Source organism: Duganella levis, assembly GCF_009857605.1.
In the GTDB taxonomy this organism is placed as follows: domain Bacteria; phylum Pseudomonadota; class Gammaproteobacteria; order Burkholderiales; family Burkholderiaceae_D; genus Rugamonas; species Rugamonas levis.
Map to the genome: position 1 here is coordinate 169863 of NZ_WWCT01000002.1, position 57671 is coordinate 227533.

General features: G+C 61.8%; 50 protein-coding genes and 1 pseudogene (2 of these 51 cut by a window edge). 44 read left to right on the forward strand and 7 right to left on the reverse strand.

What is annotated here, in order from left to right:
• Both GTP69_RS03730 and GTP69_RS03735 read right to left on the reverse strand, forming a co-directional pair.
• Window positions 1-720, reverse strand: partial view of a leucine-rich repeat-containing protein kinase family protein gene (locus tag GTP69_RS03730; protein WP_161053624.1) — the 5' portion only. The gene continues 570 nt to the left of window position 1, outside the view; only the first 720 of its 1290 coding nucleotides appear in the window; its start codon is at window positions 718-720; its stop codon lies beyond the left edge, outside the window.
• Window positions 721-794: 74 nt separating this feature from the next.
• A complete protein-coding gene (locus GTP69_RS03735) occupies window positions 795-1628 on the reverse strand; it encodes an MBL fold metallo-hydrolase (protein WP_161053625.1) in 834 nt (277 codons plus the stop codon).
• 100 nt (window positions 1629-1728) lie between these two features.
• Between GTP69_RS03735 and GTP69_RS03740 the strand changes: the two genes are divergently transcribed.
• The 7 genes from GTP69_RS03740 to GTP69_RS03770 all read left to right on the forward strand — a co-directional run bounded on the left by GTP69_RS03740 (window position 1729) and on the right by GTP69_RS03770 (window position 10695).
• On the forward strand, window positions 1729-2634 hold the full coding sequence (locus GTP69_RS03740) for a LysR family transcriptional regulator (protein ID WP_161053626.1): 906 nt from the start codon (window positions 1729-1731) through the stop codon (window positions 2632-2634).
• A 214-nt stretch (window positions 2635-2848) separates the two neighbouring features.
• On the forward strand, window positions 2849-5704 hold the full coding sequence (locus GTP69_RS03745; RefSeq protein WP_161053627.1) for a 2-oxoglutarate dehydrogenase E1 component: 2856 nt from the start codon (window positions 2849-2851) through the stop codon (window positions 5702-5704).
• A gap of 72 nt (window positions 5705-5776) precedes the next feature.
• Entirely contained in the window at window positions 5777-7030 is a 1254-nt protein-coding gene (odhB, locus tag GTP69_RS03750; RefSeq protein WP_161053628.1) for a 2-oxoglutarate dehydrogenase complex dihydrolipoyllysine-residue succinyltransferase, read from the forward strand.
• Between the two features lie 54 nt (window positions 7031-7084).
• Complete coding sequence (locus tag GTP69_RS03755; RefSeq protein ID WP_161053629.1) at window positions 7085-7414, forward strand: PspC domain-containing protein; 330 nt, start codon at window positions 7085-7087, stop codon at window positions 7412-7414.
• A gap of 3 nt (window positions 7415-7417) precedes the next feature.
• Window positions 7418-8848 carry a dihydrolipoyl dehydrogenase gene (gene lpdA / locus GTP69_RS03760; protein ID WP_161053630.1) on the forward strand — a complete coding sequence of 477 codons (1431 nt, stop codon included), beginning with the start codon at window positions 7418-7420 and terminating at the stop codon, window positions 8846-8848.
• A 69-nt stretch (window positions 8849-8917) separates the two neighbouring features.
• Window positions 8918-10015 (forward strand): cell division protein ZapE, encoded by a 1098-nt coding sequence (gene zapE / locus GTP69_RS03765; RefSeq protein ID WP_110849088.1) that lies wholly within the window; start codon window positions 8918-8920, stop codon window positions 10013-10015.
• Between the two features lie 17 nt (window positions 10016-10032).
• Window positions 10033-10695 carry a hypothetical protein gene (locus GTP69_RS03770; RefSeq protein ID WP_161053631.1) on the forward strand — a complete coding sequence of 221 codons (663 nt, stop codon included), beginning with the start codon at window positions 10033-10035 and terminating at the stop codon, window positions 10693-10695.
• On the opposite strand, the gene GTP69_RS03775 is transcribed toward GTP69_RS03770, so the two are convergent.
• Entirely contained in the window at window positions 10696-11463 is a 768-nt protein-coding gene (locus GTP69_RS03775) for a PP2C family protein-serine/threonine phosphatase (RefSeq protein WP_161053632.1), read from the reverse strand.
• Between the two features lie 115 nt (window positions 11464-11578).
• On the opposite strand from GTP69_RS03775, the gene GTP69_RS03780 reads away from it, so the two are divergent.
• Together GTP69_RS03780 and yoaA are read left to right on the forward strand one after the other, a co-directional pair.
• Window positions 11579-11779 carry a YdcH family protein gene (locus GTP69_RS03780; protein ID WP_008450659.1) on the forward strand — a complete coding sequence of 67 codons (201 nt, stop codon included), beginning with the start codon at window positions 11579-11581 and terminating at the stop codon, window positions 11777-11779.
• 26 nt (window positions 11780-11805) lie between these two features.
• Window positions 11806-13842, forward strand: coding sequence for a DNA repair helicase YoaA (gene yoaA, locus GTP69_RS03785; protein WP_161053633.1), 2037 nt, complete (start codon window positions 11806-11808; stop codon window positions 13840-13842).
• A gap of 89 nt (window positions 13843-13931) precedes the next feature.
• On the opposite strand, the gene GTP69_RS03790 is transcribed toward yoaA, so the two are convergent.
• Complete coding sequence (locus GTP69_RS03790; protein WP_161053634.1) at window positions 13932-14918, reverse strand: NADPH:quinone oxidoreductase family protein; 987 nt, start codon at window positions 14916-14918, stop codon at window positions 13932-13934.
• Between the two features lie 158 nt (window positions 14919-15076).
• Between GTP69_RS03790 and GTP69_RS03795 the strand changes: the two genes are divergently transcribed.
• The 11 genes and pseudogenes from GTP69_RS03795 (at window position 15077) to pbpC (ending at window position 32353) form a co-directional block, all read left to right on the forward strand.
• Entirely contained in the window at window positions 15077-15682 is a 606-nt protein-coding gene (locus GTP69_RS03795; protein ID WP_161053635.1) for a toll/interleukin-1 receptor domain-containing protein, read from the forward strand.
• Window positions 15683-15691: 9 nt separating this feature from the next.
• Window positions 15692-17653, forward strand: a complete 1962-nt coding sequence (locus tag GTP69_RS03800) for a tetratricopeptide repeat protein (protein WP_161053636.1) — start codon at window positions 15692-15694, stop codon at window positions 17651-17653.
• A gap of 70 nt (window positions 17654-17723) precedes the next feature.
• Window positions 17724-18461, forward strand: a complete 738-nt coding sequence (gene surE / locus GTP69_RS03805; RefSeq protein WP_161053637.1) for a 5'/3'-nucleotidase SurE — start codon at window positions 17724-17726, stop codon at window positions 18459-18461.
• Window positions 18458-19324, forward strand: a complete 867-nt coding sequence (locus GTP69_RS03810; protein ID WP_161053638.1) for a protein-L-isoaspartate(D-aspartate) O-methyltransferase — start codon at window positions 18458-18460, stop codon at window positions 19322-19324. Before surE ends, GTP69_RS03810 begins: the two co-directional genes overlap by 4 nt.
• 27 nt (window positions 19325-19351) lie before the next feature.
• Complete coding sequence (locus GTP69_RS03815) at window positions 19352-20308, forward strand: peptidoglycan DD-metalloendopeptidase family protein (RefSeq protein ID WP_161053639.1); 957 nt, start codon at window positions 19352-19354, stop codon at window positions 20306-20308.
• A 16-nt stretch (window positions 20309-20324) separates the two neighbouring features.
• A complete protein-coding gene (rpoS, locus tag GTP69_RS03820; RefSeq protein WP_110849078.1) occupies window positions 20325-21320 on the forward strand; it encodes an RNA polymerase sigma factor RpoS in 996 nt (331 codons plus the stop codon).
• 88 nt (window positions 21321-21408) lie between these two features.
• Complete coding sequence (gene rlmD, locus GTP69_RS03825; RefSeq protein ID WP_161053640.1) at window positions 21409-22749, forward strand: 23S rRNA (uracil(1939)-C(5))-methyltransferase RlmD; 1341 nt, start codon at window positions 21409-21411, stop codon at window positions 22747-22749.
• Window positions 22750-22810: 61 nt separating this feature from the next.
• Window positions 22811-23947 (forward strand): DUF8813 domain-containing protein, encoded by a 1137-nt coding sequence (locus tag GTP69_RS03830; RefSeq protein ID WP_161053641.1) that lies wholly within the window; start codon window positions 22811-22813, stop codon window positions 23945-23947.
• A 53-nt stretch (window positions 23948-24000) separates the two neighbouring features.
• Window positions 24001-24440 (forward strand): annotated as a pseudogene (locus tag GTP69_RS03835) (DUF4411 family protein).
• A 138-nt stretch (window positions 24441-24578) separates the two neighbouring features.
• Window positions 24579-30263: an alpha-2-macroglobulin family protein gene (locus GTP69_RS03840; RefSeq protein ID WP_161053642.1), complete on the forward strand. Its 5685-nt coding sequence runs from the start codon at window positions 24579-24581 to the stop codon at window positions 30261-30263.
• Entirely contained in the window at window positions 30260-32353 is a 2094-nt protein-coding gene (gene pbpC, locus GTP69_RS03845) for a penicillin-binding protein 1C (protein WP_161053643.1), read from the forward strand. The genes GTP69_RS03840 and pbpC overlap by 4 nt, the downstream gene beginning before the upstream one ends.
• Window position 32354: 1 nt before the next feature.
• Here pbpC and GTP69_RS03850 read toward each other — a convergent pair whose 3' ends face one another.
• Together GTP69_RS03850 and GTP69_RS03855 are read right to left on the reverse strand one after the other, a co-directional pair.
• Window positions 32355-33191 (reverse strand): endonuclease/exonuclease/phosphatase family protein, encoded by an 837-nt coding sequence (locus GTP69_RS03850; RefSeq protein WP_161053644.1) that lies wholly within the window; start codon window positions 33189-33191, stop codon window positions 32355-32357.
• Window positions 33192-33260: 69 nt separating this feature from the next.
• Window positions 33261-33941 carry a Bax inhibitor-1/YccA family protein gene (locus GTP69_RS03855; RefSeq protein ID WP_161053645.1) on the reverse strand — a complete coding sequence of 227 codons (681 nt, stop codon included), beginning with the start codon at window positions 33939-33941 and terminating at the stop codon, window positions 33261-33263.
• Window positions 33942-34214: 273 nt separating this feature from the next.
• Between GTP69_RS03855 and ndk the strand changes: the two genes are divergently transcribed.
• The 23 genes from ndk to GTP69_RS03970 all read left to right on the forward strand — a co-directional run bounded on the left by ndk (window position 34215) and on the right by GTP69_RS03970 (window position 54752).
• The gene (gene ndk / locus GTP69_RS03860) at window positions 34215-34622 is read left to right on the forward strand and encodes a nucleoside-diphosphate kinase (RefSeq protein WP_019920462.1); all 408 of its coding nucleotides are present in this window, start codon (window positions 34215-34217) and stop codon (window positions 34620-34622) included.
• 70 nt (window positions 34623-34692) lie between these two features.
• Complete coding sequence (gene rlmN / locus GTP69_RS03865; protein ID WP_110849072.1) at window positions 34693-35865, forward strand: dual-specificity RNA methyltransferase RlmN; 1173 nt, start codon at window positions 34693-34695, stop codon at window positions 35863-35865.
• Window positions 35865-36686 (forward strand): type IV pilus biogenesis/stability protein PilW, encoded by an 822-nt coding sequence (pilW, locus tag GTP69_RS03870; RefSeq protein WP_161053646.1) that lies wholly within the window; start codon window positions 35865-35867, stop codon window positions 36684-36686. Before rlmN ends, pilW begins: the two co-directional genes overlap by 1 nt.
• 13 nt (window positions 36687-36699) lie before the next feature.
• Window positions 36700-37698, forward strand: coding sequence for a RodZ domain-containing protein (locus GTP69_RS03875; protein ID WP_161053647.1), 999 nt, complete (start codon window positions 36700-36702; stop codon window positions 37696-37698).
• A gap of 18 nt (window positions 37699-37716) precedes the next feature.
• On the forward strand, window positions 37717-38982 hold the full coding sequence (gene ispG / locus GTP69_RS03880; protein WP_161053648.1) for a flavodoxin-dependent (E)-4-hydroxy-3-methylbut-2-enyl-diphosphate synthase: 1266 nt from the start codon (window positions 37717-37719) through the stop codon (window positions 38980-38982).
• On the forward strand, window positions 38969-40312 hold the full coding sequence (gene hisS / locus GTP69_RS03885; RefSeq protein ID WP_110849068.1) for a histidine--tRNA ligase: 1344 nt from the start codon (window positions 38969-38971) through the stop codon (window positions 40310-40312). Before ispG ends, hisS begins: the two co-directional genes overlap by 14 nt.
• Window positions 40313-40350: 38 nt before the next feature.
• Window positions 40351-41001: a tetratricopeptide repeat protein gene (locus GTP69_RS03890; RefSeq protein ID WP_161053649.1), complete on the forward strand. Its 651-nt coding sequence runs from the start codon at window positions 40351-40353 to the stop codon at window positions 40999-41001.
• 38 nt (window positions 41002-41039) lie between these two features.
• Window positions 41040-42179, forward strand: coding sequence for an outer membrane protein assembly factor BamB (gene bamB, locus GTP69_RS03895; protein ID WP_161053650.1), 1140 nt, complete (start codon window positions 41040-41042; stop codon window positions 42177-42179).
• A 4-nt stretch (window positions 42180-42183) separates the two neighbouring features.
• Complete coding sequence (gene der, locus GTP69_RS03900; protein WP_110849065.1) at window positions 42184-43530, forward strand: ribosome biogenesis GTPase Der; 1347 nt, start codon at window positions 42184-42186, stop codon at window positions 43528-43530.
• 192 nt (window positions 43531-43722) lie between these two features.
• Window positions 43723-43959, forward strand: a complete 237-nt coding sequence (hfq, locus tag GTP69_RS03905; RefSeq protein ID WP_072780809.1) for an RNA chaperone Hfq — start codon at window positions 43723-43725, stop codon at window positions 43957-43959.
• 42 nt (window positions 43960-44001) lie between these two features.
• Window positions 44002-45171 (forward strand): GTPase HflX, encoded by a 1170-nt coding sequence (gene hflX / locus GTP69_RS03910; RefSeq protein ID WP_110849064.1) that lies wholly within the window; start codon window positions 44002-44004, stop codon window positions 45169-45171.
• Between the two features lie 17 nt (window positions 45172-45188).
• Entirely contained in the window at window positions 45189-46499 is a 1311-nt protein-coding gene (gene hflK, locus GTP69_RS03915; protein ID WP_229260804.1) for an FtsH protease activity modulator HflK, read from the forward strand.
• Window positions 46499-47407: a protease modulator HflC gene (hflC, locus tag GTP69_RS03920; protein ID WP_161053652.1), complete on the forward strand. Its 909-nt coding sequence runs from the start codon at window positions 46499-46501 to the stop codon at window positions 47405-47407. The genes hflK and hflC overlap by 1 nt, the downstream gene beginning before the upstream one ends.
• Window positions 47408-47606: 199 nt before the next feature.
• Window positions 47607-48767 (forward strand): ATP phosphoribosyltransferase regulatory subunit, encoded by a 1161-nt coding sequence (locus tag GTP69_RS03925; protein WP_161053653.1) that lies wholly within the window; start codon window positions 47607-47609, stop codon window positions 48765-48767.
• 4 nt (window positions 48768-48771) lie between these two features.
• Window positions 48772-50082, forward strand: a complete 1311-nt coding sequence (locus GTP69_RS03930) for an adenylosuccinate synthase (RefSeq protein ID WP_161053654.1) — start codon at window positions 48772-48774, stop codon at window positions 50080-50082.
• 12 nt (window positions 50083-50094) lie between these two features.
• Window positions 50095-50640, forward strand: coding sequence for a phosphoribosyltransferase (locus tag GTP69_RS03935; protein ID WP_161053655.1), 546 nt, complete (start codon window positions 50095-50097; stop codon window positions 50638-50640).
• A gap of 49 nt (window positions 50641-50689) precedes the next feature.
• Window positions 50690-51286 (forward strand): MarC family protein, encoded by a 597-nt coding sequence (locus GTP69_RS03940; RefSeq protein WP_161053656.1) that lies wholly within the window; start codon window positions 50690-50692, stop codon window positions 51284-51286.
• Between the two features lie 24 nt (window positions 51287-51310).
• Window positions 51311-52000 (forward strand): MgtC/SapB family protein, encoded by a 690-nt coding sequence (locus tag GTP69_RS03945; protein WP_161053657.1) that lies wholly within the window; start codon window positions 51311-51313, stop codon window positions 51998-52000.
• Window positions 52001-52072: 72 nt separating this feature from the next.
• Window positions 52073-52360 (forward strand): autorepressor SdpR family transcription factor, encoded by a 288-nt coding sequence (locus GTP69_RS03950; protein WP_161053658.1) that lies wholly within the window; start codon window positions 52073-52075, stop codon window positions 52358-52360.
• Window positions 52357-52992, forward strand: coding sequence for an SdpI family protein (locus GTP69_RS03955; protein WP_161053659.1), 636 nt, complete (start codon window positions 52357-52359; stop codon window positions 52990-52992). The genes GTP69_RS03950 and GTP69_RS03955 overlap by 4 nt, the downstream gene beginning before the upstream one ends.
• 12 nt (window positions 52993-53004) lie before the next feature.
• Complete coding sequence (locus GTP69_RS03960; RefSeq protein ID WP_161053660.1) at window positions 53005-53946, forward strand: alpha/beta hydrolase; 942 nt, start codon at window positions 53005-53007, stop codon at window positions 53944-53946.
• A gap of 72 nt (window positions 53947-54018) precedes the next feature.
• Entirely contained in the window at window positions 54019-54372 is a 354-nt protein-coding gene (locus tag GTP69_RS03965; RefSeq protein ID WP_161053661.1) for a hypothetical protein, read from the forward strand.
• Complete coding sequence (locus tag GTP69_RS03970) at window positions 54369-54752, forward strand: hypothetical protein (RefSeq protein WP_161053662.1); 384 nt, start codon at window positions 54369-54371, stop codon at window positions 54750-54752. The genes GTP69_RS03965 and GTP69_RS03970 overlap by 4 nt, the downstream gene beginning before the upstream one ends.
• Before the next feature lie 2 nt (window positions 54753-54754).
• Here GTP69_RS03970 and uvrB read toward each other — a convergent pair whose 3' ends face one another.
• Window positions 54755-56827 carry an excinuclease ABC subunit UvrB gene (gene uvrB / locus GTP69_RS03975; protein WP_161053663.1) on the reverse strand — a complete coding sequence of 691 codons (2073 nt, stop codon included), beginning with the start codon at window positions 56825-56827 and terminating at the stop codon, window positions 54755-54757.
• Window positions 56828-56941: 114 nt separating this feature from the next.
• On the opposite strand from uvrB, the gene GTP69_RS03980 reads away from it, so the two are divergent.
• Window positions 56942-57671 carry the 5' portion of an amino acid aminotransferase gene (locus GTP69_RS03980; protein WP_202424287.1) on the forward strand. 467 nt of this gene lie beyond the right edge of the window, so 730 of the gene's 1197 nt are visible here — the first part of the coding sequence; it begins with the start codon at window positions 56942-56944; the stop codon falls past the right edge of the window.

Sequence of the window (57671 nt, forward strand, 5' to 3'; positions counted from 1 at the left end):
GAAGAGTTTGACGGCGACCGGTTCTGCGGCGTCAGCACTACGTTGCCAGTCGGCGCGGTAGATGACGCCGGATGCGCCTTCGCCCAGCTTGTCGCGCAGCGTCAGCGCCGACCAATCGATCGCGGCCGATGGCGTGTGGACCAGCGCATCTTCGTGCTGTTCGCTGAAGGGATTGCCGGCATAAGCCAGCCACGTCAGGCGCGGCAGCGACAGCAGCCAGTCCGGCAGCGCGCTCAGCTGGTTGCTGGCGATGCGCAGCAGTTCCAGTTTGTGCAGCTGCGCCATGGAGTCAGGCAGGGCGCGCAGGCGATTCCCGGCCAGCATCAACTTCTGCAACTGCGGACGTTCGCCCAGCGCGGCAGGTAATTCTTCGATCTGGTTATCGGTCAGTACCAGCCAGCGCAGTTGCGGCGGCAGCGCGGCAGCCGGCACGTGGCGAATCTGATTGGCCTTGAAGCCGACCATGGTCAGCGCCGCGCAGCCGCCCACGGCCGCCGGCAGTTCGGTAAATTGATTGTCGGAGCAGAACAGGATGCGCAGCTTGTGCAGCCGGTGCAGATCGTCCGGCAGCGACGACAGTGCATTGCCGGTCAGATCGAGGATTTCCAGCGTGTCGGCCAGCGCAAAGATTTCGCGCGGGAATTCGGTGAGGCCGCAGCGCATCGACAGGCGTTGGACGCCGGCCAGCGCGCCGCTGCGCAACTGCTGCAGAGTGTGCATGAGAGGGGACGGTAAAGACGACGGCGCAGTGTATCACTTCACCGTCGTCGTTGGCGGCCGCTTAGCCCCCGGGCTTACCACTTCATTTCGCCCTTGGCCACCTTGGCGCTGATGTCCAGCGCGCTTTCCAGGCCAGCGTTAGGATAGAGCGCTTTCATGCGGGCGATCAGGGCTGCCGAGTTGGCGGCCTTGGCGGTTTCCGCTTCAAACTTGACCAGATAGTCGCGGGTGTAGCTGACCGATTCCGGCGTCAGCGGCAGGCCCGGCGCGAAGTGGCCCGGCACCACGGTCACTGGCTTCAGGGCGGCGATGCTGTCCAGCGTGGCCAGCCATTGCTTGCGCGAGGCTGGCGTCTGCGAATCGGCGGTCCACACGTGCAGGCCGTTGAATACGGCCACGCCGCCCACCACCGCCTTGATCGATGGAATCCAGACGTAGTGCTGTTCGATCTTCAGTTTCTGGCCTTCCAGCGTCAGGTCGCCTTTCAGCGGCTGCGGCACGATCATTTCCTTCGGTGCGTTGTCCTTCAGGATCGGGCCCCAGTACGCGACCTTGGCGTCCTTCTTGGCCTGGATGCCGGCGATGACGTGCGGCAGCGCCACCACCTTGGCGTCAGGGAAGGCGGCGTGGATCACGTCCAGGCCGAAGTAGTAGTCCGGGTCGTCGTGGCTGATGTAGATGGTGGTCAGGTGCTTGCCGCTGGCCTTGATCTTCTCGGCCAGTTTCACCGCCTCGGCGCGCGAGAACTGGGCGTCGACCAGCACCGCATCCTTGTCGCCGGTCACCAGCACCGAGGCCACCGGGAAGATGGCGGCTTCGCCAGGATTGAACACTTCCAGCTTCAACGGCGCCGCGTGGGCGTTGATGGCGGTGGCGAGGGCGGCGGTCAGCAGGGCTTGTTTGAACATGGTCACTCCAGAAAAGTAAGAATGACGCCATCTTAAATTTCTCAATCCGATAGAAAAATACGGTAATCTGGCTTTGTTAATTGCATAAATCGGATGAATCATGGATCGCATCACTGCCGCCAAGGTGTTTGTCAGCATTGCCGAGCGCGGCAGCATGATCGCCGCCGCCGACGCATTGGACATGTCGCGCGCCATGGTCACGCGTTATCTGGCCGAGATGGAAGCCTGGGCCGGCGCCCGCCTGCTGCATCGCAGCACCCGCCGCCTGAGCCTGACCGACGCCGGCGACCTTACGCTGGCACGCTGCCGCCGCATGCTGGAACTGGCGGACGATATGGCGGTGTCCGCCGGCGTCGATGCCGACACCCCGCACGGCCTGCTGCGCATCACCTGTTCGCAGGCGCTGGCTCAGGCCGAGCTGCTGGGCGCCGTCAGCACCTTCCTGACGCGCTATCCGCGCACCTCGGTCGACCTCCAGATGAGCAACCGCGCCGTCAATCTGATCGAGGAGCGCATCGACCTGGCGCTGCGCGTCACCAACACGCTGGAACCCAACCTGATCGCGCGCCAGCTGGGCGTGTGCGAGTCGGTGGTGTGCGCCGCACCATCGTATTTAGAGGAGCACGGCACGCCGCAGCTGCCGCAAGACCTGGCCGGCCACAACTGCCTGACCTATACGTATTTCGGCAAGAGCCTGTGGCAGTTCACCGACGCCGACGGCGCGGCGCTGTCGGTGCCGGTCAGCGGCAACCTGTCGGCCAACGAGGACTTTATCGTGCTGAAGGCGGCGGAGCAGGGCGGCGGCATTGCGTTACAACCGCTGTACAGTGCCGGCCCGCTGATCCGCGCAGGCAAGCTGGTGGCGTTGCTTCCTGGATACACTCCCTTAAGTATGGGAATCTACGGAATTTATACCTCGCGCCAGCACATGTCGCCGGCCTTGCGCGCCATGCTGGACTTATTGCTAACGTGGTTTGAAAGCCAGCACCGGCGCGGCTTAAGTTAACATTAATGCTGCAAGTTTCATCGGTATTTTTCCGCACATATGGTTGTTGGGATACAATACCGGTGCTATGCTGAAGGACCTGTTTTAGGTAAGACCCGAACAAAAGCCCTTCCCCCACAACTTGATGTGCAATCCGCTAACCGGTCAGGCCGTGTCGCGGAAGGTTAGACCAACCCGCTAATTCCTCGCGAAACGCGAAGAAAGGTGAGCAAGAATGATGCAACAATATACGTCCAACTCCTACCTGTTTGGTGGGAACGCCCCGTACGTTGAAGAACTGTACGAAGCGTATCTGAACAACCCAGGCTCGGTGCCAGATAACTGGCGCGCCTACTTCGACGCCATGCAACACGTGCCGGCTGTCGATGGTTCCAATAAACCGGACGTCGCCCACGCCTCCGTGATCGCCTCCTTCGCCGAGCGCGCCAAAGCAGGTCCAATCCGCACCGTTACCGCCTCGGCTGATGCCGAAATGGGCCGCAAACGCGTTGCCGTGACCCAGCTGATCGCTGCTTACCGCTATCTGGGTTCGCGCTGGGCCAACCTGGATCCGCTGCAACGCCAGGAACGTCCAAGCATCCCTGAGCTGGAGCCAAGCTTCTACGGCTTCACCGATGCCGACATGGACACCGTGTTCAACGTCAGCAATACCTACTTTGGGCCAGAGACCGCGACCCTTCGCGACCTGCTCAATTTCCTGCGTGATACCTACACCCGTTCGATCGGTGCAGAGTACATGTACATTTCCGACCCGGCCGAAAAACGCTGGCTGCAAGAACGTCTGGAGTCGATCCGCTCGACCCCGAACTTCACCCCGGAAAAGAAAAAACACATCCTGGAGCGTCTGACTGCGGCCGAAGGCCTGGAACGTTACCTCCACACCAAATACGTCGGCCAGAAGCGTTTCTCGCTGGAAGGCGGCGAAACCTTCATCGCGTCGATCGACGAGATCATCCAGCGCGCCGGTGAAAAAGGCGTGCAAGAGATCGTGATCGGTATGGCCCACCGTGGCCGTCTGAACGTGCTGGTCAACACGCTGGGCAAAGCGCCTAAAGACCTGTTCGAAGAATTCGAAGGCAAGCACGGCGACGACCTGCCAGCCGGTGACGTTAAATACCACCAAGGCTTCTCGTCGGACATCTCGACCGTTGGCGGTCCGGTCCACCTGTCGCTGGCGTTCAACCCATCGCACCTGGAAATCGTCAACCCAGTGGTTGAAGGTTCGGTCAAAGCCCGTATGGATCGCCGCGGCGACCACGGCGGCAAGCAAGTGCTGCCGATCCTGGTACACGGCGACGCCGCATTCGCCGGCCAGGGCGTGGTCATGGAAACGCTGAATCTGGCGCAGACCCGTGGCTACGGCACCGGCGGTACCGTGCACATCGTCATCAACAACCAGATCGGTTTCACCACCTCCGACCCACGCGACGCCCGTTCGACCATCTATTGCTCGGACGTCGTCAAAATGATCGAAGCGCCGGTGCTGCACGTCAACGCCGATGATCCTGAAGCCACCGTGCTGGCATCGCAAATCGCGATGGACTACCGCACCGAGTTCGGCAAGGACATCGTGGTCGACATCATCTGCTTCCGCAAACTGGGCCACAACGAGCAAGACACCCCAGCGCTGACCCAGCCGCTGATGTACAAGAAAATCGGCCAGCACCCAGGCACCCGCAAGCTGTACGCGGACAAACTGGTTGCCCAGACCGTGATCGCGGCCGATGGCGGCGAACAGCTGCAAGCTGCGTTCCGTGACGCCATGGACGCCGGCAAACACACCGTCGATCCAGTCATCTCCAACTTCAAGAACAAGTACGCGGTCGATTGGCTGCCGTTCCTGAACAAGAAATGGACCGACGCTGCCGACACCGCCGTGCCGCTGACCGAACTGAAACGTCTGGCCACCCGCATCACCACCGTGCCGGAAGGCTTCAAAGTCCACTCGCTGGTCGAGAAGGTACTGGGCGACCGCGCTGCCATGGGCCGTGGTGAAGTCAACCTGGACTGGGGCATGGGCGAACACCTGGGCTTCGCGTCGCTGGTGTCGTCGGGCTACGCCATCCGCCTGACCGGTCAGGATGCCGGCCGCGGCACCTTCACCCACCGTCACGCCGTGCTGCACGATCAGAACCGTGAGCGTTGGGATGCCGGCACCTACGTGCCGCTGCAAAACGTCGCTGAAGGCCAGGCGCCATTCACCGTGATCGACTCGGTGCTGTCGGAAGAGGCAGTGCTGGGCTTCGAATACGGCTACTCGACCGCAGAACCAAACACCCTGACCATCTGGGAAGCCCAGTTCGGCGACTTCGTCAACGGCGCCCAGGTTGTGATCGACCAATTCATCAGCTCCGGCGAAGTGAAGTGGGGCCGCGCTTCCGGTCTGGTGATGCTGCTGCCACACGGCTACGAAGGCCAGGGTCCGGAGCACTCGTCGGCACGTCCAGAGCGTTTCCTGCAACTGTGCGCAGACAACAATATGCAAGTCGTACAGCCGACCACCGCGTCGCAGATCTTCCACGTGCTGCGTCGTCAGATGGTGCGTCAGTTCCGCAAGCCGCTGGTCGTCATGACGCCGAAATCGCTGCTGCGTAACAAGGATGCAGGTTCGCCGCTGTCGGAACTGGCCAAAGGCGCGTTCCAGACCGTGATCGGCGAAGTCGACGAGAAAATCGACGCCAAAAAAGTCAAACGCGTGATCGCCTGCTCGGGCAAGGTCTACTACGACCTGGTCAACGCGCGCAAAACCCGCGGCCAGACCGATACCGCCATCGTGCGTATCGAGCAGCTGTATCCGTTCCCACACAAGGCCTTCGCCGCCGAACTGAAAAAGTTCCCAGGCCTGACCGAAGTGGTGTGGGCGCAGGATGAGCCGCAGAATCAGGGCCCATGGTTCCAGATTCAGCACAACATCTTCGAGAGCCTGGATGCTGGTCAACGTCTGGCATACGCCGGCCGTCCAGCTTCGGCATCGCCAGCCGTCGGTTACTACGACAAGCACTACGCTCAACAGAAAGAGCTGCTGGAAACCGCTTTCTCGAAGCTCAAAGGCTTCATCCTGACCAAGTAATCACACATTGAACGGAGCGCTCTGCTGCTACGCGGTGGAGCGCCGCAAAAACAAATAAACGGAGTTTTTCAAATGGCAAAAATCGAAGTCAAAGTTCCTCAGCTGTCGGAATCGGTCGCAGAAGCAACCATGCTGACGTGGCACAAAAAAATCGGTGACACCATCACCCGCGACGAAAACCTGATCGACATCGAAACCGATAAAGTGGTTCTGGAACTGCCAGCACCGGCCGCTGGCGTCCTGGTGGAAATCATCAAGGGCGACGGCAGCACCGTAGTGGCTGACGAATTGATCGCCATCATCGATACCGAAGGCACCGCCGCCGTTGCGGCTCCAGCTGCTGCCGCTGCGCCAGCCGCCGCTGCCGCACCTGCACCAGCCGCTGCCCCAGCCGCCGCCACTGGTGGTTCGAAAGGCGACGTGGCCATGCCAGCCGCCGCCAAGATCCTGTCGGAAAAAGGCCTGAGCGCTGGCGATGTCGCCGGTTCGGGCAAAGACGGCCGCGTGACCAAGGGCGACGCCCTGGCCGCCGGCGCCAAAGCACCAGCCGTTGCGCCACTGGCCGCACCAGCCGCCAAGCCAGCACTGGCACAAGTGGCCGCACCAGCCGCCGCCAACCTGGGCGACCGTCCGGAAGAGCGCGTGCCGATGAGCCGCCTGCGCGCCCGTATCGCCGAGCGCCTGATCCAGTCGCAATCGACCAACGCCATCCTGACAACGTTCAATGAAGTGAACATGGCGCCAGTCATGGAACTGCGCAACAAGTACAAAGACAAGTTCGAAAAAGAGCACGGCGTCAAGCTGGGCTTCATGTCTTTCTTCGTTAAAGCCGCTGTTGCCGCGCTGAAGAAATACCCAATCATCAACGCTTCGGTTGATGGCAACGACATCGTCTACCACGGCTACTTCGACATCGGTATCGCTGTCGGTTCGCCACGTGGCCTGGTGGTGCCGATCCTGCGCAACGCCGACCAGATGTCGATCGCTGAAATCGAAAAGAAAATCGGCGAATTCGGCGCCAAAGCCAAAGACGGCAAGCTGACCCTGGACGACCTGACCGGCGGCACCTTCTCGATCTCGAACGGCGGCACCTTCGGTTCGATGCTGTCGACCCCGATCATCAACCCACCACAATCGGCGATCCTGGGCGTGCACGCGACCAAAGACCGCGCTGTGGTTGAAAACGGCCAGATCGTGATTCGTCCAATGAACTACCTGGCAATGTCCTACGACCACCGCATCATCGACGGCCGCGAAGCCGTACTGGGCCTGGTGGCCATGAAGGAAGCGCTGGAAGATCCTGCACGTCTGCTGCTGGACCTGTAATTCTCGCTGGCTCCCTGGCCCGTCTGGGCCAGGGAAATTCTCAGAGGATCATGAATGAACGTTGCAGAAGAAATCAAACGTTTGCATGAGCTGCACCAGGCGGGTGCGCTGTCGGACGAAGAGTTCGCGGCCGCCAAGGCCCGGCTGCTGAACAGCGGTCCCACACCGGGCCTCGGCGGCGACGCCGACCTGTGGCGCCTGCGCCGCTCGCACACCGACCGCTGGCTCGGTGGCGTCTGTGGCGGCCTGGCGCGCGTCAGCGGCGTCGAGTCGTGGATCTGGCGCTTGCTGTTTGTGCTGTTCGTCTGCACCTTTGGTTTCGGTCTCGCCATCTACATTCTGCTTTGGATCTTCGTTCCAGAAGACGAACTGATTGGAAATTAAAAAATGAGTAAACAATTTGACGTAGTAGTTATCGGCGCCGGTCCTGGCGGTTACATCGCCGCGATTCGTGCTGCACAGCTGGGTTTCTCGGTTGCTTGCGTAGACGCGTGGGAAAATGAAAAAGGTGGCCCGGCTCCAGGCGGCACCTGCACCAACGTCGGCTGCATCCCGTCGAAAGCGCTGCTGCAATCGTCGGAACACTACGAGCACGCCGGTCATGCGTTCAAGGATCACGGCATCGATGTTGCCGGCCTGTCGCTGAACCTGCCGCAAATGATCAAGCGCAAAGACACCGTTGTGAAGCAAAACAACGACGGCATCCTGTTCCTGTTCAAGAAAAACAAGGTCACCTTCTTCCATGGCCGCGCCTCGTTCGCTGGCGCCGCCACCGCTGACGGCTACCCGCTGACGATCTCGGCGCCTGCCAACGAGACCATCAACGCCAAGCAAGTCATCGTCGCTACCGGTTCCAACGCCCGTGCACTGCCAGGCGCGGAATTCGACGAGCAACTGATCCTGTCGAACACCGGCGCGCTGACCATCGGCGACGTGCCGAAACAGCTGGGCGTGATCGGCGCCGGCGTGATCGGCCTGGAAATGGGTTCGGTATGGCGTCGTCTGGGTGCTGAAGTGACCGTGCTGGAAGGTCTGCCGACCTTCCTGGGCGCCGTGGACGAGCAGATCGCCAAGGAAGCCAACAAGCTGTTCACCAAGCAAGGCTTGAAGATCAACCTGGGCGTCAAGATCAACAAGGTCACCAAGGGCGACAACAACGTGACCGTTGAATTCGACAATGCCAAAGGCGAAGCCAATACCGCCGTGTTCGACAAGCTGATCGTCTCGATCGGCCGCACCCCGAACACCGACGGCCTGGCTGCCGACAAAGTCGGTCTGGCGCTGGACGAGCGCGGTTTCGTGGCCGTCGACGGCGACTGCAAAACCAACCTGCCAGGCGTCTGGGCAATCGGCGACGTGGTACGTGGCCCGATGCTGGCGCACAAAGCGGAAGAAGAGGGTGTTGCCGTGGCCGAGCGTATCGCCGGCCAGCACGGTCACACCAACTTCAACACCATTCCTTGGGTGATCTACACCTCGCCGGAAATCGCCTGGGTCGGCAAAACCGAACAGACGCTGAAGGCCGAAGGCGTGGCATACAAAGCCGGCACCTTCCCATTCCTGGCGAACGGCCGCGCACGCGCGCTGGGCGACACCGCCGGTATGGTCAAGTTCCTGGCCGATGCCAACACCGACGAAATCCTGGGCGTGCACATCATCGGCCCAATGGCGTCGGAGCTGATTTCGGAAGCCGTTGTCGCGATGGAGTTCAAGGCTTCGGCCGAAGACATCGCGCGCATCTGCCACGCTCACCCATCGCTGTCGGAAGCCACCAAAGAGGCAGCACTGGCGATCGACAAGCGTACGCTGAACTTCTAAGCTGGATTTGTTGTAGCTAGCAGGGCGGGCCACCATGGCCCGCCGTTTTTATTTGCGCAGATTGAAACCATGAACGTCGAAGAGTACTACCACCACGCGCTGGCCCAGCGCGACTACAAGGCCGATGAGGCACAACAGCGCGCGATCACCCGTCTGCAGCAATGCTATGACGAGTGGGTGGCCTACAAGGGCCAGCGGTCCAGCACCTTCAAGCGCCTGATCAATCGCCCGGCCGTGCCGAAAGGCGTGTACATGTGGGGCGGCGTGGGACGTGGCAAGTCGTTCTTGATGGACAGTTTCTACTCGGTGGTGCCGCTGGTGCGCAAGACGCGTCTGCACTTCCACGAATTCATGCGCGATGTGCACCGTCAACTGGACGAGCTGCGCGGCGTGGCTGATCCGCTGGACGAAGTGGCCAAGCGCATCGCCAAGAAATACCGGCTGATCTGCTTCGACGAGTTCCATATCTCGGACGTGGCCGACGCCATGATCATGTACAACCTGCTGAAGGCGCTGTTCGACAACGGCGTGTCCTTCATCATGACCTCGAATTACGATCCGGAGCTGCTGTATCCGGACGGCCTGCACCGCGACCGCATCCTGCCGACCATCGCGCTGCTGTACGAAAAGCTGGACGTGATGAACATCGACGCCGGCATCGACTACCGCGGCCGCGCGCTGGAGCAGGTCGAGGCGTATTACACGCCGCTCAACGCGCAGACCGACAAGGCGCTGCGCGACGCCTATGCCAGCGTGGCTGAAACCGCCGATGAAGATCCGGTGATCCGCATCGAAGCGCGCGAGATCCGCGCGTTGCGCCGCGCCGGCACCATCATCTGGTTCGATTTCAATACGCTGTGCGGCGGCCCGCGTTCGCAGAACGATTACCTGGAAATCGCCAGCCGTTTCCATACCGTGATATTGTCAGGGGTGCCGATGATGTCGGCGTCCATGTCGTCGGAAGCACGCCGTTTCACCTGGCTGATCGACGTGTTTTACGACCAGGGCGTCAAGCTGCTGATGTCGGCGGAAGTGGAACCGGAAGAGCTGTACACCAACGGCGCCATGGCCAACGAATTCCATCGCACCGTGTCGCGCATTGTCGAAATGCAGTCGCGTGAATACATGGACCGCGAACAGCGCGCTGCGGCCGCATCGCTGTCGTAAGTCACAGGATTTAGAATATGAAAGCACTGATCACCATGATGGCCATGCTGGCGGCGACGATGTCGGCCGCCGTGGCCCAGAACGTCCAGACCGTGGAGCAGGCCAATGCCGCGCTGGTGAAAGTGGCGCAGGACCGCGCCGCCATCACCGATGAATACGCCGCCAGCGAGCGTGAATGCTCGGCCCGCTTCTTCGTCAATAACTGTCTGGACAAGGCCAAGGAAAAACGCCGCGCCGCGCTGGCCGAAGTGCGCGTGCGCGAAGTCGACGCCGAGCACTTCAAGCGCGCCGACTCGGTCGCCAAGCGCGACGCCGACCTGGCCGACCGCGCCCGCAAGGATGCCGACGAAGCGATGCTGCGCGCCGCCCAGCCGCCGAAAGCACCCAAGGAAGAACACGAAGCGGCGAAACCATCGTCCGGCCCGCGCCTGGCGGACCGTGAAGCCCAACATGAAGCCAAGCTGAAACGTCAGGAGGCAGAGGACGCTGCCAACGCCGCCAAGCGCAGCGCCAATGTGACGGCCTTCGAGCGCAAGCAGGCCGAGTCGGAGCGCCGCCAGAAGGAAGTCGCGCGCAAGAAAGCGGAAAACGAAGAGAAGGCCAAACAGGCCGCCGCGCGCGCTGAAGCGGACAAGAAGAAGGCGGCTGCACAGCAGGCGGCTTCGGCTCCAGCCAAGTAATCAGACGGCGGCGGGCGGCGCCACCAGCTTGATGATGGCCATCGAGCAGTTGTCGCCCTTGCCCTGGGCCCGTTCCGCCGCCTTGGCGATCAGCCGTTCGGCGGCCTGGCGCGGCGTGTTGCGGGCCACGGCGGCGGCCAGTTCTTCGTGACGGAACAGCTGCCACAGTCCGTCCGAACACAGCATCAAGGAATCGCCGGCCTGCAAACCTTGCTGCGAGCCGGTGCTGACATGCGGATCTTTCAGGCTGTTGCCGAGCGCGTTATTCAGCAAACGCGAACTGCGGTGTTTTTTGGCCGCTTCCGCCGGCAGCTTGTCGTGATTGACCAGATGGTTGACGTAGTCGCTGTCGCTGGTGCGCATCAGACAGGTTTCGCCACGGAAGTGGTAGAGGCGGGCGTCGCCCACATGGGCCCACACCAGTTGCGCTTGCGGCGTCAGCACCAGCAGCGCGAGTGCGCTTTGCGGTTCGGCCACGGCGGCAATCGGATTCATTTTGATCACGGCGTGCGCTTCCTGCGCGATATTGCGCAGCAACTCCTCCAGCCGGGGCAGGCTGGGCGCATCGCCGATGCGGAATTCGTCAAACAGGTGCTTGCTGGTGAGCAGCGCCTGGTCCGATCCGATCGGGCTGTTATTGCCATCGGCCAGCACCGCCAGCACATAGCCGGGCGCCCTGGCGGCGGTAAATAGCGCAACGCGGTCGTTCTGTTGCGGCCGGTTCCCGATGTGCTGGGCGGTCCCGGCTTCTATTTTATAAGTGCTCATAAGATGATTTGTTGGCGTCCGACGCGCCGTAGATTAAACTATGCACCGTGTCGCAGTTTGTTGGCAACGTGTTTGCAATTCTTGTTGTTCCGGTGAAACCATTTGACTGAGAAATATGACTGATGTACAAGATATCCAACGTCGTTTGATTGAACTCGACGTCGAACACCGCGATCTGGACGCGGTCATCGATATGCTCACCCTGGACGGACACCATGATCAACTGCAATTGCGTCGTCTCAAGAAGCGCAAACTGCAACTGAAAGACCATATCACTCTGCTGAAAATGCAACTGGTGCCGGACGTTCCGGCCTGAGCCGAAACGTTACAACGAAGTTTATTTTGACCGAACACCTGCCACCTGCGTCCGACGCGACACCCGCCATCATCGGCGCCACTCCCGACCATCCCCCCGGCAAGCATGATGCCGAGGTAGAGCGCCTGTTTGGCGCCGGCGGCCCGCTGGGTCCGGCCGTTGGCGATTTTCGTCCGCGCCGTTCGCAAACCGAGATGGCCAAGGCGGTCGCGGTCGCCATCGCCAACCAGACCACGCTGATCGCCGAGGCTGGCACGGGCACGGGTAAAACCTTCGCCTATCTGGTGCCGGCGCTGCTGTGGGGCGGCAAGACCATCGTCTCGACCGGGACCAAGAACTTGCAGGATCAGCTATTCCTGCGCGATATTCCGACCGTGCGCGCCGCCTTGCAGGCGCCGGTGTCGGTGGCGCTGCTGAAGGGCCGCTCAAATTACCTGTGCCATTACCATCTGGAACGCACGCTGCAGAACGGCCGCATGACCTCGCGCGACGACGTCGGCTACCTGCGCGAAATCTCGCGTTTCCTGAAAATGACCAAGACCGGCGACAAGGCCGAGCTGGCCCGCGTGCCGGAAAACGCGCTGATCTGGAACCTGGTGACCTCGACCCGCGACAACTGCATGGGCGCGGAATGCCAGTATTACCAGGATTGTTTCATCATGAAGGCGCGCAAGGAAGCGCAGCAGGCCGATGTGGTAGTGGTCAATCACCACCTGTTCTTCGCCGACGTGGCGCTGAAGGATTCCGGCGTGGCCGAGCTGCTGCCGTCCGCCAACACGATTATCTTCGATGAGGCGCACCAGCTTCCTGATACCGCCACCTTGTTCTTCGGCGACACGTTTTCAACCTCGCAAGTGCTGGAACTGTGCCGCGACGTGCTGGCCGAAGGCCTGTCGAACGCCCGCGACGGCGCCGACTGGGGCAAGGTGGTCACGGTGGTGGAAAAGGCCGCGCGCGACCTGCGCCTGACTTTCCCGCAAGACATCGTACGCTTGTCGCTGCCGCAAATCGCGCCGTCGAGCGATTTCTACCCGGCGTTGCAGACCCTGAAAGACGAACTGGACGGCATGATGGCTGTGCTGGAGACCCAGGCCGAACGGGCGGAAACGCTGGAACAATGCCGCCAGCGCGGGCTGGATCTGGTGTCGCGTCTGGCAGCGTGGAAATTCGACCCGAAAGCCAAGGTCGCCAAGGGCGAGGAGGCGGTGTTCTGGGTCGAGGCCTATGCGTCGTCGCTGCAACTGCACAAGACCCCGCTGTCGATTGCGCCAATCTTCGCCGGCCAGCGCGAAGGCGTGCCGCGCAGCTGGATTTTCACCTCGGCGACGCTGGCGGTGAAGAAGGATTTCAGCCATTTTTCCGAGCAGATGGGCCTGACCGACGAGCCGTCGATGTCGTGGCCGAGTCCGTTCAACTACGAAGAGCAGGGCATTTTGTACGTGCCGACCGGCTTGCCGGACCCGAATTCGATGGGATATACGGATGCGGTGCTGGATCTGGCGCTGCCGATCATCGAGGCAGCGGGCGGGAAAACTTTCCTTTTGTGCACGACTTTGCGCGCCGTGAAGCGGGCTGCCGAGCGGCTGCGCGATGAATTTGAGAAGCGTAATCTGCCGTTCCCGCTGTTTGTGCAGGGGGATAAGGGCCGGACTGAGTTGCTGGATCAATTCCGCAAGGCCGGTAATGGCGTGCTGATCGGTTCGCAGAGCTTCTGGGAAGGCGTCGACGTGCGCGGCGATGCGCTGTCGCTGGTGATTATTGACAAATTGCCATTTGCGCCGCCGGACGATCCGGTGCTGGCAGCGCGGATCGAGGTGATGGAAAAGCAGGGTAAAAATGGCTTTATGCACCACACTTTACCCGAGGCGATCATCAATCTGAAGCAGGGCGCCGGGCGCCTGATTCGGGATGAGGCCGACCAGGGCGTGCTGATGCTGTGCGATCCACGGGTGATTTCCAAGCCGTATGGCAAGCGGATCTGGCAGAGTTTGCCATCGTTCAAGCGCACGCGGGAGCAGGAAGTGGTGATGGAATTCTTCCGAAACAAGAATTCCAATCCGTAACTTCTAGTCACAAACCCCCGAGTCCGAGGGGTCTGACCCCGTGCGGGGTCAGACCCCGCAACTGATCGTGGTGCGGGGTGAAAGCAAGCTCAACGATCCGTCTGCGGCAACACTACCACCTTGCCAGTAACCCGCCGCGCCGCCATATCATCCAGCGCTCGCCACGCATCTTCCAGCGCATAACGCCCCGAAATCAGCGGCTTGATTTTACCCTCCTGCAACCACTGCAACACCTGGCGCATATTCTTCAAGTTGCCTTTCGGATCACGCTTGGTGAACTCGCCCCAGAACACGCCCATCAGCGATGCCCCCTTCAGCAAGGTCAAATTCAGCGGCAACTTCGGAATCTCGCCGTTGGCAAACCCGACCACCAAATACCGCCCCCCCCAGGCAATCGACCTGAACGCCGGCTCCGCATATTCGCCGCCGACCGGGTCGTAAATCACATCCGGACCCTTGCCGCCGGTCGCCGCCTTCACCGCCTCGCGCAAATCCTGCTTGCTGTAATTGATCAGCACGTCCGCGCCATGCTGGCGGCAGACCTCCAGCTTCTCATCGGTCGAAGCACAAGCAATAATGCGGGCGCCAAGGGCTTTTCCTATCTCGATCGCCGCCAGCCCCACACCGCCTGCTGCGCCAAGAATTAGCATGTTCTCACCAGCTTCTAGCTTGGCCCGGTCAACAATCGCGTGATACGAAGTGCCATAGGTGAGGGTGATGGCTGCGGCCGTGTCGAAATCCATGCCCGGTGGCATCGGCATCAAGGCTTGCACAGGCGCTAACAACTGCTGCCCAAAACCACCAGTCGAAGTGAAGGCGATGACCTTGTCGCCGATCTTGAAAGTTGTCACATCATTAGCAACCGAGCGAATCACGCCGGCCACTTCGCTGCCGGGAACGAACGGCAGTTCCGGCTTGAACTGATACTTCCCTTGCACAATCAGCACGTCCGGAAAGTTGACGCCGGCCGCCTGGACCTCGATCACCACCTGGCCCGGACCCGGCTGCGGGTCTTGTAATTCTTGTACTTTCAGCGACTCCGGCAAACCCCATGCTTCACACACGACAGCTTTCATACTGGTCTCCTCTAGTTATAAAAAAGAACGCTCGTAATATTTTTATCTTACCTGAAAGCGCCAGCCGTTTGCGCAAAGTTCGGCCTGCCGCACGTTTGTTCTGCCTCAAAGTGTCGCCAGAATGGATTGTTAGAGTTGGTTAAACGAAGGGGGATATCATGACTATCCGTCACGGCTGTTTCTTCAGCTATGCACATGGCCAGCATGCTTACATGAGCAAATTCAAGGACGATCTGGTCGACGCCCTGAAATGCTATCTGGAACCTCATTTCGACAACGAGAACGAACTGTTTGTTGATAGTGAACAACTCGGGGGCGGCGACGACCTCGACAGCAAAATCGCGCGCGCGCTGTGTGAGAGCGTTTGCATGATTGTCATTTATACACCCAAGTATGAGGCCCATGGCTACACACGGCGTGAGTTTGCAGCAATGCAACTTATCGAGCGCGAACGCCAGCATTGGTATCAGCTGCCCAGCCACCTGATCATCCCCGTCATCATGACCCGCCACCCGGTCGGCCTGCCGCCGCAAATTACAGGGCCGGGCATGTATGTGGATTTTTCCCGCTACACGCTGGCCAGCGGGGACCTGAAGACCAATCCCGATTTCATCCCGGACATTGAAAAAATCGTCCACCGCATCGCCGAGCATTACCACTGTCTAAAACGAAGCACGCCGCCGGAGCATGACTGCAGCCGTTTTGTGTTGCCGGAGATCCCGCCGGAATGGCGTGCCGTTCCTCCTCCACATTTCCCACGCTAAAGGTTTGCCATGGAACTCACCTCCCTGTCACTACCGCCGCTGAGCGCCGGCGGCGAAGTCATTACTTTCTATTCTTATAAGGGCGGCACGGGTCGCACCATGGCCTTATCCAATATAGCGGTGTTATTGGCGCGCCAGCAAAACGCCACTGCGCCGGTGCTGATGATCGACTGGGACCTGGAGGCAGCCGGCTTGCACCACTATTTCGAGCAGCCGCAGGAGCACAAGCCGGGGGTGCTGGAGTTTTTCGAGGCATGCCGCGAGCAGCTGCTGCGCCGTCGTACCGGCCCGCTGACGGTGGATGACGACGAATTGGCGCACGATGTGCTGGCAGCGGTGGGCTGGGAGCAATACGTGACCCGGGTTGATCAGGGCAGCCAGCTGTATCTGATGCGCGCCGGCCGCTTCGACGACAGCTATCCCGACCGGCTGGCCGCCATGCAGTGGGAGGAGCTGTTTTACAGCTGCCCGGCGCTGTTCCGCTGCTTCGCCGACCGCTTGTCGCGGCATTTCCGCTACGTGCTGATCGATTCCCGCAACGGCCGCAGCGACAGCGCCGGCGTTTGCACGACTTTGCTTCCCCGCAAGCTGGTGCTGATGTTCACGCCCGGCCGCCACAGCCTGGATGGCTTGCAGGAACTGGTCAGCCGCGCCACCACCTACCGCCGCAGCCACGAAGATGAGCAGCGGCCGTTGCTGATCTATCCTTTGCCGTCGCGCATAGACATGGCTGACTGTTGTGAGCGCCTCCAGTGGCGGCGTGGCGATGCTTCGCTGCGGATTACCGGCTACCAGCCGGGCTTTGAGGAACTGATACGCGACTGTTATGGCATGCAGCAAGTGTCGCTGGAAAGTTATTTTGATGAAGTGCAGTTGCAGCAGACCCGTTCACTGGCCTACGGCGAGCAGGTGGCGGTACGGCTCGATCAGGGTGGCGACCGCTTTTCCATGACACGCACCTTCGAGGCTTTCCTGTCATGGCTGGCGCCCGGCTATTTCCCGTGGCAATCCAGCGGCGAAATCCAGCTGCTGGCCAAGATTAACGAGGCACGTGGCGCGCTGGACGACGGCGGGGCTACCGCGCGCGCCATGTCGCAGCCGCTGGCGCGCGAACTCAATCTGCTCGGAGAACTATATAGACGCGAGGGCAAGCTGCGGCCGGCCCTGTCCAGCTTCGAGGAAAGCCTGTCGCTGCGCCAGCGCGCGCTGGGCGAGGATCATCCGGATACGCTCGCCAGCAAGACCAATCTGGCCGGCGCGCTACGCCAGCAGGGGCGGCTGGACGAAGCCCAGTTCCTTGAAGAATGCATCGTCGAAGCGCGCGAACGCGTGCTGGGCGGCGAACATCCTGATACGCTGGCGGCGCGCGCCAACCTCGCCGCCACGCTGGGCCAGCAAGGCCGGCTGGTCGAGGCGCTGGCCATGCAGGACAGCGTGCTCGACACCTACACCCGGCTGGTCGGGCCCGACCATCTGCAAACCCTGGGCGCCAAGGCGGCCCGCGCCGAACTGCTGCTGCAGCGCGGCGACATCCAGCTGGCGCGCAGCGTGCAGGAGCAGGTGCTGGCGGCGCACAAGCGCTTGCTGGGGGTCGAGCACCCCGACACGCTGCGCAGCAAGACCGCACTGGCTTACACCTTGTTGCAAATGCAAGAGCTGGACACGGCGCGCAGCCTGCTGGACGCCGTGCTGCAAGCCTATCTGCGCCGGCTGGGGCCGGATCACCCGGAAACCGGCAAGGCGCGCGAACAGTTAATAGATGTGCAACTGCAATTGGGCGTGCCCACCGACGAGGCGCCGATGGTGCCGGAATTGCATCAGGATGCGGCCATGGACGACTACGGCGACGCCCTGGTGCGGCCGCTGCGGCGGCGCGGCGCGCTGACGGCCAACAGTGCGTGGTCGCGCACGGCCGATGAAATGGTGGCGCTGGACGGGGCGTTGTATGGCGGCCGGACGCCGCCGCGTTGACGAAAATTTATACGTAAAGGGGGCGGCCGGCATGCGCAGTAGCGGCATTGCTTCAGGTAAAATCATTTGAATGAAAATCCTGATTAGCAATGACGACGGCTATTTGGCACCCGGCATCAATGCGCTGGCCAACGCGCTTGCCCCGATCGCCGAGATCGTGGTGGTGGCGCCGGACAGCAACCGCTCGGGCGCATCGAACTCGCTGTCGCTGGACCGGCCGCTGTCGGTGCAGCAGGCGGCCAATGGTTTCTACTTTGTCAATGGCACGCCCAGCGATTGCGTCCACGTGGCGTTGACGGCCTTGCTGGACGCGCCGCCTGACCTGGTGGTCTCCGGCATTAACAACGGCCCGAATATGGGCGACGATACGCTGTATTCCGGCACTGTCGCCGCCGCCACCGAGGGCTATCTGTTCGGCATTCCCGCCATCGCCTTTTCACAGGGCACCTACGGCTGGGAGCATATCGACGATGCCGCCCGTCATGCGCGCGACATCATCCAGCGCTACTATGAAACGTTGCCGCGCCCGTATCTGCTGAACGTGAATATACCGAATCGTCCTTATGGCCAGCTTAACCAGGTGGTCGCCACGCGGCTGGGCCGCCGCCATCAGTCGGAGCCGGTGATCAAGGCCAAGGACCCGCGCGGCAGGGATATCTACTGGATCGGCCCGCCTGGCGCGTGCAAGGATGCCGGCGAGGGCACGGATTTCCATGCCTGTGCCAACGGCAGCACGTCGATCACCCCGTTGCAAATCGATTTGACGCACTCCACCCAACTCAATGCATTGGCAAAGGCCTTGGCATGACTGAAAAAAACCGTACCTTTCCCTTGCCGCTGTCCTCGGTAACCGACCAGGGGGCCAGGAAGGCAACGGTCTTCAAGCCGGTGGCAACACCGCAAACCGCCACCCAGAACGCCGCCCGCCACGCACCGCCGCAATATCCGGCGCCGCGCGCGGTGGCCACGCCGTCCAAGTCGCACAGTTACGCCCTCGAACGGGCCCAGGCGCCAGCGGCGCCGCCGCGCCAGAGCGCGCTGGTGTCGGACGGCGTGCGGCGCGCCATGGTGCAGCGGATCGCCAGGCAGGGCGTCAAGGACCCGCTGGTATTGGGCGCGATGGACACCGTGCCGCGCCATATGTTCATGGACGAAGGGCTGGCGCCGCAGGCGTATGTGGACGCCTCGCTGCCGATCGGCCACCATCAGACCATCTCGCAGCCCTACATCGTGGCCCGCATGATCGAGGTGCTGCGCAACGGCGGCCAACTGCAGCGCGTGCTGGAGATCGGCACCGGCTGCGGCTACCAGGCGGCGGTGCTGTCCTGCGTGGCGCAAGAAGTGTATTCCATCGAGCGTATCAAGCCTTTGCACGAGCTGGCCAAGGCCAATCTGCGCCCCTTGCGCGTCCCGAACCTGCGTCTGCATTACGGAGATGGTATGCTTGGCCTGCCGCAAGCTGCTCCGTTTGACGGTATCATTCTGGCCGCGGCCGGAATGGAGGTGCCGCAAGCACTGCTGGACCAGCTGGCCATCGGCGGCCGATTGGTCGCACCGGTAGGCGTCCGCACGCAGCATTTGGAACTGATTACGCGCACCGGCAAGGCGGAGTGGACCAGCGAAACGCTGGAAGATTGCCACTTCGTGCCGTTGCGTCCGGGCGTGATTTAGCGCCCGAACCACTAGACAAAGATGAGAATGACGAATAAAAGCAATCTGCTCGTACTGAGCTTTGCGCTGGTTTTATTGAGCGCCTGCCAAACCACCCCCAACCAAGCTCCGGTCGTTGACCGCCCCGTCTCTCCCGCTGTCAAACCCGCCACCCCGAGCGAAACGGCGCAGATCGGCCGTGACGAGCGCGGCATATACATCGTGAAAAAGGGCGATACCCTGATTCGCATCGCGCTGGAACACGGCCAGAACTACCGCGACCTGGTGGCCTGGAACAACCTGGCCAACGCCAACGATATCAAGGTCGACCAGGCGCTACGCGTGCTGCCGCCGGATAGCGCACCGAATGGCGCCGGTGTGGAAACCGCCGCCGTCATCATGCCGCCGTCCGACAAGACGCCGCCGCCGGCGCCGGTGGTCAAGAAAACCGGTCCCAAAGGCGAGAAAAAGCCGTATACGGACGCTAACCTGGCCGAATTGCAGCGCACCGACAATGGCAAGGACGCCGCCGCTGCGCCAGCGCCGGCCGCCGCCGCAGCTGCCTCTGCTTCGGCCCGCGCTTCTGTCCCGGCCGCACCGGCGGCGCCAGCCGGTCCGACCCTTGCCGCCGACGACGCCGCTGTGACCTGGGTCTGGCCGGCCGAAGGCAAGGTGACCGCCGTCTTCGACGAAGGCAAGAACAAGGGCGTGGACATCGCCGGCAAGGCCGGCCAGCAAGTCGTGGCTGCCGGGGCCGGAAAAGTGATGTTCGCCGGTAGTGGCATCCGCGGATATGGTAATCTCGTTATATTGAAGCACAGTAGTAATTTGCTGTCGGCCTATGCGCATAACCGGACCATCCTGGTGAAGGAAGGCCAGACTGTCAGCAAGGGACAAATGATTGCGGAAATGGGCGACTCCGATACCGACTCCGTCAAGCTGCACTTTGAAATCCGGCAGCAGGGCAAGCCAGTCGATCCCTCCCGCTTCCTGCCTAACCGCTAGTTGAGCCATGTGAGCCATGACCTCTACGCCGCACGATCAGATGGACGACGACTCGCTCCCGGATGATTTCCAGGATGAGGAGGCCAGCATCGACGACGCGGACGAGGCTGACGCGCCGGAGACCGGCGCGGTTCTGGAAACCGTCGACGAGCTGAAGAAGGTGCTGGCGGCCGAGCTGTCGACCGACACCACCCAGCACTACCTGAACCAGATCGGCACCCGGCCGCTGCTGACGGCGCCGCAGGAAGTCCACTACGCCACGCTGGCCAAGGCCGGCGACTTCAGCGCGCGCCAGACCATGATCGAGCACAACCTGCGTCTGGTGGTGTCGATCGCCAAGCACTACATCAACCGCGGCGTGGTGCTGCTGGACATGATCGAAGAAGGCAACATTGGCCTGATGCGCGCCATCGACAAGTTTGAGCCCGAGCGCGGTTTCCGTTTTTCCACCTACGCCACCTGGTGGATACGCCAGAGCATCGAGCGCGCCATCATGAACCAGGCGCGCACGGTGCGGCTGCCGGTGCACATGGTGCGCGAGCTGAACCAGATCCTGCGCGGCAAATACCATCTCGAAGCGCAGCACCACAACGGCAAGGACGCCACCGCCGAAGACATCGCCGAGCTGGTCGGCCGGCCGGTGGAAGAGGTGCAGGACATCCTGGCGCTGTCCGAGCACGCTACCTCGCTCGACGCGCCGCTCGACAACGATCCACAATCATCGCTGATGGACATGCTGCCCGGTGACAGCGACGACAGTCCCGACGCCCGCGCCGAACACCACGAAATGACGGTGCTGGTGCGCGACTGGCTGACCAAGCTGCCGGACAAGCAGCGCATCGTCATCATGCGCCGTTTCGGCCTCGACAACGACGATCCGGCCACGCTGGAAACCCTGGCCGAAGAGATGGGCGTGACGCGGGAGCGGGTGCGCCAGATCCAGCAGGAAGCGCTGGTCAAGCTCAAACGGGCGATGGCGGCGCGCGGCGTGGTCCGCGATTCCCTGCTGTAATCTGCTGTAGTCGCTGACTCCCTGCCTGTTCTGGTATCATGTCGCCCCTGTACGCGGGCCGGCCGCGCTTTCCCTACTATTGAACGTTATGCAAGAAAATACCATCGACATCAAATCGCTCGACATGGACGCCCGTGGCGTCGGCCATATTGAAAACGAAGACGGCACGCCGGGTAAAGTGGTGTTCGTGGAAGGTGCGCTGCCAGGTGAGCGCGTCAGCTTTGAGACGTTCAAGAAGAAGAAAAACTGGGAAGCCGCGCGCATGACCGCGCTGCACCGCGAATCGTCGATGCGCGTCAAGCCGCAGTGCGAACATTTCGACTACTGCGGCGGCTGCTCGATGCAGCACCTGGAGCCGACCGCGCAGGTGGCGATCAAGCAGCGCGTGCTGGAAGATAACCTGTGGCACATCGGCAAAGTCACCGCCGACAACATCATGCGGCCGATGTACGGCCCGACCTGGGGCTACCGCTTCCGCGCGCGCCTGTCGGTGCGCTGGGTCGAGAAAAAAGGCACGGTGCTGGTCGGCTTCAAGGAAAAGCGTTCGGTGTTCGTGGCCGACATCAAGAGCTGCCAGATCCTGCCGAAACACGTGTCGGACATGCTGCTGCCGCTGCGCGCGCTGATCGGCTCGCTGACGCTGTACAAGGAAGTGCCGCAGATCGAACTGGCGATCGGTGAGGACGTCACCGCGCTGGTGCTGCGCGTAATGGCGACCCCGACCGCCGACGACGAAGCCAAGCTCAAGGCCTTCGCCGACGAATACAAAGTGCAGTTCTGGCTGCAAACCAAAGGCCCGGAAACCGCCGCGCCGTTCTACCCGCTGGAGCCGCAGCTGCATTACCTGCTGCCGGAATACGGCGTGCGCATGCCGTTCAAGCCGGTCGACTTCACCCAGGTCAACCACCACATCAACCGCGCGCTGGTGCACAAGGCGCTGCGCCTGCTGGACGTGCAGCCGGAAGACCGCGTGGCCGACCTGTTCTGCGGCCTGGGCAACTTCACGCTGCCGCTGGCGACGCTGGCGCGCGAAGTGGTCGGCATCGAAGGCAGCCAGGCGCTGACCGACCGTTCGCTGAGCAACGCCAAGGCCAACGGCCTGGATGGCAAGACCACCTTCTACAACCGCAACCTGTTCGAGGTCACGCCGGAAGACCTGATCGCGCTGGGCAAGTTCGACCGCATGCTGATCGACCCGCCACGCGACGGCGCCATGACCCTGTGCGAGTCGCTGGGCGAACTGCGCAAGACCAATCCGGAATTCCTGCCGAAGCGCATCGTCTACGTCTCGTGCAGCCCATCGACGCTGGCGCGCGACGCCAATGCGCTGGTCAACCTGGCCGGCTACAAGCTGGACAAGGCCGGCGTGGTGAATATGTTCCCGCACACCTCGCACGTCGAATCGATGGCCGTGTTCGATCTGACGTAAAGCCCACACTGTACCGAAAAAGACTGACAGGGGCGACAGACTGCATTAACCTATTAGCAAGATGACTCACGCACTTGTCAATCCTAACCTCATGTCTTGGTCTCGCCGTCGAGCGGGCCTGAGTGAGGCCGACCTTGCAGAAAGCATTACCGTGCAAGAGGACAAGGTGCTGGCATGGGAGGCCGGGGAAAGCAAACCGACCTTTCGACAAGCTCAGCAGTGGGCGAACTTGGCCCATGTGCCATTCGGTTATTTATTTCTGAGCGAACCCCCAAAAGAGGAATTGCCTCTTCCGGATCTTCGTACTGTCGGCGGTGCCGCCCCTGCTGCGCCAAGCCTTGATCTGCTGGATACGGTGCGTGATGTGCTCAGGAAGTACGAATGGTATCTCGACTATCTGAAAGAACAAGGCCTGTCTTCGCTTCCCTTCGTGGGAAAGTTCACTAGTACAGCGCGCGTCGCCGATGTGGTGGCCGATATCCGCTCGGTTCTTGGCGTCAATGAGGCGCCGCATCGGCAAGGCGGCGAAGAATACCTTCGGCAACTCATTGCTGGAGCCGATGCGGCTGGTATTCTGGTGATGCGTAGCGGTGTCGTGGGAGCGAATACCCATCGCAAGCTGGATGTCGGAGAGTTCCGAGGTTTCGCGATTAGTGACAAGTTTGCCCCAATAGTGTTTATTAATATCGCTGATGCTCCCGCTGCGCGGCTCTTCACGCTGATTCATGAGCTTGCCCACATCTGGATTGGAAGCAGTGGCGTCTCCAGCGTATCCCCATCGAGTAATCGGCAGGATGAGATATTCTGCAATGCTGTGGCGGGAGAGTTCTTGGTGCCAAAAGCAAAGCTCACTCCATTGTGGCGGAAAGTGGATGACTGGGTTGCGCTATTGCCAGAGCTGGCCGCAATTTTCTATGTGAGCAAACTTGTTGTCGCGCGCAGAGCATGTGACCTGGGCTTCATTTCCAGCGACGAGTATGGTCGGTACTATGTGTTGGAACTGAATGCCCATCGCGACCAAAAAAAAGCCGGAAGCGGCGATTTCTACAAGACTGCTGGGTCGAAAAACAGCAAACGATTCAGTCGCGCGGTTTTGACCGAGGCACTCAGTGGGCGCTTGCTTTTGCGTGATGCTGGCAAGCTGCTTGGAATCCAGCCTGCCAAGATTAGAACTTACGCGGAGAAGGTGAACGATTGAAATATCTTCTCGACTCCAACACTTTCATCGAAGCGAAAAACCGCTACTACAATATGACGGTCTGCCCGGCATATTGGCTCTGGATTCTCCAGAAGTATGTTGCTCAGGACGTGGCAAGCATTTCCATGGTTGGTGACGAGTTAAAAAAAGCGATGATGAACTTGCTGCTTGGGTCAAGGATCATCCTGATCTATTCATCGGCGTCCATGATGACGACACGCAGGCCTGTTTTGCAATAGTGGCGAACTTTGTTGTTGAATCAAGTGGGAAAATGAAAGCGGGCGCCGCAGCGGACTTCTTGTCCGGGGCCGACCCATGGCTCATTGCAAAAGCAATGGCCACTGGAGCAACCGTCGTCACGCACGAATCACTTGACCCGATGATCAAGAAGAAGTTCTTAATCCCTAATATCTGTAAGGAATTCGGAGTCAATTGGATGAATACCTTCGATATGCTCTACAAGCTCGAAGCGCGATTTGTGCTGGCGAAGTGACCCATCGCATTCACTCGGACTCCCTGCGCAGTGGTAGTCGCCTGATCTGAAGCGACATGGTTTTTCTTATAATATTATTGACTTTGCAGGAGGCGTGCGCAACACTGGGCTGATTGTTAATCAGCGCCTGGAGTTGGCATGCGCCTTCTGTCCCGAATCATCGCGCTGGCTGCGTTAAGCAGCCTGCCGCTGGCCGTTCTGGCCGATACTTCCGTTACTTCGTTTTCGCCATCGGGCACCGTCAAGGGCGTGCGCCAGGTGGCGGCGCGCTTCAGTGGCCAGATGGTCCCGCTGGGCGATATGCGGCTTGGCGATCCGTTCACCGTCGATTGTCCGCAAGAGGGCAAGGGCCGCTGGATCGATGGCCAGAACTGGAGCTACGATTTTGTGCGCGACCTGCCCGGCGGCGTGGCTTGCCGCTTCACGCTCAAGGATGACGTCAAGGACATCGACGGCAAGCCGCTGAAGGGCGACCGTCAGTTCAGCTTCGACACCGGCGGCCCGGCGGTGGTGGAAGCGGCGCCGCGCGACGGCTCCGGCGCCATCGACGAGCAGCAGATCTTTGTGCTGGGCCTCGACGCGCCGGCCAGCGAATCGACCATCACCGCCCACGCCTGGTGCCAGGCCGAGGGCATCAACGAGAAAATCGGCGTGCGCCTGCTGCAGGGCGCGGAGCGTCAGCGCGTGCTGGAGATGCGCAAGTCGTTCACGGAACGCTATCTGTCCTTGTACTTCAAGGCGCGCGGCGTGGTGTGGCGCGCTACCGCCAAGGTCAATAACCAGAAGCTCGACAAGCTGCCGATCGTGGTGCTGCAATGTCAGCGGCCGTTGCCGGCGGATGCCAATGTGTCGCTGGTGTGGGGCGCGGGCATCGCCGCCGATAGCGGCATCGTCACCACGCAGGAGCAAAAGCTGGCCTTCAATACGCGGCCGGATTTCAACGCGCGCTTCAGCTGCGATAGACTGGCGGCCGATGGCGCCTGCATCCCGTTCCTGCCGATGCGCGTGCAGTTCTCGGCGCCGGTATCGCGCGCCGACGCGCTGGCGGTCAAGATCACCGGGCCAGGCGGCAAGGTGTTCAAGCCTGTGCTGAGCAAGGAAGAGGAACAGGCCGAGTATCTGCAATGGCTCAACATCAAAGGCCCGTTCCCTGAAAGCGCCAGGCTGACGCTGTCGATGCCGCCGAAGCTGAAGGACGATGCCGGCCGCATGCTGGTCAACCAGGCCAGTTTCCCGATGACGGTGCGCACCGATGCGCAGCCGCCTCTGGTCAAGTTCCCTGCGCGCTTCGGCATCATCGAGGCGAAGGGCGACAAGCTGTTGCCGGTCACCGTGCGCAATGTCGAGGCGCGGCTGGCGGGCAGCAAGGTCGATGGCGCCGCGCTGCGCGTCAACGACGGCTCGGCTTCGAGCGATCAGCAGGACCAGCAAGTGATCGCATGGCTCAAGCGCATGGGCACCAGCTACAGCTGGCAGCCGCAGGAGCAGTGGGGCGATAGTCTCGGCAAGCAGCTGCTGGACCCCAAAGCCGGCAAGGTGGAACGCTTTGCCATGCCCAAGCCGAACGGCGGCCGGGCGATGGAGGTGGTCGGCATCCCGCTGCGCAAGCCGGGCTTTTATGTGGTGGAGCTGGCGAGTCCCAAGCTGGGCGAGGGACTGGGCGTCGGTAACAAGGCTTACGTCAGCGCGGCCGCGCTGGTGACCAATATGGTGGCGCACTTCAAGCACGGCGCGGAATCGTCGGTGGTGTGGGTGACGTCGTTGGACAAGGGCCAGCCGGTGCCGCAGGCGCAGGTGGTGGTGCGCGATTTTGAAGGCAATCTGCTGTGGCAGGGCATGACCGACGCCGGCGGCCTGGCGCACATCCGCAAGGAACTGCCGACGTCGCGCAAGGCACAGGATGGCCGCTACTTCGTCAGCGCGCGCCTCGGCGCGGACATGACTTTCACTTTGTCCGACTGGGATCGTGGCATTGAGACATGGCGCTTCAATTTGCCGGGCGGTGACGGCGGCGCCGACAACGTTATCGCCACTACGGTGTTTGACCGCATGCTGCTGCGTGCCGGCGAGACGGTGCACATGAAGCACTTCCTGCGCCGTCACGTCGAGCAGGGCATTGTGCAGGCGTCGAAAGAACAGGATCGCACGCTGCACATCATGCACGAGGGTAGCCAGCAGCAGTACGACGTGCAGATCAAGTGGAGCGCCAACGGCTCGGCCGAGAGCACGTGGACCATTCCGGCCGACGCCAAACAGGGCTGGTATCAGTTGATGCTGAGCGGCCGTACGGCGGGCCGCTTCCGCGTCGAGCAGTTCCGCGTGCCCACCATGAAGGCGCTGCTGCAAGGGCCGAAGACGCCGGCGATCCAGGCGTCATCGGTGGCGCTGGATATCCAGCTGGGCTACCTGTCCGGCGGCGGCGCGGGCGACGCGCCGGTGCAGCTGCGCACCGTGGTGCAGGACAAGGGCGTCAGCTTTGCCGATTATCCGGACTTCAGCTTCAGTAACGGCGATGTCAAGGTCGGCGCTGAAAAGAACGCCGGCACTTTCGATGACGACGAAGGCATGTATGAAGGCGATGGCGAAGGCGAAGATGGCGCAGTCGCCGGCCCGGCCAATATCAAGACCCGCAATCTGACGCTGGACAAGGCTGGTGGCGCGCGCGTCACACTGGACCAGCTGCCCGAGGTACAGACGCCGAAGGAACTGATGGCCGAGATGACCTTCCAGGACGCCAACGGCGAAACGCTGTCGGCCGCCACGCAGATTGCGCTGTGGCCGTCCAGTTATGTGATCGGCATCCAGCCCGATGGCTGGGTCGCCAGCAAGGACGGGCTGAAATTCACGGTCGCGGTGCTGGACCTGCAAGGCAAGCCGGTGGCCGATGCGCCGGTCGCGGTGGACTTCTTCCAGCGCCTGTCGTACTCGCACCGTCGCCGCCTGATCGGCGGCTTCTACGCCTACGAGAACAGCAGCGAGATCAAAGCGCTGGGAGCCGCCTGTGAAGGCAAGACCGATAACAAGGGCCTGTTGATCTGCAAGGTCAAGGCGCCGGCGTCGGGCAATTTGATCTTGCGCGCAAAGACCCAGGATGGGCAGCAGCGCGCTGCCATCGCCCATCGCGAAACCTGGGTGGCCGACGGCGCCGACTGGTGGTTCGCCGCCACCGACAACGACCGCATCGATCTGCTGCCGGAAAAGAAGCGCTACGAGCCTGGCGAGACGGCCAGCTTCCAGGTGCGCATGCCGTTCCGCGAAGCGACCGCGCTGGTGACGGTGGAACGCGAAGGCGTGATCGATACCTATATCCGTCCGTTGAGCGGCAGTGAGCCGGTGTTCACCATTCCGGTCAAGAAGTCATATGCGCCGAATGTCTACGTTTCCGCGCTGGTGGTGCGCGGACGCGTGAACAGCGTGCAGCCGACCGCGCTGGTCGACCTGGGCAAGCCAGCCTACAAGCTGGGGATCGCGCCGCTGCGCGTGGGCTGGTCGGCCAATGAGCTGAAGGTGCAGGTCACGGCGGACAAGTCGGTGTACAAGGTGCGCGACAAGGCCACAGTGGCGGTCAAGGTCACGCTGCCGGATGGCTCGGCGCCGCCTGCTGGCGCGGAGGTGGCGCTGGCGGCGGTGGATGTCGGCCTGCTGGAGCTGATGCCCAACACCAGCTGGGATTTGCTGGAGACCATGATGGGCCAGCGCAGCCTGCAAGTGACCACGGCCACCGCGCAGATGCAGGTGGTCGGCAAGCGTCACTTCGGCCGCAAGGCGGTGCCGGCCGGTGGTGGCGGCGGCAAGGGCGCGGGACGGGAGCTGTTCGATACGCTGCTGTTCTGGAAGGCGCGCGTGACGCTGGATGCGAACGGCGAAACCACGGTGCAGGTGCCGATCAACGATTCGCTGACGGCGTTCCGCATCGTTGCCATCGCCAGTGCGCAGGCGGATTTGTTCGGCACCGGCCACACGGAGGTGCGCAGTTCGCAGGATCTGATTCTGCTTTCCGGTCTGCCGGCGCTGGTGCGCGAGGGCGACCGCTTGCGCGCCGGCTTCACGCTGCGTAATACCACCGATGCTGCGGTGAGCGCCACGCTGACCGCCAACGCGGGCGGCAAGGCGCTGTCGCCGCAATCGGTCTCGCTGGAGCCGGGGCAGGCGCGCGAGATCGGCTGGGACGTGCAGGTGCCGGCCGGCGTCAGCACGCTGGACTGGGATGTCAGCGCGGCAGTGGAGGGCGGCGGCGCGGCATCGACGGACCGCATCAAGATCAAGCAGAAGGTGGTGCCGGCGGTGCCGGTGACGGTGATGCAGGCCACCTTGCTGCAACTGGACCGCAAGCTGTCGATGCAGGTGGCGCTGCCGGACGACGCGGTGCCGGGGCGCGGCGGCGTGCAGGTGCAGTACAGCCCATCGCTGGGTGGCGATCTGCCGGGCGTGCAGGAGTACATGAAGAAGTATCCGTACCGCTGCTTCGAGCAGGTCACTTCGCGTTCGATCGCGCTGCATGACAAGACGATGTGGCAGTCGGCGATCGACACGCTGCCGGCGCATCTGGACAGCGATGGCCTGGTCAAGTATTTCGCGACGATGTATCAGGGCAGCGATACGCTGACGGCGTATGTGCTGTCGGCGGCGGCGGAAGCGGGCTATGTGATTCCGGATGGTCTGCGTGGACAAATGGAGTCAGGTTTGCTGGCCTTCGTGCAGGGCAAGGTGGTGCGCTACTCGGCCTTGCCGACTGCCGACCTGGCAGTGCGCAAGATCGCCGCGCTGGAAGCGTTGTCGCGTACGCGGCCAACGCAGGCGGGTGATCTGGAGTCGTTCACGGTGCAGCCTAACTTGTGGCCGACGTCCGCAGTCCTGGACTGGTATCAGATCCTGCAGCGCTCGAAGGAGCTGCCGCAACGCGCGCAGCGCCTGAAGGAGGCGGAGCAGATCCTGCGTTCGCGCCTGAACCTGCAAGGCACGACGATGACTTTCTCCACCGAGCGCGCCGACGACTGGTGGTGGTTGATGTCTTCCGCCGACGGCAATGCCAACCGGCTGTTGCTGGTCATGGCCGATAACCCGGCGTGGAAGGATGATATCGGCCGGCTGGCGCGCGGCGCGCTGGGACGCCAGCAGAAAGGCCGTTGGGGCACGACGGTGGCGAATGCCTGGGGCGTGCTGGCCGTGGATAAGTTCTCGCGCCTGTTCGAGAAGGACAAGGTAACTGGCACCGCTGGTGCGACGCTGGCCAACGCCAGCAAGAGCATCGCCTTCGGCGGCGAGCCGGCTGGCGGCACGGTGATGCTGCCTTGGCCGCGCGGCGGCAGTGGCCAGCTGGCGCTGGAGCACACGGGCGCCGGCAAGCCATGGGCCACGGTGCAGACCTTGTCCGCCGTGCCGCTCAAGGCGCCGCTGTCGAGTGGCTACCGCATTGCTAAGACCATCACGCCGGTGGAGCAGAAGGTCAAAGGCGTGTGGTCGCGTGGCGATGTCTATCGCGTGCATCTGGATCTGGAAGCGCAGTCGGATATGACCTGGGTGGTGGTGGATGATCCGATCCCGGCCAGCGCCACGGTGCTGGGCTCCGGCCTGGGTGGCGATTCGAAGATCATGCGCAGCGGTGAAACCAGTACTGGCTGGGCCTATCCGGCCTTCCAGGAGCGCACGTTTGAGGGCTACCGCGCGTTCTACGAGTTTGTCCCGAAAGGCAAATGGAGCGTGGAGTACACTGTGCGCCTGAATAATCCGGGCCAGTTCAACCTGCCGCCAACCCGTGTCGAGGCGATGTACAGCCCCGAGATGTTTGGCGCTTCGCCTAATGCCGCAGTCACAGTGAAATGAAACTGATCGTTTGTACCCTTGCGCTGGCGCTGGCCGGCGCCGTCCACGCCGCTCCGACCTTTGATGAGGTGCGGAAGGCGTATCGCTCGTCGGACGCGGAGCTGCTGGACCGGCACGGCGAAGCGATACAGTCGCTGCGCATCGACATGACGGTGCGGCGCTTGCCGTGGGTGGCGCTGAATGATATCTCGCCGGCGCTGCCGGCGGCGGTGCTGCAGGCGGAGGACCAGCGTTTCTACCAGCACGACGGCGTGGACTGGAATGCGGCGGCCAAGGCGGCGTGGGATAACCTGTTCCGCACACGGCCGCGCGGTGCCTCGACCATCACCATGCAACTGGCGGCCTTGCTCGATCCGACCTTGCAGCCGGCCGCCAAGGGCCGCAGCTGGGGGCAGAAGTGGGACCAGGTGAAGGCGGCGCGCGAGCTGGATACGCAGTGGACCAAGCAGCAGATCATGGAAGCGTATCTGAACATGGTGTCGTATCGCGGCGAGCTGCAAGGCGTTGGCGCGGCGGCGCGCGGCATGTTCGGCAAGGCGCCTTCCGGACTGGATCTGAGCGAGGCGGTGATTCTGGCCAGCTTGCTGCGCGGGCCAGCGGCGGGGCAGAAGGTGGTGTCGCAGCGGGCCTGTTCGCTGGCGCTGGAGTTGCGCTTGCCGTCGACCTGCAGCGAGATCCAGTTGCGGATTGTAGTGGCGATGAGCCGTCCGCAGTTGGCAGCCCATCTGCCGCCGGCGCCGCAGGTGGCGCAGCAACTGCTGACGCGCAGTGGGCAGGCGGTGCGCAGCACGCTGGATGCGGGCTTGCAGCGTTACGCGCAGAATGTGCTGCGCCAGCAACTGGCCGCGCTCCAGGGGCGCAATGTCAACGACGGCGCGGTGGTGGTGCTGGATAACGCCAGCGGTGAGATTCTGGCCTATGTTGGCAATGCCGGCGGCGGCGAGGTGGATGGCGTGGCGGCGCTGCGCCAGGCCGGGTCGACGCTCAAGCCGTTCCTGTACGAGCTGGCGCTGGAACGCAAGCAGCTGACGGCGGCGTCGCTGATGGACGATACGGCGATCGATATCTCGACGCCGGGCGGCATGTACATCCCGCAGAACTACGACAAGAACTTCAAAGGCTATGTCAGCGTGCGCACCAGCCTTGCCAGTTCGCTCAACGTGCCGGCCGTGCGCACGCTGGTGATGACGGGCATGGAGCGTTTTCACGAGCGCCTGCGCGAGGTGGGCTTGAGCAGTTTGACGCGGCCGGCCGAATACTACGGCTATTCGCTGGCGCTGGGCTCGGCCGAGGTGTCGCTGCTGGAGTTGAGCAATGCCTATCGCACGCTGGCCAACGGCGGGATGTATGGCGTGGTGACGCTGGCGCCGCAAGCCACCGCCGCATCACGCCGCGTGCTCGATGCGCGCGCCAGTTTCATCGTCAGCGACATCCTGGCTGACCGCGCGGCGCGCAGCATCACTTTCGGCCTGAAGAACGAACTGGCGACCACCTTCTGGGCCGCCGTCAAAACCGGCACCAGCAAGGACATGCGCGACAACTGGTGTGTGGGCTATACCGACAAATACACGGTAGGCGTCTGGGTCGGGAATTTTGACGGGCAATCGATGTGGGACGTTTCCGGCGTCAGCGGCGCCGCGCCGGTGTGGCGTGACGTGATGGATTACCTGCATCGCGGTCAGGGCAGCCGCGCACCCAAGCCGCCGGCCGGCGTGGTGCGCCAGCAGATCGCCTATCAACCGGCGCTGGAAGCTGCGCGCAACGAATGGTTCATCGCCGGCACCGAGAGCCCGGTGATCGCACTGGTTCAGGATTTGCATCGCGCACCGAAAATCCTGTATCCAGGCGAAGCCGCCATCATCGCGCTCGATCCGGATATTCCAGACGCCATCCAGCGCGTATTCTTCCAGGCGCAGGGCGGGCAGGACCTGAGCTGGCAGCTGGACGGCGAGCCGCTAGGCCAGGCCGCCAGCAGCTACAGCTGGCGCCCCACGCCCGGTCAGCACCAGCTGGCGCTGGTCGACGCCAACGCGAAACTGATCGCCACCACTCGCTTCCAGGTCCGGGGACTCAACAAGTCTGCCGAGTGAATCAATCCGCCGGCAAGCGCAGGCGCGCGACGACAGGGAAGTGGTCGGATGGATAGCGTGCTCCGACCGAATCGGTCAGCACCGCGTAGCGCAGCACTTGCCACTGCGGGCTGAGAAAGACGTAGTCGATGCGTTCCTGCGCCGGCTTGCTGATATCGAAGTCGTTGAATGTTTCCAGCGGCCCATAGGCGGGCGTCTGGCTGATGGCCCTGGCGTCGCTTAGGGCAGCGGTGATGGTGGCGACCACCTCGCTGTCCGGCGTGCTATTGAAATCACCCAGCACGATCAGCGGCAGCTTGCCGGCCAGCGCGCGGCTGCGCTCCACCAGCAGGCGGGCCGATTCGCGCCGCGCCACTACACCTTCATGGTCGAAGTGCGCATTCAGCACCACAAACACCTGGCCGCTCGGCTTGTCGCGCAACTTTGCCCAGGTCACGAGGCGTTTGCAGCAGCGCGCGTCCCAGCCCATGGACGGCTTGTCGGGCGTGGAGCTCAGCCAGAAATCGCCGTGGTCTTCCAGTGCAAAGCGCTCGCGCCGGTAAAAAATGGCCGAGTGCTCACCGGCCTGTTTGCCGTCGTCGCGCCCAACGCCGACGCGTGCATATTCGTTCAGTGTATCCAGGTCGGCCAACTGGTTTTCCAGTCCTTCTTGCGTGCCCCACAGGTCGAAGCCGTGGTAACGCACCAGCGCCCGCATGGCGTCGCGGCGCGCCGACCAGACATTTTTGCCGTCTTTAGGATTGTCGTAGCGCAGGTTGTAGGTGGCGACGTTGAAGTCGACCTGGGCGAAGGCGAATGGCGTGAGCAGCAAGAGCAGGGGCAGGACGAAGCGGCGCATGGAACTCCTGTCAAAAAAAGGGCGATAAAAAAGCCGGCGCGAGGCCGGCTTTCTGGGAATGCTTAACGCTTAGTTGCGGTTGCCGCCGAAGATGCCCAGCAGCGACAGCAGGTTGGTGAAGATGTTGTACACGTCCAGGTAAATGCTCAGCGTGGCGCGGATGTAGTTGGTCTCGCCGCCGTTGACGATCTGCTGCACGTCATACAGGATATAGGCCGAGAAGATCGCAATGGCCACCACCGAGATCACGATTGCCAGCGCCGGGATGTGCAGGAAGATGTTGGCCAGCGACGCCAGGATCAGGATCACCACACCGGCGAACAGCCACGTGCCCATGCCGGAGAAGTCACGTTTCGACACCGTGGCGATCGACGCCAGCGTCGCAAACACCGCCGCCGTACCGCCAAACGCGGTGGCGATCAGGAAGCCGCCGTTCGAGTAGCCGAGAATGCGCGACAGCAGTGGCGTCAGCCACAGGCCCATGAAGAAGGTGAAGCCCAGCAGCAGCGCGACGCCGACGCCGGAATCCTTGTTCTTTTCAATCCCCCAGATGAAGCCGAAGGCAATCGCCAGGAACGCCAGCGCCATCAGGCCGCCGCTCAGCGGCAGGTGCAGGGACACGCCGATGACCGCGCCGAAGATGGTTGGCACCATCGACAGGGCCAGCAGCCAGTAGGTGTTGCGCAGCACGGTGTGCTGCACCAATCGACGGCTGCCCGCCAGATCGTAGGTGTTTTGCATGTTGTTCATAGTGCCCTCCATTAAAGGATGAAAGTTTACCGCTTTGATAAAAGCATAGCACGCCAAGGTCGGGAAATCCTTAAAACCTGCCTTAATTGCACTTAAATCGGGCTTAATCTGCCTTCATAGCCGTTTCCCAGCACCAAAAACGGGCAAATAGTAGCCGTATTGCAAGCTTATCTACGCCCCTGTTTCGGAATATGGGGTGTTCTATGGTAAAATCAAAGGTTGATTGGATTATCAATTTCGTTTTAAACCTTTCTTTTTATTGGAGTTTTTCAAATGGCAATCGAACGCACCCTGTCGATCATCAAACCAGACGCAGTTGCAAAAAACGTGATCGGCCAAATCTACAGCCGCTTCGAGAACGCTGGCCTGAAGATCGTCGCTGCTCAAATGAAGCAGCTGTCGCGTGAAGAGGCTGAAGGTTTCTACGCTGCGCACAAAGAGCGCGGCTTCTTCAAAGATCTGGTGGACTTCATGGTTTCGGGTCCAGTCATGATCCAGGCACTGGAAGGCGAAAACGCCGTCCTGAAAAACCGCGAACTGATGGGCGCGACCGATCCTAAGAAGGCTGACAAAGGCACCATCCGTGCTGATTTCGCTGACTCGATCGACGCTAACGCCGTTCACGGCTCGGACGCTGTTGAAGCTGCCCAAGTTGAAATCGCTTACTTCTTCGGTAAGTAATTTGATGTAATTCTGCTTCCGCGCCCCGCGCGGAAGCGGTATCTTTTTTTGTACTGTTTTGAACCTGAATATGAACGCACCTCTGACCAACTTGCTGGACTTCGATCCCGCGCAGCTTATCGCTTATTGCGCCGAGTTGGGAGAGAAGCCGTTCCGCGCCAAGCAACTGCAGCGCTGGATCCATCAATTCGGCGCGTCGGATTTCGACAGCATGACGGATCTGGCCAAGTCGCTGCGCGACAAACTGAAAACCCGTGCCCACATCGCGGCGCCGGCCATCATCAGCGACCATACCTCGACCGACGGCACCCGCAAGTGGCTGGTCGACGTTGGCAATGGCAACGCGGTCGAAACCGTGTACATCCCGGAAGAAAACCGCGGCACCCTGTGCATTTCCACCCAGGCCGGTTGCGCCGTCAACTGCCGTTTCTGCTCGACCGGCAAGCAGGGCTTCAGCCGCAATCTGAGCGTCGGCGAGATCATCGGCCAGCTGTGGATGGCGGAGTTTGAACTGCGCCGCACCAAAGGCATCGAGCCAGGCCCGAAAGGCGAACGCCAGATCACCAACGTGGTCATGATGGGCATGGGCGAGCCGCTGCTGAACTTCGATCCGACCGCCACCGCGCTCAAGCTGATGCTGGACGATAACGCCTACGGCCTGTCGCGCCGCCGCGTGACCCTGTCCACCTCGGGCGTGGTGCCGATGATCGACAAGCTGTCGCAGGAAGTGCCGGTGGCGCTGGCCGTCTCGCTGCACGCCTCCAACGACGAGCTGCGCAACGGCCTGATCCCGCTGAACAAGAAATACCCGCTGAAGGAGCTGATGGCCGCCTGCAAGCGCTACATCGAATTTGCGCCGCGCGACTTCATCACCTTCGAGTACTGCATGCTCGACGGCGTCAACGACAGCGACGAGCATGCGCGCGAACTGGTGGCGCTGGTGCAGCATCCCGAGTTCGGCGTCAACTGCAAATTCAACCTGATTCCGTTCAACCCCTTCCCGGAATCGGGTCTGCTGCGCTCGAAAAACCCGCGCATCAGCGCCTTCGCCCAGGTGCTGCTGGACGCCGGCATCGTCACCACCATCCGCAAGACGCGCGGCGACGATATCGACGCCGCCTGCGGCCAGTTGGCCGGCGAAGTGCAGGACCGCACCAAGGTCCAGCAACGAATGGAAAAAATGGCCGAGTACCAGCAAAAATTTGGCGCCAACTTCGGCAAGATCGTGGAGATCCATTCCTGATGACCTTCCTGGCGCAGCGGAGCCGGCTCAGTCTCGTCGCCTTGTGCGCGGCAGGGACGCTGGCCGGTTGCGCCTCGCCAGGCACGCAGAACGGCAATAGCGGCAAGGCCGAGCTGACCACCGCTTCGGACCAGACGGCATTGCAGCGCAAGGTGGACATCCGCATGCAGCTGGCGATCGGCTACTTCGAGCAGGGCCAGTATCCGGTGGCGCTGGACGAAGTCAAGCTGGCGCTGGCGGCCGATCCGGCCTACGCCGACGGTTACGGCATGCGCGGCCTGATTTACCAGCAGATGGGCGAACGCGCGCTGGCCGAAGACAATTTCGTGCGCGCCCGCAAACTGGCGCCGGCCAGCCCGGATCTGGCCAACAATTACGGCTCCTTCCTGTGCCAGGAAGGCCGCGTAAAGGAAGCGCTGCCGCTGTTTGATGCGGCCTTGGTCAACCGCTCGTACCGTTCGCCGGCCAGCGCCGCGAACAACGCCGGTTCGTGCGCATTGAAGATCAAGGATTACGCCAGCGCGGAGCGTTATCTGCTGCAAGCCTTGCAGTTGACGCCTGACCTGCCGGCCACCAACGCCAATCTGGCGCGGGTGTATTTTGAAAAAGGCGATTATGTGCGCGCCAATTTCTTCATCACCCGTTTGAACAAGGTGGCAAAGATGGAGAGTCTCACGGCCGATGTGCTGTGGCTCGCGATTAAGGTGCAGCATAAGCTGGGCGATACGGATGCGGAGGCTGGCTGGGCGACGCAATTGCGCCGTCACCACTCCGGCTCGACCGAGTATGCTGCTTATCAACGTGGGGCGTTTGATGAGTGAAACAGGGGTACCAATGAATTCTGAGTGGGCAGAACCGCCGCAAGAGCAGGGCAGCACCAGTACCGGCAAGGCGACGCCGGGTGCATTACTGGCGTCCCAGCGCGAGTCCCTGGGCTGGACGGTCGAACAGATTGCGGAACAACTGAAGCTGGCGGTACGCCAGGTGAAGGCATTGGAAGCCGGCGATTACGCCGCGCTGCCCAACATGGCGGTTACGCGCGGCTTTGTGCGCGCCTACGCCAAGGTATTAAAGATGGACGCGGCGCCGCTGGTCGCGATGATCGACGCGGCCGCGCCTCCTGCCCCTGAGGTGGTGGTGCCGCGCAAGGATTTGTCGGCCTCGTTCTCGGAGTCGCGTTTCCCGTCGATGACCGGGCGCTCGTCCGCGCCGGCCGGTTGGCTGGTGGGACTGGCGGTGGTGGTCGTGGTGGGCGCAGCCGGTGCTTATGCTTACCATAACGGCCTGATTCCGGCCTCGCTGTTCCAGCGCAAGGAAGCTGCTGTGGAAGAAGCCAAGCCGGTCGAAGCCTCGGCGCCGATCGAGACCACGCTGGTCAAGCCGGGCGAGGAAGCCTCGCCAGTGCAGTCGACCAATGTGCCGCTGATTTCCGTGCCGCCGCAAGGCGAGCAAACGGCAGCGCCAGCGGCTGAAGCGCCGGCAGCGGTGTCGCCGCCGGTCGCTGCGCCAGCACCAACGCCTGCGCCAGTCGCGGTTGCGCCAGCGCCGACGCCGACGCCAGCACCGGCAGCAGTGGCCGCGCCAGCCGCCGGCGCCGGCCATGAGCTGGTGCTGAAGGTGAAAGAAGATTCGTGGGTGGAGATCCGCCGCCCAGGCACGACGTCGCTGATTGCGCGCCTGGTCAAAGCCGGCAGCACCGAGACCTTCGATATCAAGGACCCAGCCATGCTGATCGTCGGCAAGCCAGGTGCGGTGGAAGCGACGCTGGGCGGCACGCCGCTGGCATTGCCGACCATCCCAGGCGGCACGATCTCACGCGTGAACATTAAGTAAGAACAGAGTTAAGAAACCATGACGCAAACTGCTATTCCATCGGGACCACTCGACCGCCGCGCCAGCCGCCGCGTGTTGATCTCGCACGGCGAGCGCAAGATCTGGGTAGGCGGCGATGCGCCGGTGGTGGTGCAGTCGATGACCAACACCGACACCGCCAACGCCATCGAGACCGCAATCCAGATCCGCGACCTGGCGCGTGCCGGTTCGGAACTGGTGCGCCTGACCGTGGACCGTCCGGAGGCCGCCGAAGCGGTGCCGTACATCCGCGAACAGCTGGACAAGATGGAAGTCGACGTGCCGCTGGTCGGCGACTTCCACTACAACGGCCACACGCTGCTGAACGATTATCCGGAATGCGCGAAAGCGCTGTCGAAGTACCGCATCAATCCGGGCAACGTCGGCAAGGGCGCCAAGCGCGACACGCAGTTTGCGCAGATGATCGAAGTGGCGGCGCGCTACGACAAGCCGGTGCGCATCGGCGTCAACTGGGGCAGCCTGGATCAGGCGCTACTGGCGCGCATCATGGACGAAAACGCCGGCCGCGAGAATCCGTGGACCGCGCAGCAGGTGATGTATGAAGCGCTGATTACCTCGGCCATCGAGAACGCCGTGCGCGCCGAAGAACTGGGCCTGGGCCGCGACAAGATCATCCTGTCGTGCAAAGTCTCGGGCGTGCAGGACTTGATCGCCGTGTACCGCGAACTGGGCAAGCGCTGCGACTATCCGCTGCACCTCGGCCTGACCGAAGCGGGCATGGGCAGCAAGGGCATCGTCGCGTCGACGGCCGCGCTGTCGGTGCTGCTGCAAGAAGGCATCGGCGACACTATCCGCATTTCGCTGACACCGGAACCGGGCGGCGACCGCACCAAGGAAGTGGTCGTGGGGCAGGAGATCCTGCAAACCATGGGCCTGCGCAAATTCACGCCGATGGTGATCGCGTGCCCGGGCTGCGGCCGCACTACCTCGACCACTTTCCAGGAGCTGGCGGATAACATTCAGACCTTCCTGCGCGACCAGATGCCGGAGTGGAAAAAGACCTATCCGGGCGTGGAGGCGATGAACGTGGCCGTGATGGGCTGCATCGTCAACGGTCCGGGCGAATCGAAGCACGCCAATATCGGCATCAGTTTGCCGGGCACCGGTGAATCGCCGGCGGCGCCGGTGTTTGTCGATGGCGCCAAATTCGCCACCCTGCGCGGTGAGCGCATCGTCGAGGAATTCCAGGAAATCGTACTGAATTACGTGAAGAAGAACTACAGTAAAGAATATGTCCAAATCTGAAAAAATCACAGCCGTTAAAGGCATGAACGACATCCTGCCGACCGACTCGCATCTGTGGCAGCTGTTCGAGAACACCGCGCAGTCGGTGGTGCAGAGCTATGGCTTCCAGCAGATCCGCACGCCGATCGTGGAAGACACCGCGCTGTTCAAGCGCGCCATCGGCGCCGTCACCGACATCGTCGAAAAGGAAATGTACTCCTTCGAGGACTCGATGAACGGCGACCAGCTGACGCTGCGTCCTGAAGGCACGGCCGGTGCGGTGCGCGCGGTGATCGAACATAACCTGGTCTACGAAGGCCCGAAACGCCTGTGGTACACCGGCCCGATGTTCCGCCACGAGCGTCCGCAGCGCGGCCGCTATCGCCAGTTCTACCAGTTCGGTTGCGAAGCCGTGGGCTTCTCCGGTCCCGACGTGGACGCGGAAATGATCATCATGTGCCGCCGTCTGTGGGATGACCTGGGCCTGCCGGAAATCCGCCTGGAGATCAACTCGATCGGCGACGCCGAAGAGCGTGCGCGCCACCGCGTCGACCTGATCGCCTACCTGGAAAAACACGAAGACATCCTCGACGCCGAAGCCAAGCGCCGCCTGCACAGCAACCCGCTGCGCATCCTGGACACCAAAAATCCTGCGATGCAGGACATGGTCAACGCCGCGCCGAAGCTGATGGACTACCTGGGCGAAGAATCGCTGGCCCACTTCAACGGCGTGCGCAAGATCCTCGACCACGCCAACGTGCAGTACGTGATCAACACGCGCCTGGTGCGCGGCCTGGATTACTACAACCGCACCGTGTTCGAATGGGTCACCGATGCACTGGGTTCGCAGGGCACCGTGTGCGCCGGCGGCCGTTACGATCCGCTGATCGCTTCCTTCGGCGGCAAGCCAACGCCTGCCGTCGGTTTCGCCATGGGCATCGAACGCCTGCTGGAACTGATGAAGGAGGCCGGCGAGCCGGACGCGCCTAACCAGTGCGACGTCTACCTGGTGCATCAGGGCGAAGCGGCGCAGCTGCAAGCCTTCGTGCTGGGCGAGCGCCTGCGCGATGCGGGTCTGGACGTGATCATGCACGGTTCCACCGCAGCGGGTCCGGGCAGCTTCAAGTCGCAGATGAAGAAGGCCGACGGCAGCGGCGCATCGTTCGCCGTCATCATCGGTGACGATGAAGTCGCCAACAACACCGCCGCCGTGAAAGCGATGCGCGCAGCGGAAGGCGACCAGCAGCAAACCACGGTGCCGTTCGAGGAAGTGGTCGACTTTGTGGTGGACCAGATCACCGACAGCGGCGACCATCATCACCACGTGCACGACGAACACTGCAACCACTAATTCAACCAACGCAACCAACGATACGGCAGACGAATACCATGGCATACGATCTTGAAGAACAAGAACAAATCGCGTCCCTCAAAGCTTGGTGGGACAAATACGGCAACGCCTCGACCTGGGTGCTGATCGCGGCGCTGGCGGCGTACTCCGGCTGGACCGGCTGGAAATACTACGAGCGTAACCAGTCCGGCCAGGCCTCGGCGCTGTATGCCGAGCTGCAATCGGCGGTGGAAGCCAAGGACAACGCCAAGGTGCTGCGCGCCGCCGGCGACATGGAAAGCAAATTTGCCAGCACCACCTATGCGCCAATGGCCGCACTGGTGGCCGCCAAGAGCGCGTTTGAAGCCAACGATCTGAAATCGGCCAAGGCCCAGCTGCAGTGGGCGGCCGATCATGGCGCCGATGAATTCCGCGCGGTCGCCAAGATCCGTCTGGCCGGCGTGCTGCTGGACGAAAAAGCCTACGATGAAGCGCTGAAAGTGCTGTCGGGCGACGTGCCGGCGCAATTCGCCAGTGCAGTGGCGGACCGCAAGGGCGATGTGCTGGCCGCGCAGAACAAGCTGGTCGAAGCCCGCGCCGCCTATCAGGCCGCGCTGGACGCCGACAAGAAGAATCCGGGCCGTCAACTGATCCAGCTGAAACTGGAAGCAATCGGCGGCACCGTGCCGGCTGAAAAAGGCGCAGCGTAATTCACCGCTACACGTAAAACGATCAAGGTTTATAAATTATGCGTATTACCGAAAAAGTAGTTGCAGCAAGCGTGTTTGCGATGTTGGCCGGTTGTTCCTTGTTCGGATCCAAAGATGCCAAGAACCAGCCGGCGCCGCTGGTGGAGCTGAAAAACCCGACACTGTCGCCGAAGACGGTGTGGAAGTACTCGGTCGGCAAAGCCGGCAATGCAGTCTTCACGCCAGCGGTAGTGGGCGACAGCGTCTATGTGGCCGACGCCGACGGCGTGCTGGTACGCCTGAATGCCGCCACCGGCAAGGAAATCTGGCGCGTCAAGACCGGCACCGACCTGACGGCCGGTGTGGGCAGCGATGGCGAAGTAGTGGTGGTCGGCGGCGTCAAGGGCCAGATCCTGGCCTATGACACCAACGGCAAGCAGCTGTGGAAGGCGCAAGCCACCAGCGAAGTGCTGTCGTCGCCGGAAGCGGGCGGTGGCCTGGTGGTGGTGCGCAGCGTCGATAACGTCATCACCGGCTTCGACGCCAAGACCGGCGAGAAGAAGTGGAACGTGACCCGTACCACGCCGGCCCTGACCCTGCGCAATGCGCCGGGCATGGTGATCGCCGCGCCGAACGCCTACATTGCCCAGCCGGGCGGCAAGCTGCTGGCGCTGGCGCTGGCGGCAGGTCAGCAGCGCTTTGAAGTGGTCGTCGGCGAACCGCGCGGCGCCACCGAGCTGGAACGCGTGACCGACATCGCCGGCACGCCGGTGATTTACGAGAAAGACATCTGCGCGGTTTCCTATCAGGGCCGCGTAGCCTGCTTCGACGTCGCCACCGGCGCGCCGAAGTGGAGCAAGGCCGCTTCGTCCGACAAGGGCGTGGCGGTCGACCAGCGTTTCGTTTTCGTTTCGGATGACAAGGGCTCCGTGTCCGCGTTCAGCCGCGAAAATGGCGCTAACGCCTGGAAGAACGACAAACTGACCTTCCGCGTGCTGTCGACCCCCGTGTCGTATGGCCGCGCAGTGGCAGTTGGTGACTACCAGGGTTACATCCACTTCCTGTCACGGGAAGATGGCGCATTTATTGGTCGTGTGGCGACCGACGGCAGCCCTATCCAGGCTGATCCTGTCATCGCTGGCACGAATTTGATTTTCCAAACCCAATCAGGGACAGTGACCGCACTCGCGGTCGAGTAATAAAATGAAGCCGGTAATCGCACTAGTGGGTCGACCCAATGTAGGGAAATCGACCTTGTTCAATCGTCTGACCCGCTCGCGCGATGCGCTGGTGGCGGACTTGCCTGGGTTGACGCGCGATCGTCACTATGGCGAGGGCCGTGTCGGCGAACGTCCCTTCCTCGTTATCGACACCGGCGGCTTTGAGCCGGTGGCCAAGGAAGGCATCCTCCACCAAATGGCCAAGCAAACCAAGCAGGCCGTGGCCGAAGCTGACGTTGTCATCTTCCTGGTCGACGGCCGCCAGGGCTTGACCCCGCACGACAAGACCATCACCGACTTCCTGCGCAAGAGCGGCCGTCCGGTGCTGCTGGTCGTGAACAAGGCGGAGGGCATGCGCTACAACGCAGTGGTGGCGGACTTCTACGAACTGGGACTGGGCGAACCGGCTGTCATTTCGTCGGCACACGGCGACGGCGTGCACGATCTGGTTGATCTGGCGCTGGACACGGCGTTTGAAAAGCGCCCGGAAGATCCGGAAGAGCTGGAGCCAACCGATCGCGGTATCAAGATCGCGCTGGTGGGCCGTCCTAACGTCGGTAAGTCGACGCTGATCAACACCCTGGTGGGTGAAGAGCGCGTCATCGCTTTCGACATGCCAGGCACCACCCGCGATTCGATCGAGATTCCGTTTGAGCGCGACGGCAAACAGTACACGCTGATCGACACCGCCGGTATCCGCCGCCGCGGCAAAGTATTCGAAGCCATCGAAAAATTCTCGGTGGTGAAGACGCTGCAATCGATCTCGGAAGCCAACGTGGTGGTGCTGATGCTCGACGCGCAGCAGGACATCTCGGAGCAGGATGCGCACATCGCCGGCTTCGTGCTGGAGACCGGCCGCGCGCTGGTCATCGCCGTCAACAAGTGGGACGGCCTGCGCACCGACGAACGCGATGAGATCAAGATCGACATCGACCGCAAGCTGGACTTCCTCGGCTTCGCCAAGATGCACTTTATCTCGGCGCTGAAGGCGCAGGGCATCGGTCCACTGATGAAGTCGCTGGACCAGGCCTATGCAGCAGCGTTCGCCGACCTCTCGACGCCGAAGCTGACCCGTGCGCTGATCGAAGCGGTGGAGAAGCAGGAGCCGAAGCGCAAGGGCTCGATCCGTCCGAAGATGCGTTATGCGCACCAGGGCGGCATGAACCCGCCGGTGATCGTCATCCACGGCAATGCGCTCGACGCCATCAGCGATCCGTACAAGCGTTATCTGGAGAAGCATTTCCGCGAGACGTTCAATCTGGTCGGTACGCCGTTGCGGATTGAACTGCGCACGGGTAAGAACCCGTTCGCAAAAACTTCCGGAAAATAAGGTTTTTTTTGCAGGAACAGCCTGCAAAAAAAACCAAAACAAGGTACAGTGGCTTAGAAGCACCACTTTTCACGTGGCGAGCGGTGTTTCAGCGAAAATAGTTTGACTTTTAAAGACTTTTCGCTGGGCCACGACCTTGAAATCAAGCGTTTCGCCTCCACTTCCAACACAACAACATAAAATGGAGCTGTTATGAGCAATAAAGGGCAACTGTTACAAGACCCATTCCTGAATGCCTTGCGCAAGGAACACGTTCCTGTTTCGATCTACCTGGTCAACGGCATCAAGCTGCAAGGCCACATCGAATCGTTCGACCAGTACGTCGTACTGCTGCGTAACACCGTGACCCAGATGGTGTACAAACACGCCATCTCCACCGTGGTGCCGGCTCGCGCCGTCAACCTCAATATTGAAAACGAAGCGGAATAAGCATTTGCAGCATCGCTTCTCTCCACATAGCGTGACCGTCGTATGCGCGCAGCTTTAGTCGGTATCGATTTCGGCCAGGGCGACTTTGCCGCCAGCGTCGAGGAACTCAACCTGCTGGCGCGTTCAGCCGGGGCGGAACCGGTGACGGTGATCACGGCAAAGCGCTCCGCTCCGGACGCGGCTTATTTCGTCGGCAGCGGCAAGGCGGACGAAATCGGCCAGGCCGTGCTGGCCGACCGCATCGAAATCGTCATCTTCAACCACGCGCTGTCGCCGGCGCAGCAACGCAATCTGGAAAAGCGCCTGAACATTCGGGTGCTGGACCGGACCAGTTTGATTCTCGATATTTTCGCGCAGCGCGCGAAGAGTCACGAGGGCAAGCTGCAAGTTGAGCTGGCGCAGTTACAGCACCTTGCGACCCGATTAATCCGCGGCTGGACTCACCTTGAGCGCCAGAAGGGCGGTATCGGCTTGCGCGGTCCCGGTGAAACGCAGCTGGAAACCGACCGCCGACTGATCGGCGAGCGGGTCAAGGCCCTGCGCGCGCGTCTGGCCAAGCTGCGCAAGCAGCACGAGACCCAGCGCCGTTCACGCAACCGTACCCAGACGTTCTCGATTTCGCTGGTGGGTTACACCAATGCCGGCAAATCCACCCTGTTCAACGCGGTGACCAAGGCCGGCGTGTATGCGGCCGACCAACTGTTCGCCACGCTGGACACGACTTCGCGTCGCGTCTACATGGGCGAGGAAGTCGGCAACGTGGTGCTGTCCGATACGGTGGGTTTCGTGCGCGAGTTGCCGCACCAGCTGGTGGCGGCATTCCGCGCCACGCTGGAAGAGACCATCCATGCCGATCTGCTGCTGCACGTGGTGGACGCCGCGTCGCCGGTGCGCATGGAGCAGATCGAGCAGGTCAACCTGGTGCTCAAGGAAATCGGCGCCGATCATATTCCGCAGATTCTGGTGTGGAACAAGATCGACGCGGCCGACCTCGAACCCTCGGTTGAGCGAGATGAATATGATAAGATTTCTCGCGTCTTCCTCAGTGCCCGCACTGGCGAAGGACTGGACTTGCTGCGTGGCGCCATCACCGAATGGGCCAAGGCCGCGCCGAACGCGCGCTTGCAGCAGCCGTACGACACCGAAGACACACAAGAAGAATTAGAAGAAGTAGAGAGCAGTCCCACCCTCACTGACGTTGGATCACACTAATGCGTGTCTCCTCACTTATGAAACGACTTGGCTTGAAGCTGTCGCTGAACGACCCTCGCTGGGGGAAGGACAACAAGCCGCAAGCCAATGAAGGCAAAAAGCCCGGTGAAGGTCCGCCGGATATGGAACAGCTGTGGCGCGACTTCAATCAGAAGCTGAACAATCTGTTCGGCCAGAAGCGTCCGCCCAACAACAATAACAACGACAACAACGGCAGCGGTGACGGCGGCGGCAATCGTCCCGACATCGCCGGCGGCATCCGCGCCACGGCCGGCGCCATCGGCGCGGTGGTGGCGCTGATCTGGCTCGCCAGCGGCTCGTTCATCGTGCAGGAGGGCCAGACCGGCGTGGTCTACACCTTCGGTAAAGTCAGCCACACCACGGGCTCCGGTTTCAACTGGCGCTGGCCGTACCCATTCCAGAGCGACGAAACGGTCAAGGTGTCGCAGATGCGCATGGTGGAAATTGGCTACCGTGGCAATATCAAGAACAAGCAGGCGCGCGAATCGCTGATGCTGACCGATGACGAAAACATCATCGACATCCAGTTCGCCGTGCAGTTCAAGCTGAAGGATCCGGTCGCGTGGTTGATGAATAACCGCGACGAGGAAGACACCGTGCGCCAGGTCGCCGAGACGTCGATCCGCGAAATCGTCGGCAAGAACAAGATGGACTTCGTGCTGTATGAAGGACGCGACAAAGTGGCCTTCGAAACCCAGCAGCTGATGCAGCAGATCCTCGACCGCTACGCTTCCGGCGTGCTGGTCTCCAGCGTCACGCTGCAAGCGGTGCAGCCGCCGGAGCAGGTGCAGATTGCCTTCGACGATGCGGTGAAAGCAGGGCAGGACCGCGAGCGCCAGAAGAATGAAGGCCAGGCTTACGCCAACCAGGTGATTCCTACCGCGCGCGGCGCCGCTTCGCGCCTGCTGCAGGAAGCCGAGGGCTATCGTTCGATGGTGGTGGAAAACGCCACCGGTAATGCATCGCGCTTCAAGCAGGTGCTGGTCGAGTACCAGAAGGCGCCAGGCGTAACGCGTGACCGCATGTACCTGGACACCATGCAGCAGATCTTCTCCAGCGCCTCCAAGGTGATGGTCGATGCGAAAAGCGGCAGCAATTTGCTGTACCTGCCGCTGGACAAGCTGATCGCCCAGGCCGCAGCCACCGATGCGCAAGCCACCGCTGCGCGCGCGGCTGCGGCACAAGCGGCCGGCGGCTCGCCAGCCACCAACGCCACGCTGCCATCCGACCTGATACCGTCGGTGGAAGTCAACCGCCTGCGCGATCCGCGCACGCGCGAGTCCTTACGTGACCGGGAGAGCCGTTAATGAATCGCATAGCTAGTACCGTTGTCCTGGCGTTCATCGCGCTGATGCTGCTGTCGTCGACCGTGTTCGTGGTCGACCAGCGCAAGTACGCGATCGTGTTCGCACTGGGCCAGATCAAGGAAGTGATCCGCGAGCCGGGCCTGCACTTCAAACTGCCGCCGCCGTTCCAGAACGTGGTGTTCCTGGATAACCGCATCATGACGATCGAATCGCCGGATGCCGAGCGTTTCATCACCGCCGAGAAGATGAACATCCTGGTCGACAGCTTCGTCAAATGGCGCATCGGTCGCGGCGAAGCCCAGCCGAAGCTGTACTACGTGACCTTCGGCGGCGAAGAAAGCCGCGCGCGTGACCGTATGTCGCAGATCATCAAGGCGGCGCTGAATGAAGAAATCACCAAGCGCACCGTGGCGGAAGTGATTTCCGGCCAGCGCGGCAAGGTGATGGAAGGCATCCGTGCCAAGGTGGTGCAAGAAGCCGCCCAGATCGGCGTCGAGATCATCGACGTGCGCCTGAAACGCGTGGAATATGTTGAGCAGATCAACACCTCGGTGTACGAACGCATGAAGGCCGAGCGCATGCGCGTGGCCAACGAGCTGCGTTCGACCGGCGCGGCAGAATCCGAAAAGATCCGTGCCGATGCCGATCGCCAGCGTTCGGTGATCCTGGCGGAAGCGTATCGGGAAGCGGAAGAAACCAAGGGTGAGGGCGATGCCAAGGCATCGGCCATCTATGCTGATGCATTCGGCAAAAACCCTGAGTTCTACAAGTTCTACCGCAGCCTGGAAGCCTACCGCACCACCTTCAAGAACCATGGCGACGTGATGGTGATGGATTCCAGCTCGGACTTCTTCAAATACTTCAAGGGCTCTGGCGCCGGCGGCGCTCCTGCCCCAGCCAAGAAATAACGTCATTCCCGCGCAAGCGGGAACCCATACTGAGCCGGCTATGTCGGCGTTCCATGGGCTCCCGCCTGCGCGGGAGCGACGTGTTGGCTACTTTTTCCCCTCATTCAACGCATTTTCGCGTAAAATATCAGGTTCGGCCGTCCAGTTTGGTGGCCTCGGCCTGCGTGCCGCATTGTTCATTTCTTAAATAAATAGTCCCATGCCGAATTGGCTGCTGCCTGAGAATATCGCCGACGTTTTGCCGTCGGAAGCACGCAAGATTGAAGAGTTGCGTCGCCTGATGCTGGATAATTTCCGTCTGTACGGCTACGAGCTGGTCATGCCGCCGTTGCTGGAGTACCTGGAATCGCTGCTGACCGGCGCCGGTGAAGACACCGACCTGCGCACCTTCAAGCTGGTCGACCAGCTGTCGGGCCGCATGCTGGGCCTGCGCCCGGACATGACCACGCAAGTGGCGCGCATCGACGCCCACCTGCTGAACCGTGCTTCGGTCACGCGCCTGTGCTACGCCGGCAGCGTGCTGCATACCCGTCCGTCGGGCTTGCACGCCACCCGCGAACCGCTGCAGATCGGCTGCGAGATGTACGGCCACGCCGGCCTGGAAGCCGACGCGGAAATCCAGGAACTGGCGCTGGCTTCGCTGGCCCTGGCCGGTTTCACCGAAGTGCGGCTGGACCTGATGCACGTCGGCGTGCTGCGCGCGTTGCTGGATAATTGCCCGGCCGCCCAGCGCGACCAGGCGAAACTGTATGCCGCGCTGCGCGCCAAAGACGTGCCGGATCTGCAGGCGCTGACCAGGGATTACGCGCCGCTGGTGCGCGACGCCTTGCTGGCGCTGCCGTCGCTGTACGGCGACGTCGATGTGCTGGCGAAAGCGCGCGAAGTGCTGCCGGACATGCCGGGCATTGCCAAGGCGCTGGCCGAACTGGCCGCGCTGGCGGCGTCGGCGCTGGGCCGTGCTCAGGTCGCCATCGACCTGGCCGACCTGCGCGGCTACCAATATGAAAGCGGCGCGATGTTCGCGCTGTATGTACCAGGCTTGCCGAACGCAGTGGCGCGCGGCGGCCGATACGATCACGTAGGCGAGGCCTTCGGCCGGGCACGTCCCGCCACCGGTTTCTCGCTCGACCTGCGCGAACTGGCGCGCCTGTTGCCTACTGCGGAGCGCAAGCATTCGATCCGCGCGCCGTGGGGCAATGCGCCGGAATTGAAGGAAAAAATCGCCGAGCTGCGCAAGTCCGGCGAAGTGGTGATCCAGAGTATGCCGGGTCACAGCCACGAACTGGACGAGTTCGAGTGCGATCGCGCGCTGGTCCTCGAAGAGCATGGTAGTAACTGGATTCTTAAAAACTTAGGTTAATGTGATGTCAAACAAAAACGCAAAAAACGTCGTCGTCATCGGTACCCAATGGGGCGATGAAGGTAAAGGCAAAATCGTCGACTGGCTGACGGATCACGCGCAAGGCGTGGTGCGCTTCCAGGGCGGTCACAACGCCGGCCACACTCTGGTGATTGGCGGCGTCAAAACTGCGCTGCAACTGATCCCGTCGGGCATCATGCGCCCGGGCGTGGCCTGCTACATCGGTAACGGTGTGGTGGTGTCGGTGCCGGACGTGCTGCGTGAAATCGACAAGCTGGAAGCGGTCGGCGTGGAAGTCGCCTCGCGCCTGAAAGTGTCGGACGCAGCCCCCGTCATCCTGCCGTACCACGCTGCGCTGGATCACGCCCGTGAAGCCGCCCGCGGCGACGCCAAGATCGGCACCACCGGCAAGGGCATCGGCCCTGCGTACGAAGACAAAGTGGCGCGCCGCGCCATCCGTATCGCCGACCTGCTGAACGAAAGACGTTTCGCCGAAAAACTGGAAGCCAATCTGGACTACCATAACTTCGTGCTGGAAAACTATCTGAAAGCACCGAAGGTCGACTACCAGAAGACCCTGGACGACGCGCTGGCCTACGTGCCGCGCCTGCGCCCTATGGTGACCGACGTCTCGAGCGCGCTGTACAAAGCGCACAAGGCCGGCGCCAACCTGCTGTTCGAAGGCGCCCAGGGCTCGCTGCTGGACGTTGACCACGGCACCTATCCGTTCGTGACCTCGTCGAACTGCGTGGCCGGCAATGCCGCCGCCGGCGCCGGCGTCGGCCCGAGCATGCTGCACTACGTCATGGGCATCACCAAGGCCTACACCACCCGCGTGGGTTCCGGTCCGTTCCCGTCGGAACTGCCAACCGACGCCGGCGTGGGCCACCACCTGGCGCAAGTAGGCCACGAGTTCGGCACCGTGACCGGTCGTGCCCGTCGCTGCGGCTGGTTCGACGCTGCGCTGTTGCGCCGCTCGGTCCAGATCAACGGCGTGACCGGCATGTGCATCACCAAGCTGGACGTGCTGGATGGCCTGGAAACCCTGAAGCTGTGCACCGGCTACACCATCAACGGCGTGGCCACCGACATCTTCCCGTCGGGTGCTGAAGAAGCCGCGCTGTGCGTGCCAGTGTACGAAGAAATGCCGGGTTGGACCGACACCACCGTCGGCGCCAAGTCGATGGACGCGCTGCCGGTGGCCGCCCGTAACTACATCAAGCGTATCGAAGAGTTGGTCGGCGTGCCGGTCGACATGGTATCGACCGGTCCGGATCGTGAAGAAACGATCGTGCTGCGTCATCCATTCGCTTAATCAAGGAATTTTATGACCACTCCACAAACCAACGAAAAACACCTCTGGGTCTCCTGGGACGAATACCACCGCCTGATCGAGCGCCTGGCGCTCAAGGTGCATGAATCGGGCTGGAAGTTCGACATGGTGCTGTGCCTGGCGCGCGGCGGCGTGCGTCCGGGTGACGTGTTCTCGCGCATCTTCGACGTGCCGCTGGCGATCCTGTCGACCAGCTCGTACCGCGAAGACAAGGGCACCACCCAGGGCGACCTGGACATCGCCAAGTACATGACGATGACCAAGGGCCCGCTGAGCGGCAAGATCCTGCTGGTCGACGACCTGGCCGACTCCGGCGTGACGCTGACCAAGGTTATGCAGCACCTGAAGGAAAACTTCGACGGCGTGACCGAAGTCAAATCGGCCGTGATCTGGACCAAGGGCAGCTCGGCCTTCCGTCCGGACTACCAGATGGAAGAACTGCCGCACAACCCATGGATCCACCAGCCGTTCGAAGACTACGACGGCCTGCGCCCGCACCAGCTGGCGGCGTGGATCAAGAAAGGCGAAACGGCCGCTTAAGCCGTGTTAACAAGGGAGCTGCGGCTCCCTTTTTTCTTCAAGAGAGTTTATGACTCAAGACTTCTTCCAGACCTTCATCCTGCTGGTGCTGGTGACCGACCCCTTCGGCAACGTGCCGCTGTTTGCCAGCGTGCTCAATCCGGTGCCGGCGGCGCGCCGGCCGCGCATCGTCATCCGCGAATGCGGCATCGCCTTTGTGCTGCTGCTGATCTTCATGTTCTTCGGTCGTCACTTCCTGACAGCGCTGCACCTGTCCGAAGTGGCGCTGCGCATCGGCGGCGCCGTGATCCTGCTGCTGATCTCGATCCGCATGATCTTCCCGCATCCGGATGGGGTACTGGGCCGCACCGATGGCGCCGAGCCGTTCATCGTACCGCTGGCGATACCTGCGCTGGCCGGACCGTCGGCGCTGGCCACGGTGCTGCTGTTCTCGCGCGAGAGCACGGGTGAAGTGCTGGTGCATGTGGCGGCGCTGGCGGCGGTGGGCGTGGTGTGGCTGGCGGTGTTCCTCAGCGCCGAGCGCTTGCAGAAAGTCCTGGGGCCGCAGGTGATGACCGCCTTCGAGCGCCTGATGGGGTTGATCCTGACGGCGATGTCGGTAGAGATGCTGTTGAGCGGTATTCGCGAGTTCGTCAAAACCCTGTAGAGTGGTCCTTTTGCGGAGGATGCCATGCATCAGGTAACGCAATGGGACATGATCGGCCGCCTGGCGCTGTCTGCCTTGCTGGGCAGCTTCATCGGCTATGAACGCGAGCGCCTGGCCTGGGCGGCCGGGCTGCGCACGCATATGCTGGTCAGTGTCGGCTCGACGCTGATCATGATCGTCTCGGCCTACGGCTTCGTCGACGTCACGGCGCCCGGCGTGGGACTGGATCCTTCGCGCATGGCGGCGCAGGTGGTGTCCGGCATCGGCTTCCTCGGCGCCGGCGCCATCATGGCGCGCGGTGAGATCGTGCGCGGCCTGACCACGGCGGCCAGCGTGTGGTCGGTGGCCGGCATCGGGCTGGCGGTCGGCGGCGGCCTGTATATTCCGGCGGTGGCGGCCACCGCCATCATCCTCATCATCCTGGCCGGCATCAAGCCGCTGGAGCGGCGCTTCATCGCCAGCCGCCAGTTGCGGGCCATCGTGATCTTCACCGAGCGCGATGCGCTGTCGCTGCCAAGGCTGCACGAAGCGCTGGGGCCCGGCAGCGCCCGCGTCAAGACTTTCGTCATGCGCCACAAGGCCGGCGCACCCGACGTCGACGAAATCCAGATCACGCTGTCGCGCCTGACGCAAGGGCAGTTCAGCGCGGTCAGCAAGCGCCTTGGCGAACTGCCCGGCGTGCTCGAAATCAAAGAAGGTGAAGTCTCGCCCTGACCTGTAAAAGTGTTTGACCTGCGCAGTTTTGCGGCCTATAGTTAGATGACTGTCTAATTAGATGTCTGCCTAATGAATGCATCCAACAGCGCCTTCAAAGCCATTGCCGATCCCGCCCGGCGCGAGATCCTGCGCCTGCTGCGCAACGGCGAGATGACGGCCGGCGACCTGGCGCAGCAGTTCGACATGAGCAAGCCGACCATGTCGCACCATTTTTCGGTGCTGGCGGAAGCGGATCTGATCACGCGCCGGCGCGACGGGCAGACCATCTGGTATGGACTCAACACCACCGTGCTGCAAGACGTGCTGTCCTGGATGATGGACCTGGCCGGCACCGATACCAAGGGGAGAAAAAAATGAAGCCACGCGCAATCATGCTGTGTGTTCTGATGATCCTGGCCATGGCGGCCGTCACCGCGTATTACTATCCGTCGCTGCCCGAGATCATCCCGGTGCATTGGGACGCGGCCGGCAAGGTCAATGGTTACGGCGGGCGCTGGCAGCTATGGCTGATGGGGCCCGGCACCATGACCGGCATGCTGCTGTTTGCGATGGCCATGCCGTGGCTGTCGCCAAAAAAATTCGAAGTGCAGAATTCTCCCGAGACCTACGGCTATATGATGGCGGCAGTGGTGGCGCTGTTTGGCGGCATCGAGATGATCATGCTGTGCGCTGCGCTGGGTGTGCATCTGGATACGGTGCGCGTGCTGGTTGGCCTGATTTTCCTGGTGCAGATTTTTATCGGTAACTCGATGGGCAAGATGCGCCGCAACTTCTTCATCGGCATCCGCACGCCGTGGACGCTGGCCAGCGAAGCGGTGTGGTACGCCACCCATCGACTGGCGGCACGGCTGATGGTGGGCAGTGGCGTGCTAGGCTTGCTCGCCGTGTGGCTGGCCGTGCCGTACTGGGTGCTGATGGTGCTGATGGCCGCGTGGGCGCCGCTGGCGGCCGGCTACTCGCTGCTGGTGTATAAACGTCTTCCTCAGTAAATGGAGAAAAGTATGCGTTTCAAATTCATGTTGTCGTTGTTGATGGTGTCGGTATCGACGCTGGCCGCGCAGCGGCCGGTGTTGGTGGAGGTGGCGGGTGGCGCCGTCTACGGCACCGAGCTGACACCGGATGGCGTGAGCGGCAAAGTCCCGGTCGTGCTGCTGCACGCCGACGCCGGCCCCACCGACCGCGATGGCAACAGCACCACGCAGTTCGGCGCCAACGATGCGCTGCGCTTGCTGGCGGAAGCGCTGGCGAAGAAAGGCATCGCCTCGATCCGCTACGACAAGCGCGGCGTCGCCGCCAGCGCGCTGCCAGTATGGAAGGAAGAGGATCTGCGCCTGGATGACTACATCGGCGACGCTGCGGCGTGGCTGAAAAAACTGCGCAGCGATGCGCGCTTCTCGCGCGTGGTGATGGCCGGTCATGGCGAAGGCGCGTTGATCGCCTCCGAAGCCTGCGCGCAGGGCGGGGCGGATGCCTGCGTACTGATCGCGGGTACCGGCCGTTCGATCGAAGAACTGCTGCGCGAACAGATGAAGGAGCAATTGCCGCCGCCAATGCAGGCGGAAAGCGACCGCATTCTGGATGAACTCAAAGCCGGAAAAACCACCAGTAATGTGCCGCCGCCACTGATGTCGGTGTATAATCCGGACGTGCAGCCCTATCTGATCTCCGCGCTACAGCATGACCCGCGCAAAGCCATCGCCGCGTTAAAAATTCCGGTACTGATCCTGCAAGGCAGCACCGACATGCAAGTCAAAGCGGACGACGCCAAAGCGCTGGCGGAGGCTGCGTCGAAGGCCAAGCTGGTGACCATCGACGGCATGAACCACGTCCTGAAACTGGTGCCGGATGACGAAGCGCAGCAGATGAATTCCTACGCCACCCCGACGCTGCCAGTCGCTCCGCAACTGGTTGACGCAATAACCTCGTTCATCAACAAGCCCTGAGCTTGATGCAGGCGCAAGCGCGTTGCTGGCGTCTCCGTACACTGCCTCTGTCGCTCAATGACAGAGGCAGCTATGACCGAAGCACAACTTAGCCACTACGCATCATGGGCATCGATTATTTCGTTGTTCATCTCCATCCTATCGCTGCTGTACTTGCGCAGCATCAAGCACAATCTCATAAAATTCCGGCGCAAGCGGCGAATCCGGGATTTACTGGAATATATATTGACTACAACTTCCCAAGACTCTGCTGAGTCTATGGAAAAGCTTGTGGCATTGCGAAGGAACTTACCGATGCGCGCTTGGTCGAAATTTACGGCACGTGGACGTATCGTTATTGAACTTCATAGACATATTGAGGCGGGAGACATGGCTGCTGTTCGTGAGGTGATCTACGATTGGCTGTCCTATTCGGGGGATTTATGAGTAACTACGAAACCCTATTTAATGAAATTCTTGCGTTGACTAGAGATGAAAAATTGTCTTGGCAGCAAATCAGCAGGAAAGATAATGCAGGCATTATCCTCAACGCTCATCTAGTTATTCGCCAGTTTTCAACGACATACCGACGTGGACACCAGGTTTTCACACTACTGCTATTGGAAAAGCGACATCTCTACAATGAGGAGACTTCTTTCATGGAGCGCCTGGAAGGTCGGCGGGCCGAACTGCTAATTTTAGAAAATGAGGAGCTCGTCATTAGCCTGCGTGAGATGCCAATCAAGCTAGCCAGAATGATGGAGTTGATGGATTTGGCCATAGACCAAAGCGACAAGGTGCGCCGAATTCTCGGCGCACCTGTTTGATGTCAGGCGATATTGTCGGCGCCGGGTGCGCCGAACAGTTGCTGCTTGAGGAGGTGCAGCTGGTCGCGCACTTGCGCGGCCTTTTCGAATTCCAGATTCTTCGCGTGATCCAGCATGGCTTTCTCCAGCCGCTTGATCTCCTTGCTGATCTGCTTCTCGCTCATCGACTCGTACTTGGCCGCTTCTTGCGCCACCTCGCGCACTTCCTTAGCGTCCTTCTCGCTGTAGACGCCGTCGATCATGTCCTTGATGATCTTCTTCACGCCGCGCGGCACGATACCGTTGGCTTCATTGAAGGCGATCTGCTTGGCGCGCCGACGCTCGGTCTCGCCGATGGCGCGCTCCATCGAGTCGGTCATGCGGTCCGCGTACAGAATCGCGACGCCGTTCAGGTTACGCGCCGCGCGGCCGATGGTCTGAATCAGCGAGCGATCGGAACGCAGGAAGCCTTCCTTGTCCGCGTCCAGAATCGCCACTAGCGACACCTCCGGCAAGTCCAGGCCTTCGCGCAGCAAGTTAATCCCGACCAGCACATCAAAGGTGCCGATGCGCAGGTCGCGCAGCAGTTCCACGCGCTCCACGGTTTCGATATCGCTGTGCAGGTAGCGCACTTTGATGCCGTGATCGCTCAGGTACTCGGTCAGCTGTTCGGACATGCGCTTGGTCAGCGTGGTCACCAGCACGCGCTCGTTCTTGGCGACGCGGTCGGTGATCTCGGACATCAGGTCGTCCACCTGCGACAGGGCAGGGCGCACGATCACCAGCGGGTCCACCAGGCCGGTCGGTCGCACCACTTGCTCCACCACCTGGTCGGCATGCGTCTTCTCGTACTCGGCCGGCGTGGCGGAGACAAAGATGGTCTGCCGCATCTTGCCCTCGAATTCCTCGAACTTGAGCGGGCGGTTGTCCAGCGCCGATGGCAGGCGGAAGCCGTAGTCCACCAGGTTAGTCTTGCGCGAGCGGTCGCCGTTGTACATGGCGCTCAACTGGCCCACCAGCACGTGCGACTCGTCCATGAACATCAGCGCGTCTTTTGGCAGATAGTCCACCAGCGTTGGCGGCGGTTCGCCCGGCATGGCGCCGCTGAGGTGACGCGAGTAGTTCTCGATGCCTTTGGTGAAGCCGATTTCCGCCATCATCTCCAGATCGAAGCGCGTGCGCTGTTCCAGGCGCTGCTCTTCAATCAGCTTGTTCTCCTTGCGGAAGAACTCCAGGCGCTCACGCAGCTCCAGCTTGATGGTCTCGATCGCGCGCAGCACGGTGGAGCGCGGCGTCACATAGTGTGAGCCGGGATACACGGTGAAGCGCGGGATCTTCTGCTTGACGCGGCCGGTCAGCGGATCGAACAGCTGGATCGATTCCAGCTCGTCGTCCCACAACTCCAGGCGCACCGCCAGGTCCGCATTCTCGGCCGGGAAGATGTCGAGCGTATCGCCGCGTACGCGGAAGGTGCCGCGGCCGAAGTCCACTTCATTGCGCGTGTACTGCATCTGGATCAGGCGCGCGATGATGTCGCGTTGCGACACGCGGTCCTTCTGGCGCAAGGTCAGGATCATCTGGTGGTATTCGTTCGGATTACCGATACCGTAGATGGCCGACACGGTCGCCACGATCACCACGTCGCGCCGCTCCATCAGCGACTTGGTGCACGACAGGCGCATTTGCTCGATGTGCTCATTGATGGACGAGTCCTTTTCAATGAACAGGTCGCGCTGTGGCACGTAGGCTTCCGGCTGATAGTAATCGTAGTAGGAGACGAAGTATTCAACCGCGTTCTCCGGGAAGAATTCGCGGAACTCCGAGTACAGCTGCGCCGCCAGCGTCTTGTTCGGCGCGAACACGATAGCGGGACGGCCCTTGCGGGCGATCACGTTGGCCATCGTGTAGGTCTTGCCGGAACCGGTCACGCCCAGCAGCGTCTGAAAGAACAGGCCGTCGTCGATGCCTTCGCACAGTTGATCGATCGCCACGGGCTGGTCGCCGGCGGGCGGGAAGGGCTGGTGCAATTTGAAAGGCGAATCGGGGAACGTCACCACGGTTGCCTTGGGGAATTCTGCTACAGGTAAATCAGCCATCGTGCTCAGACCTTTGTTAGAATAATGGCCTGCCAGCGGCCTGAAGTCGGTATTTTAGGGGCGCTGTCTATACATCTCTGCTGCGAACCGCTTCCAATCGAATCCAATCTTATCATGACGAATCCTAGCTTGTTCAGCGCCATCGACATGGCACCACGCGACCCTATCCTGGGTATTACCGAGGCGTTCAACGCCGACATCAACCAGAACAAAATCAATCTGGGTGTTGGTGTTTATTATGACGACAACGGTAAGGTGCCTCTGCTATCGTGCGTACAGAAAGCGGAAGAAATCCTGATCGCCACGCCAGCGCCGCGCACCTACCTGCCGATCGAAGGTCTGGCAGCCTACGACAAGGCAGTGCAAGAGCTGGTATTTGGCGCCGATAGCGCCGTAATTCAAGAGAAGCGCGCAGTTACTGTGCAAGCCATCGGCGGCACCGGCGCCCTGAAGATCGGCGCCGACTTCCTGAAGCGCTTCGCGCCGGACGCCGAAGTCTATATCAGCGACCCAAGCTGGGAAAATCACCGCGCGCTGTTTGAAAGCGCCGGTTTCAAAGTCAACAACTACGCTTACTTCGACGCGGCTACCCACGGCGTCAACTTCGCCGGCATGATCGCCGACCTGAAAGCCATGCCGCGCGGCGCCATCGTGCTGCTGCACGCCTGCTGCCACAACCCGACCGGCGCCGACCTGACTGCGGACCAGTGGACCGAAGTCATCGGCACCATCAGCTCGGGCGGCCTGGTGCCGTTCCTGGACATGGCTTACCAGGGCTTTGGCGCCGGCATCGCGGAAGACGGCGAAGTGGTGCGCCGCTTCGCTGCCACCGGCGGTCCGCTGC

Bases quoted from the DNA above. Each gene is read 5' to 3' on its own strand.
- GTP69_RS03735 (WP_161053625.1), bottom strand. From the start codon at position 1,628: ATGTTCAAACAAGCCCTGCTGACCGCCGCCCTCGCCACCGCCATCAAC.
- GTP69_RS03740 (WP_161053626.1), top strand. From the start codon at position 1,729: ATGGATCGCATCACTGCCGCCAAGGTGTTTGTCAGCATTGCCGAGCGC.
- GTP69_RS03745 (WP_161053627.1), top strand. From the start codon at position 2,849: ATGATGCAACAATATACGTCCAACTCCTACCTGTTTGGTGGGAACGCC.
- odhB (WP_161053628.1), top strand. From the start codon at position 5,777: ATGGCAAAAATCGAAGTCAAAGTTCCTCAGCTGTCGGAATCGGTCGCA.
- GTP69_RS03755 (WP_161053629.1), top strand. From the start codon at position 7,085: ATGAACGTTGCAGAAGAAATCAAACGTTTGCATGAGCTGCACCAGGCG.
- lpdA (WP_161053630.1), top strand. From the start codon at position 7,418: ATGAGTAAACAATTTGACGTAGTAGTTATCGGCGCCGGTCCTGGCGGT.
- zapE (WP_110849088.1), top strand. From the start codon at position 8,918: ATGAACGTCGAAGAGTACTACCACCACGCGCTGGCCCAGCGCGACTAC.
- GTP69_RS03770 (WP_161053631.1), top strand. From the start codon at position 10,033: ATGAAAGCACTGATCACCATGATGGCCATGCTGGCGGCGACGATGTCG.
- GTP69_RS03775 (WP_161053632.1), bottom strand. From the start codon at position 11,463: ATGAGCACTTATAAAATAGAAGCCGGGACCGCCCAGCACATCGGGAAC.
- GTP69_RS03780 (WP_008450659.1), top strand. From the start codon at position 11,579: ATGACTGATGTACAAGATATCCAACGTCGTTTGATTGAACTCGACGTC.
- GTP69_RS03790 (WP_161053634.1), bottom strand. From the start codon at position 14,918: ATGAAAGCTGTCGTGTGTGAAGCATGGGGTTTGCCGGAGTCGCTGAAA.
- GTP69_RS03795 (WP_161053635.1), top strand. From the start codon at position 15,077: ATGACTATCCGTCACGGCTGTTTCTTCAGCTATGCACATGGCCAGCAT.
- GTP69_RS03800 (WP_161053636.1), top strand. From the start codon at position 15,692: ATGGAACTCACCTCCCTGTCACTACCGCCGCTGAGCGCCGGCGGCGAA.
- surE (WP_161053637.1), top strand. From the start codon at position 17,724: ATGAAAATCCTGATTAGCAATGACGACGGCTATTTGGCACCCGGCATC.
- GTP69_RS03810 (WP_161053638.1), top strand. From the start codon at position 18,458: ATGACTGAAAAAAACCGTACCTTTCCCTTGCCGCTGTCCTCGGTAACC.
- GTP69_RS03815 (WP_161053639.1), top strand. From the start codon at position 19,352: ATGACGAATAAAAGCAATCTGCTCGTACTGAGCTTTGCGCTGGTTTTA.
- rpoS (WP_110849078.1), top strand. From the start codon at position 20,325: ATGACCTCTACGCCGCACGATCAGATGGACGACGACTCGCTCCCGGAT.
- rlmD (WP_161053640.1), top strand. From the start codon at position 21,409: ATGCAAGAAAATACCATCGACATCAAATCGCTCGACATGGACGCCCGT.
- GTP69_RS03830 (WP_161053641.1), top strand. From the start codon at position 22,811: ATGACTCACGCACTTGTCAATCCTAACCTCATGTCTTGGTCTCGCCGT.
- GTP69_RS03840 (WP_161053642.1), top strand. From the start codon at position 24,579: ATGCGCCTTCTGTCCCGAATCATCGCGCTGGCTGCGTTAAGCAGCCTG.
- pbpC (WP_161053643.1), top strand. From the start codon at position 30,260: ATGAAACTGATCGTTTGTACCCTTGCGCTGGCGCTGGCCGGCGCCGTC.
- GTP69_RS03850 (WP_161053644.1), bottom strand. From the start codon at position 33,191: ATGCGCCGCTTCGTCCTGCCCCTGCTCTTGCTGCTCACGCCATTCGCC.
- GTP69_RS03855 (WP_161053645.1), bottom strand. From the start codon at position 33,941: ATGAACAACATGCAAAACACCTACGATCTGGCGGGCAGCCGTCGATTG.
- ndk (WP_019920462.1), top strand. From the start codon at position 34,215: ATGGCAATCGAACGCACCCTGTCGATCATCAAACCAGACGCAGTTGCA.
- rlmN (WP_110849072.1), top strand. From the start codon at position 34,693: ATGAACGCACCTCTGACCAACTTGCTGGACTTCGATCCCGCGCAGCTT.
- pilW (WP_161053646.1), top strand. From the start codon at position 35,865: ATGACCTTCCTGGCGCAGCGGAGCCGGCTCAGTCTCGTCGCCTTGTGC.
- GTP69_RS03875 (WP_161053647.1), top strand. From the start codon at position 36,700: ATGAATTCTGAGTGGGCAGAACCGCCGCAAGAGCAGGGCAGCACCAGT.
- ispG (WP_161053648.1), top strand. From the start codon at position 37,717: ATGACGCAAACTGCTATTCCATCGGGACCACTCGACCGCCGCGCCAGC.
- hisS (WP_110849068.1), top strand. From the start codon at position 38,969: ATGTCCAAATCTGAAAAAATCACAGCCGTTAAAGGCATGAACGACATC.
- GTP69_RS03890 (WP_161053649.1), top strand. From the start codon at position 40,351: ATGGCATACGATCTTGAAGAACAAGAACAAATCGCGTCCCTCAAAGCT.
- bamB (WP_161053650.1), top strand. From the start codon at position 41,040: ATGCGTATTACCGAAAAAGTAGTTGCAGCAAGCGTGTTTGCGATGTTG.
- der (WP_110849065.1), top strand. From the start codon at position 42,184: ATGAAGCCGGTAATCGCACTAGTGGGTCGACCCAATGTAGGGAAATCG.
- hfq (WP_072780809.1), top strand. From the start codon at position 43,723: ATGAGCAATAAAGGGCAACTGTTACAAGACCCATTCCTGAATGCCTTG.
- hflX (WP_110849064.1), top strand. From the start codon at position 44,002: ATGCGCGCAGCTTTAGTCGGTATCGATTTCGGCCAGGGCGACTTTGCC.
- hflK (WP_229260804.1), top strand. From the start codon at position 45,189: ATGAAACGACTTGGCTTGAAGCTGTCGCTGAACGACCCTCGCTGGGGG.
- hflC (WP_161053652.1), top strand. From the start codon at position 46,499: ATGAATCGCATAGCTAGTACCGTTGTCCTGGCGTTCATCGCGCTGATG.
- GTP69_RS03925 (WP_161053653.1), top strand. From the start codon at position 47,607: ATGCCGAATTGGCTGCTGCCTGAGAATATCGCCGACGTTTTGCCGTCG.
- GTP69_RS03930 (WP_161053654.1), top strand. From the start codon at position 48,772: ATGTCAAACAAAAACGCAAAAAACGTCGTCGTCATCGGTACCCAATGG.
- GTP69_RS03935 (WP_161053655.1), top strand. From the start codon at position 50,095: ATGACCACTCCACAAACCAACGAAAAACACCTCTGGGTCTCCTGGGAC.
- GTP69_RS03940 (WP_161053656.1), top strand. From the start codon at position 50,690: ATGACTCAAGACTTCTTCCAGACCTTCATCCTGCTGGTGCTGGTGACC.
- GTP69_RS03945 (WP_161053657.1), top strand. From the start codon at position 51,311: ATGCATCAGGTAACGCAATGGGACATGATCGGCCGCCTGGCGCTGTCT.
- GTP69_RS03950 (WP_161053658.1), top strand. From the start codon at position 52,073: ATGAATGCATCCAACAGCGCCTTCAAAGCCATTGCCGATCCCGCCCGG.
- GTP69_RS03955 (WP_161053659.1), top strand. From the start codon at position 52,357: ATGAAGCCACGCGCAATCATGCTGTGTGTTCTGATGATCCTGGCCATG.
- GTP69_RS03960 (WP_161053660.1), top strand. From the start codon at position 53,005: ATGCGTTTCAAATTCATGTTGTCGTTGTTGATGGTGTCGGTATCGACG.
- GTP69_RS03965 (WP_161053661.1), top strand. From the start codon at position 54,019: ATGACCGAAGCACAACTTAGCCACTACGCATCATGGGCATCGATTATT.
- GTP69_RS03970 (WP_161053662.1), top strand. From the start codon at position 54,369: ATGAGTAACTACGAAACCCTATTTAATGAAATTCTTGCGTTGACTAGA.
- uvrB (WP_161053663.1), bottom strand. From the start codon at position 56,827: ATGGCTGATTTACCTGTAGCAGAATTCCCCAAGGCAACCGTGGTGACG.